At 71.4% G+C, this 57,671-nt stretch carries 45 protein-coding genes, 1 tRNA gene and 1 pseudogene (2 of these 47 running past the window's edge); 23 read left to right on the top strand and 24 right to left on the bottom strand.

What is annotated here, in order from left to right; all coding sequences use genetic code 11:
- The 3 genes from ACFYYR_RS21755 to ACFYYR_RS21765 all read left to right on the top strand — a co-directional run.
- A protein-coding gene (locus tag ACFYYR_RS21755; RefSeq protein ID WP_388855872.1) for a tyrosine-type recombinase/integrase crosses the window boundary here: on the top strand, positions 1 to 37 show its 3' end. Its footprint begins 1,142 nt before the window's first position; the window shows 37 of its 1,179 coding nt (coding positions 1,143–1,179); its start codon lies off the left edge, out of view; it ends in the stop codon at positions 35 to 37.
- 872 nt (positions 38 to 909) lie between these two features.
- Complete coding sequence (locus ACFYYR_RS21760) at positions 910 to 2,658, top strand: tyrosine-type recombinase/integrase (RefSeq protein ID WP_388855874.1); 1,749 nt, start codon at positions 910 to 912, stop codon at positions 2,656 to 2,658.
- Complete coding sequence (locus ACFYYR_RS21765) at positions 2,655 to 3,239, top strand: DUF6262 family protein (protein WP_388855877.1); 585 nt, start codon at positions 2,655 to 2,657, stop codon at positions 3,237 to 3,239. The genes ACFYYR_RS21760 and ACFYYR_RS21765 overlap by 4 nt, the downstream gene beginning before the upstream one ends.
- 29 nt (positions 3,240 to 3,268) lie before the next feature.
- Here the strand turns inward: ACFYYR_RS21765 and ACFYYR_RS21770 are convergent, their stop codons facing one another.
- Positions 3,269 to 4,015 (bottom strand): GNAT family N-acetyltransferase, encoded by a 747-nt coding sequence (locus tag ACFYYR_RS21770; RefSeq protein WP_388855880.1) that lies wholly within the window; start codon positions 4,013 to 4,015, stop codon positions 3,269 to 3,271.
- A gap of 201 nt (positions 4,016 to 4,216) precedes the next feature.
- Here ACFYYR_RS21770 and ACFYYR_RS21775 point away from each other — a divergent pair, with 201 nt between their 5' ends.
- Positions 4,217 to 4,732 (top strand): hypothetical protein, encoded by a 516-nt coding sequence (locus ACFYYR_RS21775; protein ID WP_388855883.1) that lies wholly within the window; start codon positions 4,217 to 4,219, stop codon positions 4,730 to 4,732.
- Between the two features lie 104 nt (positions 4,733 to 4,836).
- Here the strand turns inward: ACFYYR_RS21775 and ACFYYR_RS21780 are convergent, their stop codons facing one another.
- Positions 4,837 to 5,265: an ATP-binding protein gene (locus ACFYYR_RS21780; RefSeq protein ID WP_388855886.1), complete on the bottom strand. Its 429-nt coding sequence runs from the start codon at positions 5,263 to 5,265 to the stop codon at positions 4,837 to 4,839.
- Between the two features lie 114 nt (positions 5,266 to 5,379).
- Between ACFYYR_RS21780 and ACFYYR_RS21785 the strand changes: the two genes are divergently transcribed.
- The 3 genes from ACFYYR_RS21785 (at position 5,380) to ACFYYR_RS21795 (ending at position 6,943) form a co-directional block, all read left to right on the top strand.
- Positions 5,380 to 6,204 carry a helix-turn-helix domain-containing protein gene (locus ACFYYR_RS21785; RefSeq protein ID WP_388855889.1) on the top strand — a complete coding sequence of 275 codons (825 nt, stop codon included), beginning with the start codon at positions 5,380 to 5,382 and terminating at the stop codon, positions 6,202 to 6,204.
- Positions 6,201 to 6,410, top strand: coding sequence for a DUF397 domain-containing protein (locus ACFYYR_RS21790; RefSeq protein ID WP_388855892.1), 210 nt, complete (start codon positions 6,201 to 6,203; stop codon positions 6,408 to 6,410). Before ACFYYR_RS21785 ends, ACFYYR_RS21790 begins: the two co-directional genes overlap by 4 nt.
- Positions 6,411 to 6,751: 341 nt before the next feature.
- Entirely contained in the window at positions 6,752 to 6,943 is a 192-nt protein-coding gene (locus ACFYYR_RS21795) for a DUF4236 domain-containing protein (protein ID WP_388855895.1), read from the top strand.
- Between the two features lie 90 nt (positions 6,944 to 7,033).
- On the opposite strand, the gene ACFYYR_RS21800 is transcribed toward ACFYYR_RS21795, so the two are convergent.
- Positions 7,034 to 8,272, bottom strand: a complete 1,239-nt coding sequence (locus tag ACFYYR_RS21800; RefSeq protein WP_388855898.1) for an SWIM zinc finger family protein — start codon at positions 8,270 to 8,272, stop codon at positions 7,034 to 7,036.
- Positions 8,269 to 11,097, bottom strand: a complete 2,829-nt coding sequence (locus ACFYYR_RS21805) for a DEAD/DEAH box helicase (protein ID WP_388855901.1) — start codon at positions 11,095 to 11,097, stop codon at positions 8,269 to 8,271. The genes ACFYYR_RS21800 and ACFYYR_RS21805 overlap by 4 nt, the downstream gene beginning before the upstream one ends.
- 1,473 nt (positions 11,098 to 12,570) lie before the next feature.
- Here ACFYYR_RS21805 and ACFYYR_RS21810 point away from each other — a divergent pair.
- Complete coding sequence (locus ACFYYR_RS21810) at positions 12,571 to 13,266, top strand: DUF6308 family protein (RefSeq protein ID WP_388855904.1); 696 nt, start codon at positions 12,571 to 12,573, stop codon at positions 13,264 to 13,266.
- Between the two features lie 127 nt (positions 13,267 to 13,393).
- On the top strand, positions 13,394 to 13,654 hold the full coding sequence (locus tag ACFYYR_RS21815) for a DUF6343 family protein (RefSeq protein ID WP_388855906.1): 261 nt from the start codon (positions 13,394 to 13,396) through the stop codon (positions 13,652 to 13,654).
- A 594-nt stretch (positions 13,655 to 14,248) separates the two neighbouring features.
- Here ACFYYR_RS21815 and ACFYYR_RS21820 read toward each other — a convergent pair.
- The 6 genes from ACFYYR_RS21820 to rpsA all read right to left on the bottom strand — a co-directional run bounded on the left by ACFYYR_RS21820 (position 14,249) and on the right by rpsA (position 20,473).
- The gene (locus tag ACFYYR_RS21820; RefSeq protein ID WP_388855909.1) at positions 14,249 to 14,980 is read right to left on the bottom strand and encodes a hypothetical protein; all 732 of its coding nucleotides are present in this window, start codon (positions 14,978 to 14,980) and stop codon (positions 14,249 to 14,251) included.
- Positions 14,981 to 15,103: 123 nt separating this feature from the next.
- Positions 15,104 to 15,487 carry a tetratricopeptide repeat protein gene (locus tag ACFYYR_RS21825; RefSeq protein WP_388855912.1) on the bottom strand — a complete coding sequence of 128 codons (384 nt, stop codon included), beginning with the start codon at positions 15,485 to 15,487 and terminating at the stop codon, positions 15,104 to 15,106.
- 243 nt (positions 15,488 to 15,730) lie between these two features.
- A complete protein-coding gene (gene coaE / locus ACFYYR_RS21830; RefSeq protein WP_388855915.1) occupies positions 15,731 to 16,339 on the bottom strand; it encodes a dephospho-CoA kinase in 609 nt (202 codons plus the stop codon).
- A gap of 33 nt (positions 16,340 to 16,372) precedes the next feature.
- Complete coding sequence (locus ACFYYR_RS21835; protein ID WP_388855918.1) at positions 16,373 to 17,314, bottom strand: PAC2 family protein; 942 nt, start codon at positions 17,312 to 17,314, stop codon at positions 16,373 to 16,375.
- Positions 17,315 to 17,478: 164 nt separating this feature from the next.
- Positions 17,479 to 18,765 carry a PP2C family protein-serine/threonine phosphatase gene (locus tag ACFYYR_RS21840; RefSeq protein ID WP_388855921.1) on the bottom strand — a complete coding sequence of 429 codons (1,287 nt, stop codon included), beginning with the start codon at positions 18,763 to 18,765 and terminating at the stop codon, positions 17,479 to 17,481.
- Between the two features lie 199 nt (positions 18,766 to 18,964).
- Complete coding sequence (rpsA, locus tag ACFYYR_RS21845) at positions 18,965 to 20,473, bottom strand: 30S ribosomal protein S1 (protein ID WP_388855924.1); 1,509 nt, start codon at positions 20,471 to 20,473, stop codon at positions 18,965 to 18,967.
- A 373-nt stretch (positions 20,474 to 20,846) separates the two neighbouring features.
- Here rpsA and ACFYYR_RS21850 point away from each other — a divergent pair, with 373 nt between their 5' ends.
- Positions 20,847 to 21,650: a class I SAM-dependent methyltransferase gene (locus tag ACFYYR_RS21850; protein ID WP_388855927.1), complete on the top strand. Its 804-nt coding sequence runs from the start codon at positions 20,847 to 20,849 to the stop codon at positions 21,648 to 21,650.
- Positions 21,651 to 21,713: 63 nt separating this feature from the next.
- The gene (gene hrpB, locus ACFYYR_RS21855) at positions 21,714 to 24,389 is read left to right on the top strand and encodes an ATP-dependent helicase HrpB (RefSeq protein ID WP_388855930.1); all 2,676 of its coding nucleotides are present in this window, start codon (positions 21,714 to 21,716) and stop codon (positions 24,387 to 24,389) included.
- Between the two features lie 44 nt (positions 24,390 to 24,433).
- Here hrpB and ACFYYR_RS21860 read toward each other — a convergent pair whose 3' ends face one another.
- The 3 genes from ACFYYR_RS21860 to ACFYYR_RS21870 form a co-directional block, all read right to left on the bottom strand.
- Positions 24,434 to 25,432 carry a DUF3068 domain-containing protein gene (locus tag ACFYYR_RS21860; RefSeq protein WP_388856303.1) on the bottom strand — a complete coding sequence of 333 codons (999 nt, stop codon included), beginning with the start codon at positions 25,430 to 25,432 and terminating at the stop codon, positions 24,434 to 24,436.
- A gap of 92 nt (positions 25,433 to 25,524) precedes the next feature.
- Positions 25,525 to 25,677, bottom strand: a complete 153-nt coding sequence (locus ACFYYR_RS21865) for an SPW_0924 family protein (RefSeq protein WP_388855933.1) — start codon at positions 25,675 to 25,677, stop codon at positions 25,525 to 25,527.
- A gap of 193 nt (positions 25,678 to 25,870) precedes the next feature.
- The gene (locus ACFYYR_RS21870) at positions 25,871 to 27,679 is read right to left on the bottom strand and encodes a lytic murein transglycosylase (protein WP_388855936.1); all 1,809 of its coding nucleotides are present in this window, start codon (positions 27,677 to 27,679) and stop codon (positions 25,871 to 25,873) included.
- A 260-nt stretch (positions 27,680 to 27,939) separates the two neighbouring features.
- Here ACFYYR_RS21870 and ACFYYR_RS21875 point away from each other — a divergent pair, with 260 nt between their 5' ends.
- The gene (locus tag ACFYYR_RS21875) at positions 27,940 to 28,803 is read left to right on the top strand and encodes a DUF4184 family protein (RefSeq protein WP_388855939.1); all 864 of its coding nucleotides are present in this window, start codon (positions 27,940 to 27,942) and stop codon (positions 28,801 to 28,803) included.
- Positions 28,804 to 28,932: 129 nt separating this feature from the next.
- On the opposite strand, the gene polA is transcribed toward ACFYYR_RS21875, so the two are convergent.
- Positions 28,933 to 31,689, bottom strand: a complete 2,757-nt coding sequence (gene polA, locus ACFYYR_RS21880; RefSeq protein ID WP_388855942.1) for a DNA polymerase I — start codon at positions 31,687 to 31,689, stop codon at positions 28,933 to 28,935.
- A 270-nt stretch (positions 31,690 to 31,959) separates the two neighbouring features.
- Between polA and ACFYYR_RS21885 the strand changes: the two genes are divergently transcribed.
- The 8 genes from ACFYYR_RS21885 to ACFYYR_RS21920 all read left to right on the top strand — a co-directional run bounded on the left by ACFYYR_RS21885 (position 31,960) and on the right by ACFYYR_RS21920 (position 41,724).
- Positions 31,960 to 34,275, top strand: a complete 2,316-nt coding sequence (locus ACFYYR_RS21885) for an FdhF/YdeP family oxidoreductase (RefSeq protein WP_388855945.1) — start codon at positions 31,960 to 31,962, stop codon at positions 34,273 to 34,275.
- A 63-nt stretch (positions 34,276 to 34,338) separates the two neighbouring features.
- The gene (locus ACFYYR_RS21890) at positions 34,339 to 34,812 is read left to right on the top strand and encodes a PaaI family thioesterase (RefSeq protein ID WP_388856306.1); all 474 of its coding nucleotides are present in this window, start codon (positions 34,339 to 34,341) and stop codon (positions 34,810 to 34,812) included.
- Between the two features lie 293 nt (positions 34,813 to 35,105).
- Positions 35,106 to 35,600, top strand: coding sequence for a hypothetical protein (locus ACFYYR_RS21895; RefSeq protein WP_388855948.1), 495 nt, complete (start codon positions 35,106 to 35,108; stop codon positions 35,598 to 35,600).
- A gap of 408 nt (positions 35,601 to 36,008) precedes the next feature.
- On the top strand, positions 36,009 to 37,241 hold the full coding sequence (locus ACFYYR_RS21900) for a branched-chain amino acid ABC transporter substrate-binding protein (protein ID WP_388855951.1): 1,233 nt from the start codon (positions 36,009 to 36,011) through the stop codon (positions 37,239 to 37,241).
- A 94-nt stretch (positions 37,242 to 37,335) separates the two neighbouring features.
- Entirely contained in the window at positions 37,336 to 38,268 is a 933-nt protein-coding gene (locus tag ACFYYR_RS21905; protein WP_388855954.1) for a branched-chain amino acid ABC transporter permease, read from the top strand.
- 5 nt (positions 38,269 to 38,273) lie between these two features.
- On the top strand, positions 38,274 to 40,016 hold the full coding sequence (locus ACFYYR_RS21910) for a branched-chain amino acid ABC transporter permease (RefSeq protein WP_388855957.1): 1,743 nt from the start codon (positions 38,274 to 38,276) through the stop codon (positions 40,014 to 40,016).
- 5 nt (positions 40,017 to 40,021) lie between these two features.
- Complete coding sequence (locus ACFYYR_RS21915) at positions 40,022 to 41,011, top strand: ABC transporter ATP-binding protein (RefSeq protein ID WP_388856309.1); 990 nt, start codon at positions 40,022 to 40,024, stop codon at positions 41,009 to 41,011.
- Complete coding sequence (locus tag ACFYYR_RS21920) at positions 41,008 to 41,724, top strand: ABC transporter ATP-binding protein (RefSeq protein WP_388855959.1); 717 nt, start codon at positions 41,008 to 41,010, stop codon at positions 41,722 to 41,724. Before ACFYYR_RS21915 ends, ACFYYR_RS21920 begins: the two co-directional genes overlap by 4 nt.
- Before the next feature lie 237 nt (positions 41,725 to 41,961).
- On the opposite strand, the gene ACFYYR_RS21925 is transcribed toward ACFYYR_RS21920, so the two are convergent.
- The 3 genes from ACFYYR_RS21925 to ACFYYR_RS21935 all read right to left on the bottom strand — a co-directional run bounded on the left by ACFYYR_RS21925 (position 41,962) and on the right by ACFYYR_RS21935 (position 46,437).
- Complete coding sequence (locus ACFYYR_RS21925) at positions 41,962 to 44,232, bottom strand: ABC transporter permease (RefSeq protein ID WP_388855962.1); 2,271 nt, start codon at positions 44,230 to 44,232, stop codon at positions 41,962 to 41,964.
- Positions 44,229 to 44,912 carry an ABC transporter ATP-binding protein gene (locus tag ACFYYR_RS21930; RefSeq protein WP_388855965.1) on the bottom strand — a complete coding sequence of 228 codons (684 nt, stop codon included), beginning with the start codon at positions 44,910 to 44,912 and terminating at the stop codon, positions 44,229 to 44,231. Before ACFYYR_RS21930 ends, ACFYYR_RS21925 begins: the two co-directional genes overlap by 4 nt.
- Before the next feature lie 877 nt (positions 44,913 to 45,789).
- Positions 45,790 to 46,437 carry an ANTAR domain-containing response regulator gene (locus tag ACFYYR_RS21935; RefSeq protein WP_388855968.1) on the bottom strand — a complete coding sequence of 216 codons (648 nt, stop codon included), beginning with the start codon at positions 46,435 to 46,437 and terminating at the stop codon, positions 45,790 to 45,792.
- An 88-nt stretch (positions 46,438 to 46,525) separates the two neighbouring features.
- Here ACFYYR_RS21935 and ACFYYR_RS21940 point away from each other — a divergent pair.
- Positions 46,526 to 46,608 (top strand) — tRNA-Leu (locus ACFYYR_RS21940).
- Between the two features lie 87 nt (positions 46,609 to 46,695).
- Positions 46,696 to 47,483, top strand: a pseudogene (locus ACFYYR_RS21945) (helix-turn-helix domain-containing protein).
- Positions 47,484 to 47,516: 33 nt separating this feature from the next.
- Here the strand turns inward: ACFYYR_RS21945 and pyk are convergent.
- The 5 genes from pyk to ACFYYR_RS21970 all read right to left on the bottom strand — a co-directional run bounded on the left by pyk (position 47,517) and on the right by ACFYYR_RS21970 (position 53,758).
- Positions 47,517 to 48,950, bottom strand: a complete 1,434-nt coding sequence (gene pyk, locus ACFYYR_RS21950; RefSeq protein WP_388855971.1) for a pyruvate kinase — start codon at positions 48,948 to 48,950, stop codon at positions 47,517 to 47,519.
- Positions 48,951 to 49,100: 150 nt separating this feature from the next.
- Positions 49,101 to 49,652, bottom strand: a complete 552-nt coding sequence (locus ACFYYR_RS21955) for a GNAT family N-acetyltransferase (protein ID WP_388855974.1) — start codon at positions 49,650 to 49,652, stop codon at positions 49,101 to 49,103.
- Positions 49,649 to 51,403 (bottom strand): IucA/IucC family protein, encoded by a 1,755-nt coding sequence (locus tag ACFYYR_RS21960; RefSeq protein ID WP_388855977.1) that lies wholly within the window; start codon positions 51,401 to 51,403, stop codon positions 49,649 to 49,651. Before ACFYYR_RS21960 ends, ACFYYR_RS21955 begins: the two co-directional genes overlap by 4 nt.
- Positions 51,400 to 52,800 carry a lysine N(6)-hydroxylase/L-ornithine N(5)-oxygenase family protein gene (locus ACFYYR_RS21965; protein WP_388855980.1) on the bottom strand — a complete coding sequence of 467 codons (1,401 nt, stop codon included), beginning with the start codon at positions 52,798 to 52,800 and terminating at the stop codon, positions 51,400 to 51,402. The genes ACFYYR_RS21960 and ACFYYR_RS21965 overlap by 4 nt, the downstream gene beginning before the upstream one ends.
- Positions 52,801 to 53,059: 259 nt before the next feature.
- The gene (locus tag ACFYYR_RS21970; protein ID WP_388855983.1) at positions 53,060 to 53,758 is read right to left on the bottom strand and encodes an SIMPL domain-containing protein; all 699 of its coding nucleotides are present in this window, start codon (positions 53,756 to 53,758) and stop codon (positions 53,060 to 53,062) included.
- Positions 53,759 to 53,966: 208 nt separating this feature from the next.
- On the opposite strand from ACFYYR_RS21970, the gene ACFYYR_RS21975 reads away from it, so the two are divergent.
- The gene (locus ACFYYR_RS21975; RefSeq protein WP_388855986.1) at positions 53,967 to 55,763 is read left to right on the top strand and encodes a bifunctional metallophosphatase/5'-nucleotidase; all 1,797 of its coding nucleotides are present in this window, start codon (positions 53,967 to 53,969) and stop codon (positions 55,761 to 55,763) included.
- A gap of 101 nt (positions 55,764 to 55,864) precedes the next feature.
- Here the strand turns inward: ACFYYR_RS21975 and ACFYYR_RS21980 are convergent, their stop codons facing one another.
- Both ACFYYR_RS21980 and ACFYYR_RS21985 read right to left on the bottom strand, forming a co-directional pair.
- Positions 55,865 to 57,259: a lysine N(6)-hydroxylase/L-ornithine N(5)-oxygenase family protein gene (locus ACFYYR_RS21980; RefSeq protein ID WP_388855989.1), complete on the bottom strand. Its 1,395-nt coding sequence runs from the start codon at positions 57,257 to 57,259 to the stop codon at positions 55,865 to 55,867.
- Positions 57,256 to 57,671, bottom strand: partial view of a pyridoxal phosphate-dependent decarboxylase family protein gene (locus ACFYYR_RS21985; protein ID WP_388855992.1) — the 3' portion only. It continues 1,006 nt past the right edge of the window; the window shows 416 of its 1,422 coding nt (coding positions 1,007–1,422); the start codon falls outside the window, past its right edge; the stop codon is at positions 57,256 to 57,258. The genes ACFYYR_RS21980 and ACFYYR_RS21985 overlap by 4 nt, the downstream gene beginning before the upstream one ends.

Consider the following 57,671-nt stretch of genomic DNA (forward strand, 5'->3'; position numbering starts at 1 on the left):
CGCCGCTCTGCGCACGGTCTGGGGTGAGGGCCGGTGAAGCGCCGGGACGCGTTTCTGTTGCCTTTGCTGACCACGCACCAGAACGACACGCGGATCGGCAGAGATCGTTTGGAGATCCTCACCGCGCTGACGAACGCGCCCTCATTCGATCCTCTGTTCCGCGACGACATCGTCCAGATCCCGCCAGGACACCAGACCTATCAATGGTTTTGCCGGGTCACCGACTGCCAGCGCGCCACTGGCCTCGGCGACTTCTGCCACGCCCATCGTCAAGAGTGGCTCGCAGCCGCGAAGGAAGGTGTCAGCAGGTCAGTCTTCCTCAGCACTGCTGAACCTTTGGGGCAGACAACCGAGCATGACGGGAACCTGGCCTGTCTGATCTGCCCCGGGCGACCCGCGCGGGCGGGCCAGTACCGTCTCTGCAAATATCACCTTCAGAAATGGAGTCGAACGCGAGTTGGCGAAGAAGTCGCTCTCGACTTCGATGAGTGGGCCGCCGAGCAAAGTTCTGTCCCGGGGTTCGGGACCTGCACAGTGCTGGTCTGTCCTCTGCTGGCAGAGTCGCCGCTGGGACTGTGTCGGCGACACGCTCACTCCTACCGGAGGGCGGGTTCCCCCGGCGGCGCATCCATTCCGGGCGGATCGTGGGGCGAGGGCCGAGCCGCTGTCAGCTACATCGACCGCGTCCAGTTCCGGGCGTGGTGCGACAGGGAGATCGCGGTCTCCGTGCCCGCTCAGCTGAACTTGCGCGGACTGAGGCCACTGCCGCGGGCAGAAATCCAGTGGGGGTTGTTCACTCACACACAGCGGTCGCGTCCGGCCCGTTGGGATGTCACCGCGCTTCGCATGGTGGTGAACGCCTGCCGTGAGCAGGATGCGACCTCGATCGTCGATCTGGACCTTGCTTGCTTGACCAAGACCGCCAGCGGGATCGCGAAAGAGATTTTCCACGAGTTGCGCCTGGTCTACTTCACACCTGAGGAGGCCAAAGAGGCCGGATTCCTCGAAACGAGGCACTTCGGTATCAGCTATGAGAACCGGCTCGGGCACCTCAGCCTCACCGCGATCTCTCAACGATGGCTGCGGGACATCACGTGGGACTACTTCGCCGAACTCCTGCGCTCGCCGCGCTGCCCTAACAGCGCCCACACGCTGGACCACATTCGTCGAGCGATGACCGAGTTGAGCGCGTTCCTTGAAGTCGATGCCCCCGGCGGGGGCGTCGACCCCGCAGTCCTGGCGAAGGAACACGCCGACCGCTTCGTCGCAGATCAGCGGCATCGCGAGCGCCATGCACTCCCGTCTCTGGCCACGGTCCGCGTCGACGGGAAGCCGAGCACCGTCACGACTGGCACGCGATCGGTGGTCTTCAACCACACCCGCAAGATCCTCCGCAAGGCGATGGACGACGGCGTGACCGACGCTATCGGCCTGGCCAGGGAGTTCGTCATCGCGTTGCCGAACGCCGGCGGCACCGCTTACCAGAAACGGCGGCGCCCCTTCGCCGATGAAGTGGCACAGGCACTGGCCGACGAGCGCAATCTCGCCGAGTTCACACGCGTCCACGATCCGGATGACGAGGGTGCCCGGGACATCTGGGAGATCGTCGTGGTCACCGGACGACGGCTGGGGGAAGTCATCGAGCTTCGCTGGAACTGCATCGGCCGGCTCAGCGGGCTCGCGATGCTCTGGCATGACCAGACCAAGGTCGGCAACTATGACGAGGCCATCCGCATCCCCGAGTCGCTCTTCGAGCTCATCACCGAACGGCAGCGCAAGACGCTCGCCCGGTTCGCCGACGATCACGGCTACACCCCCACGGGCAAAGAACGTGACGGGCTCGCGCTGTTCCCCACCAACTACCGCAGCACCGACGGGACGATCGCGCTGAGCAGGCCGTGGTTCTACAGCCGCTTCCGTCCCTGGGTCGACGCCATGGACATCGGCCACTGCGTCCCCCACCAGGCCCGCCACACCCTGGCCACCAGCCTCCTGCGCCAGGGCGCCACCCTCACCCACATCCGCCGCTATCTCGGACACGTCTCGGACCGGATGGCCGAGCACTACGTCCACCTCTCCAACACCGATCTGGAAAATGTGCTCCAGCACGTCTGGGTCGCCGGGCCCGGCACCACCACTCCTGGGGAGCGACTCTCGGGGGACTCGGCCGAGGCACTCACCAAGGAACAGGCCCTGGCCATCGCCGTCGACCTCGCCCGCCGCAGCACCCCGGCCGAGGGCGGCTTCTGCACCTTCCAGCCGGTCGTCGACGGCGGCGCCTGTCCCTGGAACCTCGACTGCCACAACTGCGACAAGTTCGTACTTTCCGGCGCGGACCTCCTCTACTGGCGACGCAAGCGCGAGCAGTGGCGGCTGCTGGCCGAAGGCGCCCAGGACGACGCCACCGCCGACTACCTGAACCGCTACTTCGAACCCACCGCCCGCGCCATCGACGGCCTGGAGAAGGCCCTGGCCGGCCTCGGCCTCCTCGACGACGCCCTCGCCCTGGACCTGCGCAAACCCCAGGACTACTTCCACCGCGTGTGGTCCACCGCCTTCCGCGCCGCCGACCTCGCCGACGCGGGGAACGACGAGCAGGACGAGTACAGCGATACGTGCACAACCGATGGCGACGATCTCGAACAGGACATCGCATGAAGACCGCTGCAATTCCAGAACCCCGCACGGCCGCTGCCCTGGCCGCCCGCCGTCACAAGACCGAGACTGCCCTCCAGCGGGTCCGCGAAGCCATCACCCGACTCCGGCGAGAGAAGGCCCAGGTCAGCGTCGCCGCCGTCGCCCGTCGCGCAGACGTCTCGCGCACCTTCCTCTACGACAACGCCGAGGCCCGAGCCACGGTCGCCAGCGCGATGGCCGAGTCCGGAGACCGCCGGACCCAGTTGCTCGCCGACCAGGACGACGAGCGCGAGGCAACCTGGCGCGAACGCGCCCTGAACGCCGAGGAAGCACTCAAGACCGCCCAGGCCGAGATCCTCACCCAGCGCACCCGCATCGGCGAACTCATGGGCCAGATCCGGGACTTGGAAGCCGAGTGGACCGAGGAAGCCATCCAGCGGATCACCACCGAAAACACCACCCTCAAACAACGGGTCCGCCAACTCATCACCGACAACCGCACCCTCGACGAGCGACTCAAGGCCGCACGCTCCAACCTCCGCTTCCAAGACCGGCGCATCGCCGACCTCGAAGCACAGATCGCCGACTCAACGAAGCACTGAATCACCGCGGTCGAGTTCGGACGGCGGCCTCACCGGCCCTGGCCATGAGGACCGCCGTCACCGAGGCGAGTGCTGAGCTGGGCCCCCAACTCCCGGAAGCCCAGCGCAAGCGCGACACGCTTTGACGGGTGCGGGCGTGCTCGCCACTGCGGAAGCAGCCCGGCGTCCAGCGCGCGGGCCACCGCCGCAGATGCCACCGCTCGCGCCAGCCCCCGGCCGCGACAGTGCGGCGCGACCAGGACGCTGAGGTGGGCCACCGACTGCGACCATGCGCCATAGCCGGCTGCGGCAACCACGTCGTCACCGTCACGCAGGACGCATGCGGGAGAGGTGATGTCGTCCAAGCCGCTTTCCCCAGCGTCCTCTTCACCGGCACGGGCCAGCAGCGCGGCCAGTCCATCGTCGTCGCCTGGTACCTCCTCGACAGCGGCGCCCGCATGCATGGGCTGGAAGTCGGCCCGGTCGAGATAGAAGAGGGACGCAGGCCCCAGTACGTCGAGGACGGGCAGCACTTCACGCAGACGATCCGCGTCGACGATCTCCTGATAGGACAGCTTCCTCGCCGCCCCCGCCATCAGCTCGGCGATCCGATCGCTCGGCACGGTGACGATGCCGGCGTCACCGAGAACCACGATCCCCGTCCACAACGGCGGGCACAACCGTGATCCTGGGGAGACGGCCACGTTCACCCCGTCCGTGGCGGAGAACCGCACTGGCTTCACCGCCAGTTCAATCCATGGCTCCCGGGCCCGGTCCAGCAAGAGATCTGTAGTCATGGCCGCATCGTGTCGGGCCCCAGTTCTTTCCACGACTGGTTTTCCTCCGAGGTCCGCCCCTGCTCTGCGACACCTCATCCACCCGGCCCCCGCCCGCAGCACGACGACCACACGAACGAGCGACAACAACACCACCCAACTCGCCGTCGCGGACATGTAGTCTATGAATCGTCGCAGTTCAGAGCAGGTTAACGGGCTCCAGTGGTCGGTAAAGTGGACGGCCCGCTCAACCCGTACGCCGCCCGGCTGTACCGGCCGCGCGGCTACACCACTCACCGCCTCCACCCCGCGATCTGGCTGTCCCGGCAGACCCCCGGGTCCCGCAGCCACCGCCGTGGCCTGCGGGTCCGCCTCAACCCCGGGCACGGCCGGCGGCTGACCACGCTGCCGTACGAACTGGCCTGGGCGACCACCTGGATGCACCAGGCGAACGAGATGATCGCCCCAGCGATCGGCCTCCCGGGCGACCTCCCCGTGATCGAATGGCCCGAGCTCTTCACCAAGGACCCGGACGGCCTCTACTGGAAGACCCGGCATCTGCTGACATGGGCGGCGGGGCGCCCGTTCGTCTGGGTCGACGACATGATCACCGACCTCGACACCGCACACGTCGCCGCCCACCACGACGCCCCCGCCCTGCTCTTGCGCATCCACCCCCGCAGGGGCCTGCGCGACGCGGACTTCGCGACGCTGGCCCGGTGGGCGGCGGAACTGTAGGGGTTCGGCTTCACAGCTCATTGCTCATGGCACGGGCGCCTGAGCAACCGTCGCGCCGATGGTGAGCTCCGGCACGCCCCCGGGAGGCAAGGCGGGCCGGACGCTCAGGTCACCGGGATCTCGCACCAGACGATCTTGCCGGGATTCCGGTCCTCGACGCCCCACTTGTCGGCGAGAGCGGACACCAGGGAGAGCCCGCGTCCCCCCTCGTCCTCCGCGCCGGCCGACCGCTCCCGGACCTGCGTCAGGCCGGGCCCGCTGTCATGCACCTCCACCCGGAGAAGGGCACCGGGACCAGAACCCGGGCCCCGTACGAGGTCCAGGAACAGCCGGTAGCCGCGGCCGGGCGGGACCCCATGGACCAGCGCGTTGGTCGCGATTTCGGACACGCAGACCAAGGCGTCGTCCAGTCGGCCGGTGACCTGCCAGTCGGTCAGCGCCTGTGCGGTGAACTCCCTGGCCGCGGGCACGGACCGGCGCTCCCGCCGGAAGAACGCCTCGCGGCGGCAGAGGGGTTGGTCGTTCTCGTTCATGCGACGACTGTCACAGTGCGTCACTAGTATGCACCAGTGAGTCAGTGCGTACGGGGATGCCGTACGCCACGGCGACGGCTGCCGTACGACAACAGGGCAGGAACGGAGTACACCATGTACGCGACGAAGAAGTCCCCGAAGAACCCCTCCTGGCATCTGATCGGCGCTCAGGTCGGCCACTTCCGCAGGGCCGCCCGCATCACCCAGCCGGAACTGGCCCAGCGGCTCTGCGTACACGAGGACACGATCGGGTCGATCGAGCAGGGCCGCCGGGCCCTCAAGCCCGACCTCGCCGAACAGCTCGACGTGCTGCTGGACACCAAGGGAGCACTCGCGGTGGCCGTGTCCAAGGTTCCGGAGCGCGAGCGATTCCCGGCCTTCGCCCAGGACTTCGTGGAGCACGAGCAGGAGGCCCTGACCCTTCTCTCGTACCAGACCCACGTCGCACCTGGCCTGCTGCAGACCGAGGACTACGCCCGCGCGGTCTTCGCCTCCCTCTATCCGCCGATCAGCCCTGACGAGGAGGAGGACCGGGTCACTGCCAGGCTCGACCGCAAGCAGGTGTTCGACCGCAAGCCCTGGCCGCCGATGATGAACTTCCTCCTGGAAGAGGTGATCCTGCATCGGCCCATCGGCGGGCGCGAGGTGTTGCGCGAGCAGATCCGGCACCTGAAGGACTGCGCCGAACTGCCCTTCCTGGGGCTGCAGATCATGCCCACGGCCCGCGAGAAGCACGCGGGCCTGGACGGCCCCATGGTGTTGCTGGAGACCCCCGACCACGACCAACTGGCCTATATCGAGGGGCAGCGCATCAGCTTCCTCGTGGATGACCCGGACGAGGTCAGTGCGTATCAACAGAAGTATGGAATGCTGCGGTCGCAGGCTCTCAGCCCGGAGGAGAGCCTGAATCTGCTGGCCGACCTGGCAGGAGGGTCATGAACAGCGCAGCGAACACCCACCGCACCGACAATCCGCAATGGTTCAAGTCCAGCCACAGCGGCAGCGAAGGCGGCGACTGCGTCGAAGTCGCCATCGGCCAGCGAACCGTCCGGGTACGCGACTCCAAGAACCCCCACGGCCCCGCACTCACCCTCACACCCGAAGCCTGGACCGACTTCATCCGCTTCGCGAGCAGAGACGTCTGACCCGGTCGACGGACAGCCCTGCTCGGTCGGGACCGCCTGAGGCATGAGGACGGCCCAGGGCGAACACCACGCTCAGGCGCTGCTCGGCGGGCTCGCCCCGGAAGCGATGCGCGGGCTGCTCGCCACAGCCGGGACGGGCTCCCCGTCCCGTGCGCCGTGGGCATCCGTCACCTCGGCTGCGCGCCGCACAAGGAGGGGCTCACGAGGGTCGCTGTCGACCACCGGGAGGCGGAGTTCCTGGTCCGCGTCATCTCCCGTTCCTGGTCCGCGTCTTCTCCAGGTGGGATGCGCGTACCCGCGTATCCTCGGGGAAGGCCAGTCGGGGACGAGAGGAGTCCACTGTGCCCATCACCTTCCGCAAGAGCTTCCGCATACTTCCGGGCGTCCGGCTCAACATCAACCGCAAGTCCGTCTCCGTCACCCTCGGCAAGGGGGACGGTGTGCGCCGCACCTACTCGTCCACGGGCCGCCGGACGACGTCGATGGATCTCCCCGGCCCGTTCGGATACCGCAAGACCGAGCGCCGCGGCTGACCGTCCCGGGCCGTGAGGTTCGGCCCCACCCGAAGCGCCTCCGCCCCCGGCCCCGCCCTGCCGGTCCCCCCACCCGGGCCTCACCGCCCGTCAGCCGTACAGCGATCCCGTCAGGGCGCCGACCGGGTCCTCGTCCGCCGGGCCCTCCGGCCACCAGTCCTCGCGTCCCCCGTCGGAGCGGTACGGGTACCAGCGGCCGTCCCGGCCGTAGCGGAGCTGGACGAAGCCCCGGGGGTCGGTGAGCCGGTTGTGCCGGATCGTCATGCGCGGGAAGTCCGCGGCGGCGAGTGCGCTGCGGGCCCGGTCGAAGTCGCCCGCCGGCGGGTCCCAGAGGTGGTCGAGAACGGCCAGGCCCTCGGCGCCGCCCTGGCGCCAGGCCGCGACGGCCCGGGACAGCTCCTGGGCGGTGCGGCCGGTGCTCGCGGCCAGTTGTGCGAACCGGGCGGAGAAGCTCTGGCGCCCGGAGAGATGAGGGTGGGTGGCGGCGAGCCGTACGGCGTCCTGCCAGGCCGAGCGGACCGCGAACGGGTCCGCCCCGTCGGCCAGATACGCCTGGGCCCGGGCCGCCGCGTCCAGGGCCAGGAATTCGAGGGCCTCGGCCGACGGGGCACCGGCCGGTTCCGGGAAGGCCGGCGGGTACGCGGCGGCGGTGGGCGCCGCCAGGGGCGCGGGAAGCGGCGGACGCGCCGTGCCGGACAGGGCCTCGCGCGCCACCACCGCCGCGGTGGCGGCGGGAGTTCCGGCGGCCTTCTCCCGGGCGGCGCGGGCCGCGTTGCGGCGGGTGAGGGCGTCGAGGAGTTCGCTCTCCTCCCGGCCGCGCAGCAACAGCAGGACGAACGGGTCGGTGTCGAGCAGCCGGGCCGTCTCGTAACAGAGCGCCGCGGCGTGTTTGCAGGGCCGGCCGACGTCCGGGCAGGAGCAGGACGGGTCCATGTCACCGGGACCGGGGAGCAATTGGACGCCCGCCCGGTCCGCGGCGGCCACCAGGGCCTGCGGCATGTCCTTGTCCAGGAGCGCCGCGATGTGGGCGGGCTCCGCGGAGACGGCGTCGAGGAAGTCGTTCCACTCGGCGTCGGTGAGGACCTGGAGGCGGAGGGCGGTCCGGTACGGGCGGGGGCGGGTGCCGTGCACCGCGGCGGTGACGTGCCCCGGGGTGACGGTGATCGCGTCGACGAACCCGCGGCGTGCGTAGCCGCGGCCGCGGGAGAGCCGGGCCGGGTCGGGCGCGTTCTCCTCCAGGGCGCGCACCCAGGCGTCGCCCCACCAGGACCGCGGGAACTCATCGGGGCCGCCGGTCCCGGCAGCGGCGGGGAGGCCGTGGCGGGTCATGACGGCCTCCGCAGCGAGACGAGGTCGGCGAGTTCCGCGTCGCTCAGTTCGGTCAGCGCCGCCTCGCCACCGCTCAGCACGGCGTCCGCCAACGTCCTCTTGGCGTCCAGCAGCTGGGCGATCCGGTCCTCGACGGTGCCTTCGGCGATCAGCCGGTGCACCTGCACGGGCTGGGTCTGGCCGATGCGGTAGGCGCGGTCGGTGGCCTGCTCCTCGACGGCCGGATTCCACCAGCGGTCGTAGTGGATCACGTGTCCCGCGCGGGTGAGGTTGAGCCCGGTGCCCGCGGCCTTCAGGGAGAGCAGGAACACCGGGGCCTCGCCGGACTGGAAGCGGTCGACCATCACGTCGCGCTGTTCCACGGGCGTGCCGCCGTGCAACAGCTGGACCGGGACGCCGCGGCGGGTGAGATGCCGTTCGAGGAGCCGGGCCATCTCCACGTACTGGGTGAAGACCAGTGCCGCTCCGCCCTCGGCGAGGATGGTGTCCAGCAGCTCGTCGAGGATCTCCAGCTTGCCGGAGCGGGCGGTGAGTCCGGGCGCGGCCTCCTTCAGATACTGCGCGGGGTGGTTGCAGATCTGCTTGAGCGCGGTGAGCAGCTTCATGACCAGCCCCCGGCGCGCGATGCCCTCGGCGGCCTCGATCCGGGCCAGGGTCTCGCGCACCACGGCCTCGTACAGCGCGGCCTGTTCCCGGCCGAGCCCGACGGGGTGGTCGGTCTCGGTCTTGGGCGGCAGTTCGGGCGCGATACCGGGGTCCGACTTCTTGCGGCGCAGCACGAACGGCCGTACCAGCCGGGCCAGCCGCTCGGCCGCCTCCCGGTCCTCGCCGCCCTCGACGGCGCGGGCGTGCCGGGCGCGGAAGGTCTTCAGCGGCCCGAGCAGCCCGGGGGTGGTCCAGTCGAGGAGCGCCCACAGTTCGGAGAGGTTGTTCTCGACGGGGGTGCCGGTGAGCGCGATCCGCGCCGGAGCGGGGATGGTGCGCAGCGCCTTCGCGGTCGAGGAGCGCGGGTTCTTCACATGCTGGGCCTCGTCGGCGACGACCAGTCCCCAGCGCCGCCCGGCGATTTCGGCGGAGCTGCTGCGCATCGTGCCGTACGTGGTGAGGACGAAGCCGCCCGCCGGCCCGTCCAGGGTGCGGCCGGTGCCGTGGAACCGGCGCACGGGAACGTCCGGCGCGAAGCGGGCGATCTCGCGCTGCCAGTTGCCGAGCAGCGAGGCCGGGCAGACCACCAGGGTCGGGGCGGGGTGGTCGCGGTGCAGGTGGAGGGCGATGAGCGTGATCGTCTTGCCGAGGCCCATGTCGTCGGCGAGGCAGCCGCCGAGGCCTGCCGAGGTCATCCGGTCGAGCCAGTCGAGGCCGCGGAGCTGGTAGTCGCGCAGCGTGGCGCGGAGCCCGGGGGGCTGTGCGGCGGGCCGCAGTTCGCCGGTGAGGCGGGCGCGGAGGTCGGCCAGCGCCCCCACGGGTACCGCCTCGACGCTCTCTCCGTCCACCTCGGCGGTTCCGGTGAGCACGGTGCGCAGCGCGTCGACCGGATCGAGGAGGCCGAGGTCGCGCTTGCGGGCCTTGCGGACGAGGGCGGGGTCGACCAGCACCCACTGGTCGCGCAGCCGTACGAGGGGGCGGTGCGCCTCGGCGAGGGCGTCCATCTCGGCGTCGCTGATCGGCTCGCCGTCCAGCGTCACCTGCCAGCGGAATTGCAGGAGTTCTTCCGCTTCGAAGAAGCCGAAGCCGTCGGCGGCGGAGCCGGGGGCGGGGCGCACGACGGCGGTGGCGGTCAGCTCCCGGGCGAACTCCTTGGGCCAGTGGACGGCCACCCCCGCGGCGCCCAGCCGGTTCGCGGACTGGCCCAGCAGCTCGTACAGCTCCGACTCGGTCAGCGGCAGCACGTCCGGCGCGGGCCGGCCGAGCAGGCGGGCGAGCGGCGGCCAGACGCGGGCCGCGCGGCGCACGGCCAGCAGGGTGTCGATCCGGGCGCGCGGCCCGAAGTGGTCCGCGCCGTCCCAGAGCGCCGCGGCGTCGGCGACCAGGGTCGGATCGGCCAGGCTGTGGACCTGGACGACGGCCGCCGCGACGCAACGCTCCTCGCTGCCGTGCTCCGCGCCGCCTGCCGGGTCGGAGCCGTTCGCGGAGTCGTCCCCGATCGCGGAACCACGACCGGTCCCCGAGTCGAAGATGTCGTACGGGGAGAGGTCCAGCCGCAGCGAGATCCGCACGCCGGCATCCAGCCCCGCGGCCACCTCGGCGGCCCACTCCCGGGCGTGGGGCAGCCGCTGCGGCTCGTCCGCGGCGAACGGGGCTCCGGCGGAGTGGGGCGCCGGGGCGGTTCCGGAAGTCCTGCCGGCCCTGGTGGTTCCGGCGGCCCGGCGCCCCCCGGTGGGACGGGTGGGGTGCAGCCGCCCGGCAGAGCGGGACGCAGGAGAGCGCCCCACGGGGTTGCGGCCCCCGGGCTGCATGTCGGCCACGGCGTGGGGAGCGGCGGGCGTCCGCGGCAGCACGTCGGCGACGGCGTCGAGGAAGGCCCGCAGCAGCGCCTCCGGATCGGGCAGTTGCAGCGGTTTCCGTCCCACGAGCGGCACGGCATGGGCCTCCGCGGGCATGGCGGCGGCGATGGCCCGCAGATGCGCGGCATCCTCGGGATCCAGCGGCCCGGCCCGCCAGGCGTCGATGTCGTCCGAGGTCAGCCCGGGGAGCAGCTTGCCGCGTGCGACGAGGTGCAGGGCGTGCAGGGCCGCCGCGCCCCAACAGGCCGCCGCGGGATGGGCGGCGGGCTCGTGGCGTGCCCGGGCCAGCAGCGGGACGGCGTCGGCGAGCGGGAGGTGCACGGCGGGGACGGTCCGGCTGCGGACCCCCTTGCCGTGCCGCCGTACGACGGTCAGGTCCTGCGGCGCGGTGGCAGTGGCAGTGCCGGTGCCGGTGGCGGTGGCGGTGCCGGTACCGGTACCGGTACCGGTACCGGGAGGGAACGCCTCCGCGGTGGCACCGTCGCTGACCTGCGGACCGTCGAGGGGCGGGACCCCATCAGGGCACGGACGAGGGCGACGGGACGGACCAGAGCCATGGGGCGGTCCAGGGTCATGGGACGGAGCAGCACCCCGCGACTGGGCTCCGGGGAGAGGGCCGCCGTCGGGCCGCCAGAAGGCGACCCGTCCATGGCGGGGCGGATCGGCCGGCAGGAAGACAGCCGCACAGTCCGCGAAGGCACCGGCCTCGGGGCGCTGCTCTCGCGTCACCGTCCGCCACCCCTCGCGCCGTGCTGCTGTACCGGTACCCGTTCCCGTCCGCCCTACCAGCGGTCAGGCGGTCCGCCGGACCTGCGGACCGCCTGCGAGTCTACGGCCGACAGGGCGCGCCAACCCAGCGTGAGCCAACGCTCACGGTCGTTCCCCTGCACTTCGCCCCCGCACCGGCGGCACACGGGTCCACGGGATCCACGGGATCCACGGCGGCGAGGCATGCACCCGTGCGGGCGGACCAGCCGAGCCTTGGCATTTTTGGAGTGATTTCTCCTGACTATTGCCCCCAGGGTTCGAGGTCTGCAAAACTCCCGCCCCCGGCGTACTTTGTTCGCCGTTCAACTGGGGGGACCAGTTACATGAACACGCACACCTTTCCGCCTGCTGCCCGGATCCCACACCGAGCGCTCCCTGCCCACCGGGCCCGGCCCACGCAGCGGGCTCTCACCTGCGGGGGCGGCACGTCCCGAGGCACCACGGGCACCCGGCACCGCCCGCTCCGCCGCTGAGCCACCCGCCACACCGCTGAGGCGTCCGGCACCGACCACCCCGCAGGGAAGGGAGCGGACCGCGATCCGCGCGCCGGCCGGCGAGCTCCGTACAACGACCGGTCGACGGTATGCGTGACGCGCCCCGGACCGGCCTGCCGGCGTCCGGCCCGGCCCGTCCGTGGCCCACCGCCGGGCCCCACCCGGTATCCGGCCGCATGACCGCCCGCACCCACAGGGCGACGTCCCGCCGCCACCAGGCCGAGACCTCAGCACAGCGCCCGCCCGTCGACCGGAGTTCGGGCCCGCGACAGCGCAGAACCGCGGAGCGAAGCAGGCGCACCGCCCCTGCCTTCACCCTGTGACCGGGATCCGTTCCACCGACCGGAGTGCCGCGCGGGCACCGCCGGCACCAGGGCACCGCCGCACCCCCGTCACATCCCCGGTCACCGGCTCGCTCAGGGCGCACGGACCGCTGCGCCACCGCACTTCCGCGCCGTACCACTCCCCTGCTCAGCGGTCGCTCTCCGCGACCCGCCATCCGTCCCGTCCGCACACACCCGGGAGACCGCCCATGTGCCTCCGTATCCCGCCCGCCCTCTGGCAGAGCCACCGCGCGGCCGAACTCCTCCGCAGCTACTGGGCCGTCCGTTGGGACGGCACACCGGCCTGCACCGGATCGCGCTTCGAACGCCTCGGCGGAGGCGGGGACCGGTTATCGGTCGCCAACCGCTTCACCGCGGACGACGTGATAGCCGTGACGACGCTCGGCGTCAGCATCCCGGCGACCGCGGCCCTGCAACTCCTGGAACCGGACCCGGCACACGCGTTCAGCGAGCTGCTCGCCCAACTGCCCGTCACCACCCGGCTGGTGGACGTGGACGCAAGCCTCATCGGCCGCGAAGGACCGGCCCGGCAGCTGTGGGAACGCCTGAACGGCCTTCGGTGGATCGGCCCGGTGATCGCGGGCAAGCTGATGGCCCGCAAACGGCCGGCGCTGTTCCCCGTGTACGACTCCGTGATCAAGTGGGTGTTCGACCGCCCGGAGAACGACGTGCTCTTCTGGTCCGACATGCGGTGCGAACTGCAGGCGGACGACGGGCGCCTGATCACTCACCTCGAACGCGCCCGCACCACCGCGGGCCTCGGTGACGACATCTCCGTGCTGCGCGTCCTGGACACCATGGCCTGGCGCTACGGCAAGGAGGTCATGCCGTCCCGACGACAGCTGGCCCACCCCTGCCCACCGCAGTGGCTCATCGAGTCCTGATGAGAGCCGCCCGCCGAGCCCGGTCCTGACAGCGCCCCCAAGGCCCCCACCCGTAGCCGCCGCCCCGCCGCAGAATCCTGGCCCACAGCCCCCGCCCGAGGGATGCTGGAGGTGGAGATGGTGGCACATGCGTACCGGGAGTGAGCCGACGGAAGCGCGGAGTCCGCTGAGGATGCGGCTGGGGCTGACCGTGTGGGGTCTGTTGTGGGCCATTGCGGGCACGGTGATCTTCGCCGAGCTCGGCCGGACCGGGTGGGCCGTCGCCTGCGGTGTTCTCACCCTGATCGCGACGGCCGATCTGCTGGTCGTCGCGCACCACCTGCACCAGGGGCCCCACTGGCAACCGGGCCGGGACGTTCCCCCGTACCGGCCGGTTCGGCGTCACTGACCAGGCCCGGCCGCCGTGCGGGCGAGCGAGGCCGAACCAGGGGCGAGTGCGGGCGCGACGCCGCCGGAAGGCGGGACACGACGACCGGACCGGACGGCCCGACCGAGGCCACCGCACAGGGGAGGCCGAGGGGGCACATGGCAAGGGAAAAGGAACGGGCCCGGGGGTTTGGCCATCCCCCGGGCCCTGGTGTGCCGCCCATGTGCGCACGCCGGATCCGTCGGCGCGGGTCAGTCTGACGTCGTCGTGTTCTTCCTTTGAACTACCGCCCCAGGGAAGCGGGGCGGGCTGGATTCGAACCGGCATCCGACGACCGGGCCCGCGCCCGGTCGATCCGGCGATCGGCGGCGAATGCTGAGTCTGGAGCGAGAGTCTGAGACTGAACGCGTGTCACGGGCGGAAGACCTGACCGGAGACCGAGGGTTGAGCTCGGAGCCCTCCGGACTTCAGGCAGTCCCCTCTCGTGACCGAATGCTCGGAGAGGTGGTCAATACCTCCCAATGCAGCCGCGTGTATCACGACGAGCTTCCTCTTCAGCTTTGCGCTCCTCGCGCACCCCGCCCGCTCTCAACAACGGCCGGGGAGATCATGACGCTACCCGAAGAGGTAGCCGAAGACCACGTCGCCGACGTGCTGGTCGGAGACCTCGGCGCCGTTGGCCTCCTCGCGGGCGAACTTCACCGCCTGCTGGAGCCGTTCGACGCGGTCGAGGACTTCGTTGACCCTGCGGGCCGGGAGGGCACCGGAGAACTTGACGGTCGTCCAGTAGCCGACCGGAATGTCCTCGTAGTAGACCTCGACCTGCGCCGGGTGCTTGTCCGTCGCCTCCGCCTTCACGTGGTTGCGCGGCACCTTCTTCGTCCGGACGGTGCGGACCGGCTCGGTCTTCCAGGCGTCCGTCGACGGGTCGAGGGACCAGGACTCCGCCGCGTCCAGGGTGGGCATCCTGCGGACGAACGCGTTGATGTCCGTCAGCTGCTTCTCCAGGAACAGCAGGTACGAGACGGGTACGTCGCGCAGCAGCGTCCGGCCCTCGACCGTGATGTCCGCACGGGCTTCGCAGTTCGCCCAGTCCTTGGTGGCGGTGACGTCGAACAGCCGGGTGAGCGTGGCGGCGGTGTCCCGCAGGACGTCCTCCGCCTTCACCTGCACACGGGTGGACTCGGGCGGGAGCTGCTCGCCCTCCTCGTCCTTCGGCTGGTACGTGCGGGAGATCCCGGCCAGCAGCGCCGGCTTCTCCAGCCCCCGCTGCGTACCCGAAAGGTCCTGCTGCGCCTTGGACTTGACGCCCTTCTCGACTGCGATGATCTGATTGAGTTTCGCCACGTGCCGCACGCTAGCAGCCTGTACGAACGATGATCGACCGGATTTACGACGCCGTCGGGCGACCGGGCGCGGTCATCCCCCCCCTGAGCCCGCGTGCGGTGCCGGAGCACGCGGGGGCGGCTGTCAGGCGGCGTCGCCCGGGCCGGTGTCGCCGAAGCGAGCCGCTTCCACGAAGTCCGGGCGCGGATCCAGCGCCGCGGCCAGCCGGAAGTGACGGGTGGCCTCCTCCGGACGGTTGGCCCGCTGGAGCGTGCGTCCGAGGGCGAAGTGGGCGAATGCGTTGTCCGGCTCACGCTCCAGGACGAGCTGGAACTCCAGCTCGGCCGAGCGAAGTTGCGCCGCGTGGAAGAAGGCCCGCGCCCGCAGCAGCCGGGCCGCGGTGTTCTCCGGGTGGGCCGAGATCACCGGGTCCAGGAGCTTCACCGCGCCCTGCGGGTCGTGGGCGGCGAGCAGATGTTCCGCGGCGCGGTAGTCGATGACGTGTGTCTCGGGGGTGCGCTCGGGCACGGTCCCTCCTGTCCCAGCTGCGAAGCGGACGCCTGTCGATCCGGCACAACAACACTGCCCCGCCGACCATTCCCCGGGGGAAACACCGCGGGAACAGCCTTCGCACCGCACCCCTCGGAGCCCCCGCGGGCGGACACCCCGGCACCGCACGCTCCGGCCGCATCGACCCGACGCCTTCCGCCCTGGCACCCTCCACCCGCTCGGCGCCCACTCCGGCCCTCGGGCCCCGCAGCACGGGCGGTCCTACTCGGCAGCCCCGGCCGCACGCCGCCGCAGCTCGTCCCAGACCGTCCCGACCTGCTGCTCCAGGGCTTCCAGCGGTCCGTCGTTGTCGATCACCAGGTCGGCGACGGCGAGGCGCTCCTCCCGCGTCGCCTGGGCGGCCATCCGTGACCTGGCCTCCTGCTCCGCCATCCCGCGCAGCCGCACGAGCCGCTCGACCCGGGTCCGCTCGGTCGCGTCCACGACGACCACCAGGTCGTACAGCGGAGCCAGACCGTTCTCGGCCAGCAGCGGCACATCGTGGACGACGATCGCCTCCGGTCCCGCCGACGCCTCCAGCTCCGCCGACCGGGCGCCGACCAAGGGGTGGACGATGGCGTTCAGCGCACGCAACCGCTCGGGGTCGCTGAACACGACGGTGCCCAGCCCGGGGCGGTCCAGCGTGCCGTCCTCGGTCAGGATCCCGGGGCCGAACTCGGCGACCACCGCGTCCAGTCCCGGCGTTCCGGGCTCCACGACCTCCCGCGCGATCCTGTCCGCGTCCACGATCACCGCGCCGTGGGAGGCGAGCAGCCGTGACACCTCGCTCTTGCCGGATCCGATTCCGCCCGTCAGGCCCACCTTCAGCATGAGCTCAGGGTAGAAGACCGGATGCGGCGGGGATCAGCCGCCGTCGCCCTCACGCTCGGCGAGGAAGCGTTCGAACTCGCGGCCCAGCTCGTCCGCCGACGGCAACTGCGCCGGCTCGGCGACCAGGTTGCCGCGGGTCCGGGACCCGGCCATGGCGTCGTACTGGTTCTCCAGCCCCTGCACCAGGGAGATCAACTCGTCGTCGCCCTGCCCGATCTGCCGCTCGATCTCCACCTGGGTGCGGTGCGCCTCGGTGCGCAGGGCACGCGCCACGCCCGGCAGCACGAGCCCGGTCGCCGCAGTGATCGCCTCCAGCGCGGTCAGCGCCGCGTCCGGGTAGGGCGAGCGGGCGATGTAGTGCGGCACATGGGCGGCGACACCCAGCACGTCGTGGCCCGCCTCCGCCAGCCGGAACTCCACCAGCGACTCGGCGCTCCCGGGCACCTGCGCCTCGTCGAAGACGCTGCCGTGGCCGGGCATCAGGTCGACACGGTTGCCGTGCGGGGTGATGCCGACCGGACGGGTGTGCGGGACGCCCATGGGAATGCCGTGGAAGTTCACCGCGAGCCGCACGGAGAGCCGCTCCACGATCTGCCGTACGGCGGCGGCGAAACGTTCCCACTCCACATCCGGCTCCGGGCCGGAGAGCAGCAGGAACGGCGCTCCGGTGGCGTCCTGGACGAGGTGGAGTTCGAGCCGGGGGGCGTCGTACGCCGTCCAGCGGTCGCGCCGGAAGGTGAGCAGCGGACGCCGGGCGCGGTAGTCGATGAGCCGGTCGGTGTCGAAGCGGGCCACCGTCTGCCGCGGCAGTCCGTCGAGCAGCTGCTCCACGATCTGCTCACCGGTCTCACCTGCGTCGATGTACCCGTCGAAGTGGTAGAGCATGACCAGCCCCGCCGAGTCCTGGGCCATGGCCATCTCGGCCACCGCGAGCCCCTTGGGCTCCCATGCGTACAGATCCTGCGGATCAAGCACCGTAACCGCGCCTCCCTTGCGTTCACCCTCACCAACACGCCCCCGGGCGTGGGCATTCCCTCCCCGGCCGGGTGATCCGGTGGGGCGCGGTGCGTTCCGTGGACGAGGGCCCAGGATCCGAGCACGCCGGAGGCTCGGGCCGCGGGGGATCCCGATGACAGCGGTCAGAGCCGGATGACGACGAGGGCGGTGTCGTCGGGCACGCCGTCCGTGGCGCCGAGCTCGCCGAGCAGGGCGTCGGCCAGCGGCTCCGGACCGAGCCCCCGGTGCCGGCTCAGGCTGTCGGCGAGCCGCCGGACGCCGGAGTCGATGTCCTCGCCCCGGCGTTCGACGAGTCCGTCGGTGTAGAGCACGAGAGCGGCACCCGCTTCGAAGGCGGCCTCGGCCTGCGGCCGGGGAACGGTGTGCGGCCGCACCGCCAGCGGCGGGTCGGTCGCCGCGTCCAGGGCTTCGACGGTGCCGTCGGCGTGCAGCAGCAGCGGCGGCGGATGCCCCGCCGAGCTGTAGGTGACGCGCTGCGCGGCGAGGTCGACGACGGCCTGCACCACGGTCGTGGACAGGGCCCGGTCGATGGAGCGGGCGTACACATCGAGGATGTCCAGCGCCCGCGCCGGGCCGTCGACGGCGCGGACGGCGGCCCCCAGGGCGCTGCGCAGCTGGCCCATGACCCCGGCGGCCCCCAGCCCCTGCCCGACGACATCGCCGACCGTCACGCCGAACCGGTCCTCGTCCAGGTCGATCAGGTCGTACCAGTCGCCGCAGACGTTCAGCAGTCCGCCGGCCGGCCGGTAGCGGACGGCGGCCGGCCGGCGCGGCACGGACGGAATGACCGGCAGCATGGCCTGCTGCAACGCCAGGGCGACCTCGCGCTCCCGGGCGTGCTCCTGCCGGAGGCGCTCATTGAGCTCCTGAAGATCGCGGGCGCGGGCGTACAGCTCGGTCTCCATGGCCTCCTTGCGCGCCTGCGGGTTGTCGCCGAGGCCGTGCTCCCAGCCGCTGCGCTCCCGCCCGCGGACGAATTCCGTCACGTCCTCGGCCCGGTGGATCACCAGGGCCACCGAGCCGTCCGGCCCTCTGACCGGGGTGTTGGCCTGGCTCCAGTACCGTTCCTCGAACTGTCCCTCGCGGCCGGGCACCGGGATGTCGTACTTCTGCAGCGCCATGCTGTCGCGCTCCCCGCCGGCCAGCGCCCGGCGCAGGGATGCCTCCAGGTCGCGGACGGGGTGGCTGTCCGGGTCGGACGGGTTGTCCGGGAACGCGTCGAAGACGTACCGCCCGATCAGCTCCTCGCGCTCGCAACCGGTCGCGGCCAGATAGGCCTGGTTGACGGCGACGATCACCAGGTCGGGGTCCAGCACCAGATACGGGCTGGGGGTGGCCGCGAACAGGGCGGCGTAGTCGATGTCCTCGTCCGTCGTGTGCTCCTCGTACGGCCCTGCTGTTACGGCCAATGTACGACGTCACCGGCGCCCCGGCCTGTGCGCGCGCTGCCGGGCAGCGGAGCCAGGAGCGGAAGGACGACCGCGAAGAGCCTGCCCACCGCAGGAACGCGATCAACCCGAGTGCCGACGAGAACGCGGTGAGGCCCGCCCCCCGAAGGGAGCGGGCCTCACCGTTCAGCCGTTGCGGTCGGCTACCGGAACCGGAGCGTCAGCTCTGGCCGCCGGCCAGCTTCTCGCGGAGCGCGGCCAGGGCCTCGTCCGACGCCAGGGCGCCGGAGTTGTCCGCCGACTCCGAGGAGTACGAGCCGCTGCCGCCGGCGTTGCCGCCACCGGTGCCACCGGCCGGAGCGGCAGCGCCCTCGGCCGCGGCCTGCTCGTCGGCCTCGCGGGACTTGATGACCTGCGCCTGGTGCTGCTCGAAGCGGACCTGCGCCTCGGCGTACTGGCGCTCCCACTCCTCGCGCTGCTTCTCGAAGCCCTCGAGCCAGTCGTTGGTCTCCGGGTCGAAGCCCTCGGGGTAGATGTAGTTGCCCTGGTCGTCGTAGGACGCGGCCATGCCGTACAGGGTCGGGTCGAACTCGACCGCGGACGGGTCGGCACCGAAGGACTCGTTGGCCTGCTTCAGCGAGAGGCTGATGCGGCGGCGCTCGAGGTCGATGTCGATGACCTTGACGAAGATCTCGTCGTTGACCTGGACGACCTGCTCCGGGATCTCCACGTGGCGCTCGGCCAGCTCGGAGATGTGGACCAGGCCCTCGATGCCCTCGTCGACGCGGACGAACGCACCGAACGGAACGAGCTTGGTGACCTTACCCGGGACGACCTGACCGATCTGGTGGGTCCGGGCGAACTGCTGCCACGGGTCTTCCTGGGTCGCCTTGAGCGACAGGGACACGCGCTCGCGGTCCATGTCGACGTCCAGGACCTCGACCGTGACCTCCTGGCCGACCTCGACGACCTCGGAGGGGTGGTCGATGTGCTTCCAGGACAGCTCGGAGACGTGCACCAGGCCGTCCACGCCACCCAGGTCCACGAAGGCACCGAAGTTGACGATGGAGGAGACGACGCCGGAGCGCACCTGGCCCTTCTGGAGGGTGGTGAGGAAGGTCTGGCGGACCTCGCTCTGGGTCTGCTCCAGCCAGGCACGGCGGGACAGGACCACGTTGTTGCGGTTCTTGTCCAGCTCGATGATCTTGGCTTCGAGCTCCTTGCCCACGTAGGGCTGGAGGTCGCGGACACGGCGCATCTCGACCAGGGAGGCCGGGAGGAAGCCGCGGAGGCCGATGTCGAGGATGAGACCACCCTTGACGACCTCGATGACGGTACCGGTGACGATCCCGTCCTCTTCCTTGATCTTCTCGATCGTGCCCCAGGCCCGCTCGTACTGAGCGCGCTTCTTGGACAGGATGAGACGGCCTTCCTTGTCCTCCTTCTGGAGAACCAGGGCCTCGATCTCATCGCCGACGGCGACGACCTCGTTGGGGTCGACGTCGTGCTTGATCGAAAGCTCGCGGGAGGGGATCACACCCTCGGTCTTGTAACCGATGTCGAGCAGGACCTCGTCCCGGTCGACCTTCACGATGACGCCGTCGACGATGTCGCCGTCGTTGAAGTACTTGATCGTCTCGTCGATCGCGGCGAGGAAGGCTTCCTCGTTACCGATGTCGTTGACCGCTACCTGCGGGGTGGTGGCGGTGGTCTCGGTGCTGCTCGTCATGTGGGAAAGGGCTCCGGTACGGACATTGAGTCGTAGGCACTGCTACGCCGGGGACCCTTATCGCAACCGCCGAAGCCGGACAGCCTGAGAGGCGCGTTCCCTTCCGGAGAAAGGAGCCCTTCCGAAGAAAGGGCGGACGCCTCGACAACCGAGGGGACATACAACAGATGCGAGCGCAGCCTGCTCCGTCTGAGGTGCGCAGGCCCGCAGCGCAACTTGTAGCATACGGGGGCAGCCGGACACGGTCAATGCGCGAAGGCGCACACCACGGGGCGGAATGCCCCATTCCCGGCACAACTTGCGTTCCGTGAGGCCGTGGCCTCACTGCACATGCAGCTACAAGGTTCGAGCGAAGACTACGACGACGGGCCCCATGAACCAAGAGGATGAAGCGGTGGCGACCCGGCGCGACGCCGGGGACACGGAGAGCAGCCGGGCGAACCGGGGCTGGTGGGACCGCAACGCGGACGAGTACCAGCTCGAACACGGCGGCTTCCTGGGCGACGAGCGCTTCGTCTGGGGCCCGGAAGGGCTCGACGAGGAGGACGCGGGGCTCCTGGGCCCGGCCGAGGAGCTGAAGGGGCGCGACGTCCTGGAGATCGGGGCCGGGGCGGCCCAGTGCTCGCGCTGGCTGGCGGCGCAGGGGGCCCGGCCGGTGGCCCTCGACCTCTCCCACCGGCAGCTGCAGCACGCGCTGCGGATCGGCGGCGGGGTGCCGCTGGTCCAGGCGGACGCGATGGCGCTGCCCTTCGCGGACGGCTCGTTCGACCTGGCGTGCTCCGCCTACGGGGCGATCCCGTTCGTGGCCGACCCGGTGCGCGCGCTGCGCGAGGTGCGCCGGGTGCTGCGGCCGGGCGGGCGCTGGGTCTTCGCGGTGACCCACCCGATCCGCTGGGCGTTCCCCGACGAGCCGGGGCCCGAGGGGCTGTCCGTCGCCTCCTCCTACTTCGACCGCACGCCCTATGTCGAACAGGACGAGTCCGGGAACGCCGTCTACGTGGAACACCACCGGACGATCGGCGACCGGGTACGGGACGTGGTCGCGGCCGGGTTCCGGCTGACCGATCTGGTGGAGCCGGAGTGGCCGGACTGGAACCAGCAGGAGTGGGGCGGCTGGTCCCCGCTGCGCGGGCATCTGATCCCGGGCACGGCGGTCTTCGTCTGCGAGCGGGACTGAGCCGGCCGACGAGGCGGGACAGCTGCCTCGGGGGTGGGGCCGGGGCGCTGGGAGACTGGGGCCGTGATCCGCACCGACGCCCTCGACCAGCTGCCCGTACGGACCGCGCTCCCCGCGCTGCGCGCCGCCCTGGACGAACGGGGCGCGGCGGTGCTGTGCGCTCCGCCGGGCACCGGCAAGACCACGCTCGTTCCGCTGGCGCTGGCCGGGCTGACCGGCGGCGGGCCGGTGCGGCGTGTCGTCGTCGCCGAGCCGCGGCGCATCGCCGCCCGGGCCGCTGCCCGGCGGATGGCGTGGCTGCTGGGTGAGGAGGTCGGCGGGACGGTCGGCTTCACGGTGCGGGGCGAGCGACGGGCCGGCCGGGACACCGTCGTCGAGGTGGTGACGACCGGCGTGCTCCTCCAGCGGCTGCAGCGGGACCAGGAGCTGGCGGGGGTGGACGCGGTGGTGCTCGACGAGTGCCATGAACGCCATCTCGACGCCGATACGGCGGCCGCGTTCCTGCTGGACGTACGGGCGACGCTGCGGCCGGACCTGTGGCTCGTCGCGGCGTCGGCGACCACGGACGCGGCGGGCTGGGCGCGGCTGCTCGGTGACGGCGCGACCGGTGACGGCGAGCTGCCTGACGATGGACGGGCCGACGGCGCGGCGGGGTCCGGCGGACCGGCGGCTCCCGGCGAATCGCGGGGGTCCGACGGACCGGCGGGGCGCGGTGGCGCGGACTCCGGTGGTGCGTACGCGCCGGTGGTCGAGGCGCACGGCGTGTCGCACCCCGTGGAGGTGGTGTGGTCGCCGCCGTCGCGCCCGGTGCGTCCGCCGCAGGGGCTGCGGGTGGATCCGGCGCTGCTGGACCATGTCGCCACCGTCGTCCGGCGGGCGCTGCGCGAACGGGACGGGGACGTGCTGTGCTTTCTGCCGGGCGTCGGGGAGATCGGGCGTGTCGCGGGCCTGCTGCGGGGGGTCGCCGCGGAGGTGCTGCAGGTCCACGGGCGCGCCCCGGCGGCCGTGCAGGACGCGGTGCTCGGCGGCGGCACGGGGGTGCGGCGGGTCGTGCTGGCGACGTCGGTCGCCGAGTCGAGTCTGACCGTCCCGGGGGTGCGGACCGTGGTCGACGCGGGCCTGGCGCGCGAGCCGCGCACGGACCACGCGCGGGGTCTGAGCTCGCTGACCACCGTGCGGGTGTCCCAGGCGGGGGCGCGCCAGCGGGCGGGGCGCGCCGGGCGGGAGGCTCCGGGCGCGGTGTACCGCTGCTGGGCCGAGGCGGAGCAGCCGCGGCTCCCGCAGTGGCCGTCGCCGGAGATCGGGGTCGCGGACCTGACGGGGTTCGCGCTCCAGACGGCCTGCTGGGGCGACCCGGACGCCGCGGGCCTCGCCCTGCTGGACCCGCCGCCGGCCGGGGCGATGGCCGCGGCGGGTGAGGTGCTGCGGGCCGTCGGCGCGGTCGACGCCGGCGGGCGGGCGACCGGCCGGGGGGTCCGGATGGCCCGGCTCGGCCTGCATCCGCGACTGGCCCGGGCCCTGCTGGACGGCGCGGAGCTGGTCGGTCACCGCCGGGCGGCGGAGGTGGTCGCGCTGCTCTCGGAGGAGCCGCCCCGGGAGTACGGGGACGACCTGGCGGCGGCCTGGCGTTCGGCCCGGCGGGGCGGGGACGCCTATGCGCAGCGCTGGCGGGCGGAGGTCCGGCGGCTTCAGGGGGCGGCGGGGCAGAGGGAGCCGGGTGGCGGACCGGCCCGGCCGGACGAGGAGCTCACCGATGACGCCGTGGCGGGGCTGGTCACGGCCCTGGCCTTCCCCGAGCGGGTGGCCCTGAGCCGCGGTTCCGGCGCGTATCTGATGGCGTCGGGGACCGGTGCCGCGCTCGGTGACGGGTCGCGGCTCGGCACCGCGGAATGGCTGGCCGTCGCGGTCGCCGACCGGTCCTCCGGCGCCGCTTCGGCCCGGGTCCGGCTGGCCGCGGTGACCGATGAGGACACCGCCCGGCAGGCGGCGGGCGGGCTGCTGTCCGTGGCCGAGGAGGTGGTCTGGTCCACCGAGCGCGGCGATGTGGCGGCCCGCCGGGTGGAGCGGCTGGGCGCCGTCGAACTGGCCGTCCGGCCGCTGTCCCGGCCCGACCCGGACCGGCTGCGGGCAGCGCTGCTGGACGGGCTGCGGCGCGAGGGGCCGGGGCTGCTGCGCTGGCCGGACGAGGCGTCCGTCCTGCGCGGCCGGATGGCGTTCCTGCACCGGGAGCTGGGCGAGCCGTGGCCGGACGTGTCGGACGCCGCGCTGCTCGGTGCGCCGGACGCGTGGCTGGGCCCGGAGCTGGACGGCGCGCGGCGGCGGAGCGACCTGGAGCGGGTGGACGCCGGACGGGCGCTGGCCCGGCTGCTCCCGTGGGCCGGGGGCGAGGCCGCGCGCTTCGACGAGCTGGCGCCGGAACGGATCGCGGTGCCCAGCGGGTCCCGGATCCGGGTCGACTACGCGGGCGAGCGGCCGGTGCTGGCGGTGAAGCTCCAGGAGCTGTTCGGGCTGGAGCGCACTCCGCTGATCGCGGGCGGGCGGGTGCCGCTGCTGGTGCATCTGCTCTCCCCCGCCGGCCGTCCCGCGGCCGTCACCACCGATCTGGCGTCCTTCTGGCGGGACGGGTACCGCGCGGTCCGGGCGGAGTTGCGCGGCCGGTACCCCAGGCACCCGTGGCCGGAGGATCCGCTGTCGGCCGAGGCGACGCGGTATACGAAGGCGCGGCTGCAACGGAAGTGAGGGCACGGCGGGCCGCTCCTGAGCCATGACGGGCCACGGCCGGATCAGGGGCCACCGGTGGGTCCGGAGCCGTCGGACGGCGTGCCGGTCCCGCCCCGCGCTGGCCGTCGGCCGCGGGCCTCCAGAAGGAGCGCGAGCGCGAGCAGAAGGGCCGACAGGGTGACGAAGCCCCACGGCAGCCAGGACGTCATGAGCAGGATCAGCGCCCGCTGGGACGTCACCAGGGCGACGGTGTGGTCGATGTAGTCCTCGCGCATCCGCACATGTCCGGCGAACGCCGTCACCCGGTCACGGCCGCCGAGCAGGGTGCCGCCCCGCAGCTCCTCCCGGTGGATCTCCTCGCCGTTGACGGGTGCGCCGGTGGTGGGGTCGACCCAGAACATGCGCCGGGTGGTGTACCAGCGCGTCGTGCCGGCCTTCCGTACCGACTCCGGGGTGACGCCCGAGACCGGCATCTTCTTCGGAACGGGGACCCTGGTCCAGGGGATGGTCTGCTCGAAGTAGTAGACCTCCAGCCCCCGGAAGGTGCGGGTGCCCCGGTAGTGGATGGGTGCGGAGGTCCGGGTCTGGGCGTCGAAGTAGGTGTAGTCGCGGCGCTCGGGGAGGAAGGGCCACTTGAACTCGATGCCCTCGCGCTTCACCGGGTCGCGGTCGACGTGTTCGCCGTCGGCGTGCACCGGCGCCTGGGTGTGCGCGTCGAAGATGTAGCGCTCGGGGATGCTGGAGACCATCTTCCCGTCGGGGCCGACGACGTGGGAGAGACCGTCCCAGACCACGACGTCCCGGCCGGCGGTCCGCTCGACCTTCTCCGACGCTTCGACGTTGCCCTTGAGGGTCTGCACGATGGTGACCCGGGAGACCTTGCGGGGCCGCATGGTGGTGTAGTCGAGCAGGGTCGCGTTCCGCGCCTCCAGCACCATCTCCTGGTACTGGCCGGCCGGGATCTTCGCCAGCCGGGGAAAGGCGTACCAGCGCAGCAGCGGTGCGAGGGTGGCGCAGAAGACGGCGAGGGCGAGCAGCACCAGGCTCGCCCGCCGGCGCATCCCGCGCCGGGGGCGACGGCGTCCCGGCCGGCGGGCGCGGGACGGGGAGGCCGGGGCCCCGGGTGCCGCCTCCGGCGGCGGCGCGGCCCGCGTCACGGCGCTTCTCCGTCCAAGGGGTGCTCGGGGACGGTGGTGAGCAGCGGTTTCGGGGACGTCTCGCCGGCCGGGGCGCCGATCGCCGTCACGGTGAGCACCAGCGCGAGGGCGGCGGTCAGTCCGGCGGCGGCAGCTGCGAGGGCGCGCATGACCGGCCTCCCCGGGGGTAGACGGCTGCGACCTGACGGTCCGTCAGGGCTGGGGCACCGTAGCAAGGGGAGCCGGAGATGAGAACACCCCGGCACCGCGCCCCACACGGGGTGCGGTGCCGGGGTGGCAGGTTCGCGGGAGCTCCGGCGGGCACCGCCGTGCGGGCGGCACCCGGCGGAGCGCGGTCGGCGCCTACTGGCCGGAGGACTTCGGGGCGGAGGTCTCCGGGGCGGGCGTTCCGGGGGCAGAGGTTCCGGGAGAAGGGGTTCCGGGGGCGGGGGTCGTGGCCTCCGTGACGGTCAGTTCGACCGTGAGGACGGTGCCCTCGGCCGTGGTGACGCGCAGACGGAACGTACCGGCCTGGTCGTCGGCGTAGATCTTCGGCAGCTTCAGGGCACCGTTCGCGCCGGTCTTGAGGGTCTTCAGGGTGCGCACGGGCTTGCCGGCCGCGTCCTTGAAGAAGGGGCCCTCGTCGTTCTCGGCCGACCCGAGGAGGCCGGAGGTGACGAACGAAGCGGTCACGGGCACCCCGGCCGCGGCCTGCCCCCGGTAGGTCGCCCGGACCTCCAGCGGGTCGGCGAACGCACCGCCGGCCGGGGCCGTCAGCGGCGCGTCACCGACGCGGACGAGGGCATCGGCCTGCGGCGCGGGACGGGCCTCGACGGTGCCGGTGTAGTCGGTGCCGAGCAGCAGGCGGCCCTCGACGCCGGCGTGCAGCGTGAAGGTCCCGGCCCGCTCCCCGGCGAGCAGCTTCGGTGCGCGGGCGGTGCCGTCACTGCCGGTGAGGACAGTGACCCGGGTCGCCCGGTCGGGGAAGCGGGTGTCGGTGCCGCCGCGGATCTCGAACCGCACGGGCACCTTCGCGACCGGCTTGCCCTTCGCGTCCTCGGCCCGCACCCGGGGCGGTTCGGTGAAGGCGGTGCCCGCCGTGGCGGTCAGGTTCCGTGCCCCGATGCGCTGGAGAGCCGTGACGCGGGAGGCCGGGGTGGACTCGTCCGGTCCGTTCGGGTCGTCCGGCTGCTGCGGTTCGTCCGGCTCGGACGGGCGGGGCTTGTCGGCACCGTCGCCCGGCTTGTGCGGGCGGCCGCTGCCCGGCCTGCCGGAACCGTGCCGGCCGGACGAGCCCTTGTCGCCCTTCTTGCCGCCGGTGTCCCGCGCCCGGTTCCGGTCGACCGGGACGGGGTCCGGGTCGAGGTCGACCGGCAGCACGCCGGTGCCGTCCGGCACCTCGTGGGTGCCCTTGCGGTAGTACTCGAACCAGGAGAGGACGGTGCGCAGATACTCCTCGGAACGGTTGTAGCCGAGGATCGCCCGGTCCCGGTCCTCCGGGACGGACAGGTCGCGGCCGGCGGCGCACAGATAGCGGCCGGCGGCCAGGGCCGCGTCGTAGATGTTGTTGGGGTTCTTCGCGCCGTCGCCGTTGCCGTCGGCACCCCAGTTCTTCCAGGTGGACGGGATGAACTGCATCGGGCCGACCGCGCGGTCGTGCGTGGTGTCGCCGTCGAACTCCCCGCCGTCGGTGTCCGTGATCCGCGCGAAGCCGTTGCCGTCGAGCTTGGGGCCGAGGATCGGCCGGAGGGTGGTGCCCTCGGCGTCCACCGAACCGCCGCGCGCCTGACCGGACTCCACCTTGCCGATGGCGGCGAGGAGTTCCCAGGGGAGGTTGCAGCCCGGGTTGCGGTCCGCGAGTGTCCTCTCGGCCTTCTTGTAGGCGGCGAGCACGGAAGCGGGCAGCCCCGCCTCGGCGGACCTCTCGGGACGGCCGGGCACGGGTGTGGAAGTTCCGGGCCGGTTCGTGGTGTTCAGCGGCGGCAGGTCGGTGTGGTACGGCGAACCGCCGTCGATGGGGTTCTCGTGCACGGGCTCCGAGCCGCCGCCGGTGGCCTGTTCGGCACTGAGCAGACTGGGGGCCTGAGACGCCGTCAGCGCCGCCATCGCCACTGCCGTCACGGCGCTGGTGGCCGCACTCTTGCGTAGCCGCCGACCGAACTGTGCTGCCATCTCCGCGTTCCCTCCCCTGGGAATCCCCTGCCGACGGTCAGGGGACACCGGACGGAATCCGCCCCGCCCGGAATGCGGCGCGCCCCCGGCGCCACAACTCAGGTGAGACTACGACATCCTGGGCCCCCGAGCCATCGCGGTCCCGAGAGCTTTCACGACTGCTCCACCTCGCTGTTGCCCGCAGGTCGCGGAACCAGTCGCGCAACCGTACGGCACCGCATACTGGTCGTCCCGATCAAGGACAGAGCCGAAGGGAACCCATGCCGTTCACACTGAGCCATGCGGCGGCCGTGCTGCCGGCCGTCCGCAGGGACGGGACGGCGCGGGGACCGCTGCTCGCCTCCGCCCTCGTCGCGGGGTCGTTCTCACCGGACGCCACCTACTTCGCCGACAGCGTGCTGCCCGGGGCCATGGAGTTCGGCGACTTCACCCACGCGCCGGCCGGGGTGCTGACCGTGGACGCGGCGATCACGGCACTGCTCGTGGCGGGCTGGCTGCTGCTGCGCGAACCGCTGGTGGCGCTGCTGCCCCGGGCGTGGCAGGGCACGATGCACGGTCTGCTGCGCGGGCGCCCGTGGCGCGGCAGGCCGGTGGCGCCGCTGGTGGGGTGGTTCTGGGTGTCGGCGGTGCTCGGCGCGGCGACCCACATCGTCTGGGACGCGTTCACGCACCTGGACCGGTGGGGGACGCGGCTGTTACCGGTGCTCGGCGAGGTCGTGGCGGGCTTTCCGCTCTACACCTACGTGCAGTACGGCAGTTCGGCGGTGGCGCTCGCCGTGATCGGCGCGTTCCTGGTGTCGGCGGTGCGCCGGCTGCCGCGGGAGGTGCCGGTGCCCGCCGCCGTTCCCCGGCTCGGGGCGCGGGAACGGTTCGCCGCCGCGGCGCTGCTCGCGGGGTGCGTCCTCGCGGGCGCCGTGCACCGCTGCCTGCGCCTGCGGGCGACGCTCGGCGCGGACATGTCCGTGCTGGACTACGTCCCCACCGCCCTGTTCGGGGCGGGCGCGGGGCTCGCCCTGGGGCTGGTGATCGTCGCGGCGGCGGTACGCGTCCGCCACCGCGACGGGGGCGCTCCCCGGCCCCCGCAGCCGGACCGGCGCCCACCGGCCCCGTCGGTACGGGGCTGAAGCCGGGCCCCCGTCGGTGCTGCGCCGGCCGCCGCCGGTGCGGAGCTGCGGTCGCCCGGGTGCCGGGCTGAGGCCGGGCCCGTCGGAACGGAGCCCGGCCCTGGTTCGCCGGTACGGGGTCGAGGCCGCTCAGTGCGCCGCCGACTCCCAGTCCCCGCCGTCGCCCACCGACACGTCCAGCGGCGCCCGCAGCTCGGCCGCCCCGCTCATCTCGCGGCGCACCAGCTCCTCGACCTGGGCGCGCTCGCCGGGGGCGACCTCCAGCACGATTTCGTCGTGCACCTGGAGCAGCATCCGCGAGGTCAGCTTCTCCTTGGTGAGGGCCTCGTCCACGCGCAGCATGGCGACCTTGACGATGTCGGCGGCGGTGCCCTGGATGGGGGCGTTGAGCGCCATCCGCTCCGCCATCTCCCGGCGCTGCCGGTTGTCGCTGGTGAGGTCGGGGAGGTAGCGGCGGCGCCCGAGGATGGTCTCGGTGTAGCCGGTGGCCCGCGCCTCGTCGACGACGCGCCGCAGGTAGTCGCGGACCCCGCCGAAGCGCTCGAAGTAGGTGTCCATCAGCTTGCGCGCCTCGTCCGGCCCGATGTTCAGCTGCTGGGACAGGCCGAACGCGGAGAGCCCGTAGGCCAGGCCGTACGACATCGCCTTGATCTTGCGGCGCATCTCCGGGTCGACGTCGGTCTTGGCGACGGAGAACACCTGGGAGGCGACCGTGGTGTGCAGGTCCTCGCCGGAGGTGAACGCCTCGATCAGGCCCTCGTCCTCGGAGAGGTGGGCCATGACGCGCAGCTCGATCTGGCTGTAGTCGGCGGTGAGCAGCGACTCGTATCCCTCGCCGACGACGAAGCCGCGCCGGATCGCCCGGCCCTCGTCGGTCCGCACCGGGATGTTCTGCAGGTTCGGGTCGGTGGAGGAGAGCCGGCCGGTCGCCGCCACGGTCTGGTTGAAGCTGGTGTGGATCCGCCCGTCCGGCGCGACCGTCTTGATCAGCCCCTCGACGGTGGAGCGCAGCCGGGCCTGCTCCCGGTGGCGGAGCATGATCACGGGCAGTTCGTGGTCGGTCTGCCCCGCCAGCCAGGCGAGCGCGTCCGCGTCCGTGGTGTAACCGGTCTTGGTCTTCTTGGTCTTGGGCAGGCCCAGCTCGCCGAAGAACACCTCCTGGAGCTGCTTCGGCGAACCGAGGTTGAACTCATGGCCCACCGCGGCGTGCGCCTCCTGCACGGCCTGCTGCACCGCGCCGGCGAACTGCTGCTCCATGCGGGAGAGCCAGTCGCGGTCGGCGGCGATCCCGGCCCGCTCCATGCGGGCCAGCATCGCGGAGGTGGGGAGCTCCACATCGCGCAGCAGCCCCGCCGCGCCGACCTCCTCCAGCCGCCCGGTGAACGCCTCGCCCAGGTCCAGCACGGTGCGCGCCTCGGTCATCAGCGCGTCCTTCTCGGCCTGCTCGTCGGCGCCGAAGGCGAGCTGTCCGCTGTCGGAGGCGGCCGGGGCCAGCTCGCGGCCCAGGTACTCCAGCGACAGCGCGTCCAGCGCGAACGACCGCCGGCCGGGCTTGACCAGGTACGCGGCGAGCGCGGTGTCCATGGTGACGCCCTCGACGCGCCAGCCGTGCTCGGCGAAGACCCGCATCACGCCCTTGGCGTTGTGCAGCACCTTCGGCCGGTCCGGGTCGGCGGTCCAGGCGGCGAAGGCCCGCTCGTCCGCCTCGTCCAGCTCGGCCGGGTCGAACCACACGGCCGGACCCGAGCCCAGCGCCAGCGCGATCTCGCTGACACTGCCGGAGCCCAGCGCCCAGGCGTCGACCGTGGCCAGGCCCAGCGGCCCGGCCCCGTGCCGCTCGAGCCACGGCGCGAGCCCGCCCGCGGCGAGCACCTCGCCCTCCAGCTCCACGCCCGGCGCCGGGGCGACCTCCTCCGGTGCCTCGCCCGGGTCCGCGGCCATCAGCCGGTCCCGGAAGTTCTGGTGGCGGAACTCCAGCGCGTCCAGCATCACCGCGAGCGCCTGCCGGTCGTACGGGCTGCGCTCCAGGCCCTCCGGGCCCACCGGGAGCTCGACGTCCCGGACCAGCTCGGTCAGCTGCCGGTTCAGCTTGACGGACTCCAGGTGCTCCCGGAGCTTCTCGCCGACCTTGCCCTTGACCTCGTCCGCGCGGTCCACCAGCTCGGCGAACGAGCCGAACTGGTTGATCCACTTGGTGGCGGTCTTCTCGCCGACCCCGGGAATCCCTGGGAGGTTGTCGGACGGGTCGCCGCGCAGCGCCGCGAAGTCCGGGTACTGCCGGGGGGTGAGCCCGTACTTCTCCTCGACCTTCTCCGGCGTGAAGCGGGTCAGCTCCGAGACGCCCTTGGTCGGGTAGAGCACCGTGACATGGTCGGTGACCAGCTGGAAGGAGTCCCGGTCACCGGTGACGATCAGCACCTCGAAGCCCGCCGCCTCGGCCTGGGTGGCCAGGGTGGCGATCACGTCGTCCGCCTCGAAGCCCTCCACCGCGAAGCGGGTGACGTTCATCGTGTCCAGCAGCTCGCCGATCAGCTCGACCTGCCCCTTGAACTCGTCCGGCGCCTTGGAGCGGTTCGCCTTGTACTCGGCGAACTCCTCGGACCGCCACGTCTTCCGGGAGACGTCGAACGCCACCGCCAGATGCGTGGGCTGCTCGTCGCGCAGCGTGTTCGCCAGCATCGACGTGAAGCCGTAGATCGCGTTGGTCGTCTGCCCCGTCGTCGTGCTGAAGTTCTCCGCGGGCAGCGCGAAGAACGCCCGGTACGCCAGGGAATGCCCGTCCAGCAGGAGCAGACGGGGGCGGTCTCCCTGCCCGGTGGCCGGGGAGCCCTGCGAGCTGCGGGCGGGAGCGGTTGCTGCGGACTTCTTCGATGCTGTCTCTGCCACGCCCCCGATCCTGCCACGCCCCACTGACAGCCGGTGCCCACCGTCTCCGGGCACATCCGTCCGGGAGCCGTGCTGCCCCCGTCGCCCGGTCCGGCCCGCCGCGGGGCGCCCCGCATCCGCCCCGCACGGAACCCTCCGCGGGGCCGCAGGCGCCGTCCCGGCGTGGGAGGATCGAGACAGCCATCACACTGAGCACGCCCACCCGTCCGCGGCGAACAGCGCCCGGGGGTGCACGGCGAGCGAGCGCGCGAGTACGAAGGAGGCAGCGACGTGGCAGCCCAGCCACCCGCCGACGACCCCGTCCAGGACGCACCGGACGTCTCGCCGCCGCAGCACGCCGCCGCCGGCCTGCCCGCCATCGGCCACTCGCTCCGCGTCGCCCAGCAGCAGATGGGGGTCCGGCGCACCGCCCGCACCCTCCTCCGGGTCAACCAGAAGGACGGCTTCGACTGCCCCGGCTGCGCCTGGCCCGAAGGGGAGAAGCGCCACGCCGCGGAGTTCTGCGAGAACGGCGCGAAGGCGGTCGCCGAGGAGGCGACCCTGCGCCGGATCACCCCCGACTTCTTCGCCGCGCACCCCGTCGCCCGGCTCGCGGAGCGCAGCGGCTACTGGCTCGGCCAGCAGGGCCGGCTCACCCGGCCCATGTACCTCGCCGAGGGCGCCGACCACTACGAGCCGGTGCCCTGGGAGCGGGCCTTCGACATCGTCGCGGACGAGCTGCGCGCCCTGGACTCCCCGGACGAGGCCCTCTTCTACACCTCCGGGCGCACCAGCAACGAAGCCGCCTTCCTCTACCAGCTCTTCGCCCGCGAGTTCGGCACCAACAACCTCCCCGACTGCTCCAACATGTGCCACGAGTCCTCGGGCTCCGCGCTCACCGAGACGATCGGCGTCGGCAAGGGCAGCGTGCTGCTGGAGGATCTCCCCCGGGCCGACCTGATCATCGTGGCCGGGCAGAACCCGGGCACCAACCACCCGCGCATGCTCACCGCGCTGGAGGCGGCCAAGGCGGCCGGCACCCGGATCATCACGGTCAACCCGCTCCCCGAGGCCGGGATGGAGCGGTTCAAGAACCCGCAGACCGCGCGCGGGCTGGCCGGCGGCGGCACCGCGCTGACCGATCTCTTCCTGCAGATCCGGCTCGGCGGCGACCAGGCCCTCTTCCGCCTCCTGAACCGGCTCCTGCTGGAGGCGTCCGACAGCACGCCCGACGCCGTCGACCGGGCGTTCATCGCCGAGCACACCCATGGCTTCGAGGAGTTCGCGGCCGCCGCGCACGCCCACGACTGGGACGAGACGCTGCGCGCCACCGGCCTGGACCGGGACACCGTCGAACGCGCCCTGCGCATGGTCCTCGAGGCGAAGAGCATCGTCGTCTGCTGGGCGATGGGCCTCACCCAGCACAAGCACGCCGTGCCCACCATCAAGGAGGTCGTCAACTTCCTCCTGCTGCGCGGCAACATAGGCCGCCCCGGCGCCGGGGTCTGCCCGGTCCGCGGACACAGCAACGTGCAGGGCGACCGCACCATGGGCATCTTCGAACGCCCCGCGCCCGCCTTCCTCGACGCCCTGGAGAAGGAGTTCGGCTTCGCGCCGCCCCGCGAGCACGGCCTCGACGTCGTCCGGTCCATCCGGGCCCTGCGCGACGGCACGGCGAAGGTGTTCTTCGCGATGGGCGGCAACTTCGTCGCCGCCTCCCCCGACACCGAGGTCACCGAGGCGGCGATGCGCCGCGCCCGGCTCACCGTGCACGTCTCCACCAAGCTCAACCGCTCGCACGTGGTCACCGGCGCCCGCGCCCTGATCCTGCCCACCCTCGGCCGCACCGAGCGCGACCGCCAGGCCTCCGGCGACCAGTTCGTCACCGTCGAGGACTCCATGGGCATGGTGCACGCCTCCCGCGGCCGGCTGGAACCGGCGAGCGAACAGCTCCTCTCCGAGACCGCCATCGTGTGCCGGCTCGCGCGACGGACCCTCGGCGCGGGCAGCAGCACCCCCTGGGAGGAGTTCGAGCGGGACTACAGCTCGATCCGGGACCGCATCTCGCGGGTGGTGCCCGGCTTCGACGACTTCGAGAACAAGCTCCGCCGGCCCGGCGGCTTCCCCCTGCCGCACGCCCCGCGCGACGACCGCCGCTTCCCCACCGCCACCGGCCGGGCCAACTTCACCGCAGCGCCCGTCGAGTACCCCGAACTGCCGGACGGGCGGCTGCTGTTGCAGACGCTCCGCTCGCACGACCAGTACAACACCACCATCTACGGGCTCGACGACCGCTACCGCGGCATCCGGGGCGGCCGCCGCGTGGTCCTCGTCCACCCCGACGACGCCCGAGCCCTCGGGTTCCCCGACGGCTCGTACACCGACCTGGTCAGCGAGTGGCGGGACGGCAGGGAGCGGCGCGCGCCCGGCTTCCGGGTCGTCCACTACCCGACCGCCCGCGGCTGCGCGGCCGCGTACTTCCCGGAGACGAACGTCCTCGTCCCGCTGGACGCCACGGCGGACACCAGCAACACCCCGGCCGGCAAGTCCCTTGTCGTACGGCTGGAGAAGCCCGCACCCGAGACCGCCGTCACAGCGCACACCTGATAGGAAAGTGCAGACTGCAACGAACACAGTTGTTCGATGAGTGACGATCGGAGCCGGCACGCCATGGGTGAGCAGAGCAGCACGAAGTTCCCGCAGGACGTCCTGGACCAGTGGGCCGGTCTGGGCATGGACCTGCCCGCGCTGTTCTCCGCCGGCCACCTGGGCGAGCGCATGGGGCTGGACATCGTCGAGGCCGCGCCCGAGCGGGTCGTCGGCACCCTCCCCGTCGAGGGCAACACCCAGCCGTACGGGCTGCTGCACGGCGGCGCGTCCGCGGTGCTCGCCGAGACCCTCGGCTCGGTCGGCGCGATGCTGCACGGCGGCCCCACCCGGATAGCCGTCGGGGTCGACCTCAACTGCACGCATCACCGCGGCCTTCGCTCGGGCCGGGTGACCGGCGTCGCCACGCCCGTGCACCGGGGCCGCTCCACCGCCACCTACGAGATCGTCATCTCCGACGAGCAGGACCGCCGCGTCTGCACGGCGCGCCTGACGTGCCTGCTCCGCGAGGCGGACCCGAACGGCACGGCGGGCTGACCTCGGGCCGACCCGCATCGCTCGTTGTGCCGTCCTGCGAGCTGACGCGTACGGCGAGCCGACGCGCACAGCGGGCGGCGCCACGGGCCGATGACGGCCGACGGGGCCGCCCCACGGGGCGGGACCGTGCAGCACGCCCCGGCCGGCCGTTGTCGTGCGCCCGGTGCACGCGGTACGAGCAGCCCGTACCAGGCCCCTCCAGCGGTGCCGCCGACGCCGCACGCCCGGAAACCGGAGGTTTCCGCCCGGCACACCTCTGGCGGCCCCGGCCGCCCGCTCCCTACCCTTCGGTCATGACGGCCACGCCGCGCACCCGGATCCGGCACGCGGCGGTACTCGGCGCGCTCGCGCTCCTGCCGCTCTCCGGCTGTTCCGGATCCTCCTCCACCGTTCCGCACACCTCTCCCGGTCCGCACGTCTCCCCCGGTCCTCATGCCGACGCGTCCCGGGACCCTGCCGAGCCCTCTCTCACGTCCGCCGACTCCCCGCGCCCGCACCGGACTTCGGCCGCCGAGCTCTGCACCGTGCTCGTCCGCCACTGGGCCGGGGTGATGCTGGTGAACGGCCGCGGCGCCGGCCTCGACTGGGAGCAGAAGGGCCTGTCGACCGCCCAACGCGACATTCTGGACGAGGTCGTTGCCGCCGCGCGGGCCGAGCGAAGCCGCCGCGGAACGGCTGCGGCCAGGGATCTCATCGACCGGCGGACCCGTCGGCTGTGTGCCGCACATGTGAAGGGAAGCAGCCCCTCCGCAGAGCGTCACGGAACGGACGATCGTCACTCTCCGTGAGATTCGAGCCGGGCGCACCACCGCCCGACAACTGCGTGCCGTGTACACGGAGTACCCCCACGTAACAACGCCTGCCACATTCCGGACGCTGTGACCTACGCCACCCGGGACCCCTTAGCGGATCTGCGCGTTCTCACCATGCGGAACCCCAGTTATGCCGCACTATGCACGCTTTGTCCGGTTATGGATGCTACACCGACACCTTGCCGTGACCTGGGTCATAACAAGAAAGTCACATCATGGCCTGCACCTCTGCCCCCCGCCGCCGCACGCCCTTAGAGTCACGGCCAGTCACCGCGTCGCCGGTAGCCACACAGCACTTTCACAGCTCAGCCATATTTGGCCGGCATGGTCCGGCACGCGACACGGCATCTCAGCAGAGGCGCCGCGCCAGGGAGAGGACACAACGTGCGACACCGTTCCTTGCTCATCTTCACCACAGCGATCACGGCTGGGGCCCTCACCCTCACCGCTTGTGGATCCCGCAACGACAAAGGCGACGGCGAAGGCGGCGGAGGCAAGACCACCGTGGTGATCGGTGTCGACGCTCCGCTGACCGGCTCTCTGTCCGCCCTCGGCCAGGGCATCAAGAACTCCGTGGACCTCGCCGCCAGGACGGCCAACAAGAACAACGAGGTCGACGGGGTCACCTTCAAGGTCAAGGCCCTCGACGACCAGGCCGTTCCGGCCTCCGGCCAGCAGAACGCCACCACCCTCGTCGGCGACAAGGACGTCCTCGGCGCCGTCGGCCCGCTCAACTCCGGTGTCGCCCAGTCCATGCAGGGCGTCTTCGACAAGGGCAGCCTCGCCCTGGTCTCCCCCGCCAACACCAACCCGGCGCTGAGCCAGGGCGACAACTGGGCCAAGGGTGACCTCTCGCGCCCCTTCAAGTCCTACTTCCGCACGGCCACCACGGACGTCATCCAGGGCCGCTTCGCCGCGCAGTACTACTACAAGGACGCGAAGAAGAAGAAGGTCTTCGTCATCGACGACAAGCAGACCTACGGCGCGGGCCTGGCGAAGATCTTCGCCCAGGAGTTCAAGCGCCTCGGCGGAAAGGTCGTCGGCACCGACCACCTGACCGTCAAGGAGACCGACTTCTCCAGCGTCGCCGACAAGGTCAAGAACTCCGGCGCCGACTCCGTCTACTTCGGCGGCCAGTACCCCGAGGGCGGCCTCCTCTCCGACCAGGTCAAGAAGGCCGGCGCGGAGATCCCCCTGATGGGCGGCGACGGCATCTACGACCCCGAGTTCATCAAGGCCTCGGGCGAGAAGAACGACGGCGACCTCGCCACCTCCGTCGGCTACCCCGTCGAGGACCTCGACTCCGCCAAGACCTTCATCAAGGACTACGAGGCGGCCGGCTACAAGGACCCGTACGCGGCCTACGGCGGCTACTCCTACGACGCCGGATGGGCCATCATCCAGGCCGTCAAGTCCGTGGTCGAGGCCAACGACGGCAAGCTCCCCAGCGACGCCCGCGCCAAGGTCACCGAGGCCCTGAACAAGGTCTCCTTCGAGGGCGTCACCGGCAAGGTCTCGTTCGACAAGTTCGGCGACACCACCAACAAGCAGCTGACCGTGTACTCGGTCAAGGGCGGCGCCTGGGAAGCCGTCAAGAGCGAGACGTTCAAGGACTGACCGGCTCCCGCCTCACCCAGACCCACCCGCGCGAGGGCGCACACCGGCGCCCTCGCGCGGTCTCACATCCGACACGCTCATCGGAGGCCCTGCGGTGCACGAACTGCCGCAACAGCTGGTCAACGGCCTGGCCCTGGGTACCCTCTACGGCTTGATCGCCATCGGGTACACCATGGTCTACGGCATCGTCCAGCTCATCAACTTCGCCCACGGCGAGATCTTCATGATCGGGGGCTTCGGCGCCCTCACCGTCTACATCTGGCTCCCCAGCGGAACCTCCCTGTGGATGGCCATACCCCTGATGCTCATCGGCGGCGCCCTGGCGTCGATCGCCGTGGCCACCGCGGCGGAACGCTTCGCCTACCGCCCGCTCCGCGGCGCGCCCCGGCTGGCCCCGCTGATCACCGCCATCGGGCTGTCCATCGCGCTCCAGCAGATCGTCTGGGCGTTCTACCCGGACGCCAAGAAGGCCCGCAGCTTCCCGCAGATCGAGGGCAAGTCCTTCGAGATCTTCGACCACCTGCACATCCAGCGCGGTGACGTCTTCCTCCTCGTCGCGGCACCCCTGTGCATGCTCGCCCTCGGCGTCTTCGTCTCCAAGAGCCGCACCGGCCGGGCCATGCAGGCCACCGCCCAGGACCCCGACACCGCCAAGCTCATGGGCATCAACACCGACCGCATCATCGTGATGGCCTTCGCCATCGGCGCCGTCTTCGCCGCCGTCGCCGCCGTGGCCCACGGACTCCGCTACGGCCAGGTCCAGTTCGAAATGGGCTTCATCGCCGGACTCAAGGCCTTCACCGCGGCCGTCCTCGGCGGCATCGGCAACATCTACGGCGCCATGCTCGGCGGCGTCGTCCTCGGCCTCGCCGAAGCGATGTCCATCCACTACATCCAGGACATCCCCGGCATGGACCAGCTCGGCGGCGGCGCCTGGGCCAACGTCTGGGCCTTCGTCCTCCTCATCCTCGTGCTGCTGCTCCGGCCACAGGGCCTGCTCGGCGAGCGCGTAGCGGATCGGGCGTGAGAACCATGAGCACCCAGAAGACCACCGCGAACACCCCGGTCATCCCACTGGCCCCCGCGGTCGCCCGCGCCCTGACCGCGGCCGGAGCCGTCCTCACCGTCGCCTCCACCTTCCTCGCCTGGACCTGGACCGCCGAATTCCCGGGCGACCTCACCGTCACCGGCTACCCCGGCGGCCTCCAGGTCCTCACCCTGACCGGCGCCCTGCTGACGCTCGTCTACGCCCTCGTCGGCTACGGCATCCGCGGCCTCGGCTGGCTCAACCCGGCCGGCGGCGACAACGCCACCCGGCTCCTCGCCATCGGCACCTTCGCCACCACCTGGTTCACCGTGGTGGCGATCTCCGTCGAACTCGGCGGCGTGATCAACCTGGAGCCCGGCGGCTACATCGCCGCCGCCACCTCACTGGTCACCCTCGTCGGCGCCCTCGGCCTCCTCCGCGACACCGGCACCGGCACCGGCAAGCGTCTGCCCGCCCCGCGCGCCCTCCCCACCTGGGCCGAGATCCTGCTTATCGTCGCCGGATTCGGCGTCGGGCTGTACGTCTTCACCTATGGCATCGCCACCGAGGACCCCGAACTCTTCGTCGGCTACATGCTCCTCGTCGCCTTCGGCGTCCTCGCGGTCATGAAGGCCGGGCTCGTCTCCCGGCTCTCCGCCCTCACCGCCAAGCACCGCTCGGTGACCCTCGGCGCCGCGTTCGCCGCGGCCGCCGTCTTCCCGCTCACCCAGAGCAACGACCAGTACACCCTGGTCGGCGTCAACATCCTCATCTTCGCCACCGTCGCCCTCGGCCTCAACGTCGTCGTCGGCCTGGCCGGACTCCTCGACCTCGGATACGTCGCCTTCCTCGGCGTCGGCGCCTACACCGCCGCCCTCGTCAGCGGATCGACCGCCTCCGTCTTCGACGTCCAGTTCCCCTTCTGGGCCGCCGTCCTCGCCGGCGCCCTCGCATCGCTGGTCTTCGGCGTCGTCATCGGCGCCCCCACCCTGCGGCTGCGCGGCGACTACCTCGCCATCGTCACCCTCGGCTTCGGAGAGATCTTCCGCATCGCCATGGGCAACCTCGACGGCGTCTCCGGCCCCCAGATCACCAACGGCCCCAACGGCATCCCCAACATTCCCGACCTCGTCGTCCTCGGCTACGACTTCGGGGAGACCCACACCGTCGGCGGCCTCGCCATCCCGCCCTTCGCCAGCTACTTCCTGCTGATGCTGCTGGTCACCGCGCTGGTGGTGCTGGTCTTCAGCCGGGCCGGGAACTCCCGCATCGGCCGCGCCTGGGTCGCCATCCGCGAGGACGAGACCGCCGCCACCGCCATGGGCATCAACGGCTTCCGCGTCAAGCTCATCGCCTTCGCCCTCGGCGCCACCCTCGCCGGAGTCGCCGGCACCGTCCAGGCACACGTCACCTACACCGTCGTGCCCGAGCAGTACGTCTTCGCCGGCCCCGTCCCGCCCAACTCCGCCTTCCTGCTCGCCGCGGTCATCCTCGGCGGCATGGGCACCATCAGCGGACCGCTCCTCGGCGCGTCGCTGCTCTACCTCATCCCCGCGAAGCTGCAGTTCCTCGCCGACTACCAGCTTCTCTTCTTCGGTCTCGCCCTCATCCTGCTGATGCGCTTCCGCCCCGAAGGGCTCATCGCCGACCGCAGGAAGCAGCTCGAATTCCACGAGACCGGCCAGCTCGACGTGCCCGAACAACGCCTGCCCGACGGGGCCGTCGGCGTCACCAAGGCGGAGGCGTGACCGATATGACCACCACCGACACCAGCCCGGCCGCGCAGTCGACCGGCACCACCGTGCTCAGCGCGACCGACGTCACCATGCGCTTCGGCGGCCTCACCGCCGTGCGCTCGGTCGACCTCGAAGTGCGCTCCGGCGAGATCGTCGGTCTCATCGGCCCCAACGGCGCCGGAAAGACCACCTTCTTCAACTGCCTCACCGGGCTGTACATCCCCACCGAGGGCAAGGTCACCTACAAGGGGTCCGTCCTTCCGCCCAAGCCGCACCTGGTCACCAAGGCCGGCGTCGCCCGGACCTTCCAGAACATCCGGCTGTTCGCCAACATGACCGTCCTGGAGAACGTCCTCGTCGGACGGCACACCCGCACCAAGGAAGGCCTCTGGTCCGCCCTGCTGCGCGGCCCCGGCTTCAAGAAGGCCGAAAAGGCCTCCGAGGCACGGGCCATGGAACTCCTGGAGTTCATCGGCCTCACCGCCAAGAAGGACCACCTCGCCCGCAACCTCCCCTACGGCGAACAGCGCAAGCTCGAAATCGCCCGCGCCCTCGCGAGCGACCCCGGGCTGCTGCTCCTCGACGAGCCGACCGCCGGCATGAACCCCCAGGAGACCCGGGCCACCGAGGAACTCGTCTTCGCCATCCGGGACCAGGGCACCGCCGTCCTCGTCATCGAGCACGACATGCGCTTCATCTTCAACCTCTGCGACCGGGTCGCCGTACTCGTCCAGGGCCAGAAGCTCGTCGAAGGCACCCCGGACGTCGTCCAGAGCGACGAACGGGTCATCGCCGCCTACATCGGCACCCCCTTCGAGGGAGAACCGGGCGCCGAGGAGGCCGCCGAGGTCGAAGCGGCGGAGGAAGCCGCGGAAGCCGCCGCCGGGGGCACCCCGGCCGACGGCTCCGGGGACACCCCCGCCGACGGCACGGCACCGGCCGACGCAGCAGCCGGGGACACCACGGAGTCCTCCGGCACCGACGCCCGTAAGGAGGGCGACCAGTGACCGCACTGCTCGAAGTCGAGGACCTCCGGGTCGCCTACGGCAAGATCGAAGCCGTCAAGGGCATCTCGTTCAGCGTCGACGCAGGCCAGGTCGTCACCCTGATCGGGACGAACGGCGCAGGCAAGACCACCACCCTGCGCACCCTGTCCGGGCTGCTCAAGCCGCTCGGCGGATCGATCCGCTTCGACGGCAGGCCGCTCTCCGGAGTGCCCGCCCACAAGATCGTCGCCCTGGGCCTCGCCCACTCGCCCGAGGGACGCCACATCTTCCCCCGGCTGACGATCGCGGAGAACCTCCAGCTCGGCGCCTTCCTCCGGAAGGACACCGACGGCATCGCCAAGGACATCCGGAAGGCGTACGACCTCTTCCCCATCCTCGGCGAACGCCGCAGCCAGGCGGCGGGCACCCTCTCCGGCGGCGAACAGCAGATGCTCGCCATGGGCCGCGCCCTGATGTGCCGGCCGAAACTGCTGATGCTCGACGAACCCTCCATGGGACTCTCGCCGATCATGATGCAGAAGATCATGGAAACGATCGCCGAGCTGAAGTCGCAGGGCACCACCATCCTGCTCGTCGAGCAGAACGCCCAGGCGGCGCTCTCCCTCGCCGACCAGGGCCATGTGATGGAGATCGGCAAGATCGTGCTGTCCGGGTCGGGCGAGAGCCTGCTCCACGACGAGTCCGTGCGGAAGGCCTACCTCGGCGAGGACTGAGCACCCCATGCGCGACGCGGCGTTAACCGAAGGGCCCGCACCCGGAGAACGGGTGCGGGCCCTTCGTCGGTGCGGGCCCTTCTTCGGTGTAGGGCCTTCGTCGGTGCGGGCCCTTCTTCGGTGCGGGCCACGACGAGCGGGGGGCCGCGTCGAGCGACGCCGCCACGCCCACCCAACTCTCGGACAATGCTGAGGGCCCCGGACGGAAACCCGACCGAGGCCCTCCCGCTGGACGATTCAGTCGCGCCGGATCAACTCCGGGTCGATTCTGCGGCCGACCAGGGGAAACGTCCCGATCACCGCCGCCACGAGTACGCCCACAGCGGCCAGCACGAGCAGGGGAACCCCGGCGCCGTCCCAGAAAATCTCTCCACCACCCGTGACGAGATAGGAGGACTCCGCAAGCTTTCCAGTGACCAGGGCGAGGCCGAGACCGAGGGCCAACGGGAGCACGACCTGCGCGGACTGGACTCGACGGAGGGTACGCGGCCGGGCGCCCATGAGCGCGAGCGCGGTGACCTGCGGACGGCGCTCCACAGCCCGGTCGGTGACCGATACCAGGAACGCCGCGACACCGATCACCAGCCCCATGATCATGCCGAGGGCCAGCAGCGTCTCGATGACGGTGATCTGCTGAAGCGCGTCAATGTTGATGCCGACGGGATCCACCTCGGCGGTCGGCACAAGGGTGCCGATGCGATCGAGGACAGTCCGTACGGTTTCCGGATCGGAGGCGCTGGCGAGCACCAGAGTGCCCGCGGTGGGCACGGCACCGGCCGGGAGCTTGGACGGCGGGTAGAGGACGGGGGTGTCGACAGATGTGACGTCGTAGCCTGAGTACCGCACCTTCCTGGCAGGCACGTCAATGCGGAGATCCTTCCGGCGGTCTCCCTGTTTCAGACGAACGACAGAAGGAGCGATCGGCTCCTCCGTCACCGCCGGGTCGGTGAGGCGGAGCACCTGGCCGTCGACACAGCCTTCAACACGGCGAACCAGCTTGCCGAGCTGGCCACACGTGGCGACCAGAGCGCGTGCCGGAATCCTCGGCCCTTCATCTTCGGCGTCGAACGGCGGCTCCATCACCATTGCGGTGGCGCTCAGTTCCGGAATATCCCGCAGTCGGTCCTGCTGCTCCTCGCTGAGGTCGGACAGTGAAAGCCCATACTCCTGGGAAGGCGACTTGGAGCGGAGAATCTGCCCTTCCTCGACGAGCACGCCCTGCGCGAGGGACGCCGAGAACACCAGCAGCACGAGCCCCGTGACCACACGCATGGCACTCCCGGGCTCCACCTCGTTCCGGCGCATGGCGAGGTTGAGGGTGAGCGAGCCGGTCCGGGCCAGGCGCCTGGCAAGGGCGTAGGACAGCAACGGCATCGTCAGAACGAGTCCGAGTCCGGTGAACAGGACACCGAGCGGTACCAGCAACGTGTTGACACCGGAGCTCTGAGCCGGGTTGTCGGTGAATCCGGTCGCGCAGTAGCCCACGACGATACCCAGGCCGGTGACGAGCAGGAGTCCGCCCCACATGCGTGGAGCACGAGGCACTGCCGTACGGCGTGTGTTCAGGGGCTGGGTGGCTGCGGCTCGTGCGCTCGCACGCCCCACGAACCATGCGAGAGCCGGACAGCCGAGAAGGCAGATGGCGAGAGTGGAGGCCGGCAAAGCACCATCGTCCGGGTACCACTTGAGACCGGGCAGGCCGGTTCTGGACACGACCTGATTGAGTACCCAGTATTCGCCCACACCGAGGATCGCGCCCACCAGTGCTGCGACAACCGTCTCGGCCGCGTTGACCCGCTGGGTGCCCTTGACGCTCAGACCGAGGAGTCGCAACGCGGCGAGACGTCGGTTTCGGCTGGCTGCGGAGAGCCTGGCGCACACCGAGAGGAAGACACCGAGCGGCAACAGGACCAGGGTGGCGAGCGTGAAGCGCAGGATGTCGAGGGTGGAGGGCTCAACAGCAGGAACGGGCGGATAGCCGGTACCGAAACTCTTGAGCGCCCGTGTGGCGCCGAAGCCGGTGAGCTCCGAATGCTCTGTGCCGACGTAGGCATACAATTCATTGGGGTCCGTGAGACCCGACGGAGCGATCAGGCCCCTTTCACGGCCGGGCAGCAGGCCCTTCAAGGCCGGCTCCCGTTCCAGCTGGTCGTGCAGAGCCGGCGAGACGAACACCTCTCCGGGCTTGGGGAGTGCCTGTAGCCCTGGCGGTGCCTCGGGCCTGTCATCGGAGCCCAGTGCGAGGAAGACACGGTGGAAGGGCTTCGCGCCGTGCGGGTCGGACCTCACGAGAACCACTGTGCGGTCGTACTTCGGCGCTCCGGAGAACCTGACCGGGGCACGGTCGCCTGCTCGGCCGTCCCGCGCGTCGAGGATCGCCGGAATGGTCAGTACGAAGGCCAGACAGCACACGCCGAGGGAGCCGCCCACGGCCATGAGGAGAAAACGCACCCGGGTTCCCCTCCCGGACCCGAGCAGCAACCGCAGCCCGAGCAGCAGTTCTCTCATGATGCGGCTCCCTGCGGGGCCAAGGAACCGTCAGCCATCGTGAACCGGCGATCGGCCTGATCGGCTACCGCAGCGTCATGGGTGACCAGGAGCACAGCAGTCCCCTGCGAACGGGCCAGGGTCAAGAACTCCTTGAGTACGGCATCCGCGTTGCCGCTGTCGAGGGAGCCAGTGGGCTCATCGGCGAAGACAACAGCAGGTTTGTGCACGAGGGCGCGAGCGACGGCCACCCGCTGACTCTGTCCACCGGACACTTGTGAGGGACGCCGGCTACGCAGATCGGCAATGCCGAGGCGGTCGAGGACGGCTGCAGCGGCCTTGAGGGCAGGTCCCTTCCGCTTGCCCGCGAGGCGCAGTGGCAGCGCTGTGTTCTCCTCGATGGTCAGCTCGGGAAGCAACTCGCCATACTGGAAAACGAAGCCGAAGCGTTCACGCCTCAGCGTGCTTATCTCGTCGTCATCGAGGTCGCCGAACGACTGTCCCTCGAAACGGATCTCACCTCGGGTTGCGGGGAGCACTCCGGCCAAGCAGTACAGGAGGGACGACTTTCCGGAGCCGCTTGCTCCGGTAATCGCCGTGACCTCACCACGAGTGAGTGAGAGATGGGCACCGCGAACAGCGGGCGTGGAGCCGTAGGAGAGGTCAACTCCGCTGGCACACAAAACTTCTGATGCATTCATGTGCTCCCCCAAGGATCGGAGCGCCAGCGGCGAGAGCGCCGACCACCGGCTTCCGATTCACTTGCATCCTCCCGTTTCAACAATGCGCCCGCGACCATTAGGTCAGTGATCAACGGGCAACTCAATGTAACACCTCTGGGAGACAAGCGAATTGGCGGAATGCCGCGCACTGGCTACGCCTCGTGGACGCCGATCACGTTGCACTGGAAGCCGAGCGATCGGTCCGCCCCGGGAGCATCCGAAAGCGGCTGGCGTCGGCGTGCCGGATGCAGCGAAGCGCAGGCGCTGCTCAGCAGAAACGGCGGCGCGGGCGGACTGCCGGACCACACCGCCCACCACACCCCTGGACCTTGATCCCAGGAGGCAGCCGTCGAGGCCTTCGCCACACCCCCTGCCGGAGGGAGGTCCGCAGAGCGCCGGAGCAGTCACTTGCCACTCCGGTGCGCCCCATATCCGTGGAAACGCCGAAGATCGTCGCGCCACTGCGGGCGGTGAAGGCCGGCCACGGGCAGCCATGGCGACGCCTCGGCGTTACGGACGGGAGGGCGGGCCATGCGCCGCGACTGAGGGAATCCGTCGGCCTGCTCCGACGGAGGTGAAGCCACCCGACACCCGGCCTGCTGCCGCCGGCCTCCACCTCAGGATTCATCGAGGGCTCGCGGCAGGGAGCCCTCGCACATGCGGTCCGAGCAGGTACGAGCCGAGACTGCCGGGCCCACACGCATCACGCTCCATGCCGCAGCGCTGCGCCCCGTCGATCTTGTGATCGACGGGGTGCAGCATTCAGGTCGGAAACAACCGCGAGATCCCACCCTGATGCGAGGCATGCTCCGCACCGGACCGGCGCAGGGCATGCCGCGACCGGCGGACGAGCCCCCTACTTCCCCTGCTGCTTCTTCTCCTCGGCGTCCTCGATGACCGCCTCCGCGACCTGCTGCATGGACAGCCGCCGGTCCATCGACGTCTTCTGGATCCACCGGAACGCCGCCGGCTCCGTCAGCCCGTACTGGGTCTGCAGGATGCTCTTCGCCCGGTCCACCAGCTTGCGGGTCTCCAGCCGCTGCGAGAGGTCGGCGACCTCCTGCTCCAGCGCCCGCAGTTCGGTGAAGCGCGAGACCGCCATCTCGATCGCGGGCACGACATCGCTCTTGCTGAACGGCTTCACCAGATACGCCATCGCACCGGCGTCCCGCGCCCGCTCGACCAGCTCGCGCTGCGAGAACGCGGTCAGCATCAGCACCGGGGCGATGCTCTCCGCGGCGATCTGCTCGGCGGCGGAGATACCGTCGAGGATCGGCATCTTGACGTCGAGAATGACGAGATCGGGGCGGTGCTCCCGGGCCAGCTCGATGGCCTTCTGTCCGTCCCCGGCCTCACCGACGACGGTGTAGCCCTCCTCCTCGAGCATCTCCTTGAGGTCGAGGCGGATGAGCGCCTCGTCCTCGGCGATGACCACGCGGGTGGTCAGCGGGGGGACGTGGGACTGCTCGTCGGCGACGGGCTGCTCGGGCTCGGCGGCGCTCACGGGACTCCTCGTTCCAGGCAGGTGGTGCCCCACGAGCCTACCTAGCTGCGGTCGGGAACATGCACACGGTAGGGTGTCACTGCACCGGGCCGGGTTGGTGGAATGGCATACACGGATGTCTCAAACACATCTGCCTGAAAAGGCTTGCGGGTTCGAGTCCCGCACCCGGCACTTCCGAAGTCTAAGCGGACGTGCACCTTCGCGTGAATAGCAGCCGTTCACCTCCGATGGAATAGCTCAGTCACGCAGAGTTATCCCATGCAGATGCATGGCACTGAGGTGCGACACCAGGCCCTGTCCCTTATCCACTCCGGCGCCACCAATGCGGACGTCGCCCGCAGCCTGGGCGTACCCGTGGGGACCGTGGGCTACTGGCTCCACCAGGACCGAGCGGCACGCGGGGAAACCCCCGGGCGCCACGATCCCCCGTGCCCCCGCTGCGACGGTCGCGCACTCGATGAAGCGGCGTACACCTACGTGCTCGGCCTCTATCTCGGCGACGGGCACATCATCCAGTACTCCGGCCATCGCGCCCCAGCCTCATGATCACTTGCGCCGAGGCGTGGCCAGGCCTGATGGACGCGTGCGCAGAAGCAGTACAAGCAGTCTTCCCCGACAACTCGGTCTGCCGGGTCCGCAGAACCGGCTGCCGCAATGTGAAGGTCTACTCCAAACATCTGTGGTGCTTGTTTCCTCAGCACGGAACGGGCAGAAAACACGAACGTTGCATCGCCCTCGAGTCCTGGCAGGAACGCCTGGTGGAGAAACATTCCTGGGCTTTCCTCCGGGGGCTCGTCCATTCCGACGGCTGCCGGGTCACGAATTGGACCACTCGACTCGTCGGCGGGAAGCGGAAACGCTATGAATATCCGCGCTACCTCTTCACCAACAAGTCCGACGACATCCGTCGGCTCTGTACGGACACCCTCGACCGGCTCGGAATCACCTGGACCCACTGCACCCGCCACGGCAACCCGTACAACATCTCTGTCGCCCGGCGCGCCTCCGTCGCCCTCATGGACGAGCACATCGGGCCGAAGTACTGACCGCGCTTCCGGTCCACCCACCGTGCGCCGACGCTACTTCTGGTAGTCGTCCTCGCCGATGTGGTGGATCCGGACCAGGTTGGTCGAGCCCGGGACTCCGGGCGGGGAGCCCGCCGTGATCACGACGACGTCGCCCGGCCGGCAGCGGCCGAGCTTGAGCAGGTACTCGTCGACCTGCTGGACCATCTCGTCCGTGGAGTCGACCGAGGGGCCGAGGAAGGTCTCGACGCCCCAGGTCAGGCTGAGCCGGTGGCGGGTCGGGGCCTCGGGGGTGAAGGCGAGGACGGGGATCGGGGAGCGGTAGCGGGAGAGGCGGCGGACGGTGTCCCCGGACTGGGTGAAGGCGACCAGGAACTTCGCGCCCAGGAAGTCGCCCATCTCGGCGGCGGCGCGGGCCACGGCACCGCCCTGGGTGCGCGGCTTGCTGCGCTCGGTGAGCGGGGAGAGACCCTTGGCGAGCATGTCCTCCTCGGCGGCGGCGACGATGCGGGCCATGGTGCGCACGGTCTCGACGGGGTACTTGCCCACGCTGGTCTCGCCGGAGAGCATCACCGCGTCGGTGCCGTCCATGACGGCGTTGGCCACGTCGGAGGCCTCGGCGCGGGTGGGCCGGGAGGCGTCGATCATCGAGTCCAGCATCTGGGTGGCGACGATGACCGGCTTGGCGTTGCGCCTGGCCAGGGAGATGGCGCGCTTCTGGACGATGGGCACGGTCTCCAGGGGCATCTCGACGCCGAGGTCGCCGCGGGCGACCATGATGCCGTCGAAGGCGTCGACGATGCTCTGCAGGTCGTCGACGGCCTGCGGCTTCTCGATCTTCGCGAGGACCGGCAGCCGGCGGCCCTCCTCGTCCATGATCCGGTGGACGTCCTCGATGTCGCGGCCGCTGCGGACGAAGGAGAGGGCGATGACGTCGGCGCCGGCGCGCAGGGCCCACCGGAGGTCGGCGACGTCCTTCTCGGAGAGGGCGGGGACGGAGACGGCGACTCCGGGGAGGTTGAGTCCCTTGTGGTCGGAGATGAGGCCGCCCTCGACGACCCGGGTGCGGACCCGGGGGCCGTCGACCTCGGTGACTTCGAGGGTGACCCGTCCGTCGTCGACGAGGATGCGTTCGCCGGGCGTCACGTCATCGGCGAGGCCGGGGTAGGTGGTGCCGCAGGTGTGGCGGTCGCCCTCCTGGTCCTCGACGGTGATGGTGAAGGTGTCGTCGCGTTCAAGGAGTACGGGGCCTTCGCGGAAATGGCCGAGGCGAATCTTCGGGCCTTGAAGGTCGGCGAGGATGCCGACGCTGCGGCCCGCGTCCTCAGCGGCCTTCCGTACCCGCTGGTAGCGCTCCTCGTGGCCGGCGTGGGTGCCGTGGCTGAGATTGAGCCGGGCCACGTCCATTCCGGCGTCGACCAGTGCCTTGATCTGGTCGTACGAGTCGGTGGCGGGTCCCAGGGTGCAGACGATTTTCGCTCGGCGCATGGCACGAGCCTAAGACTTACCGGCCGGTAGAGAATTGGAAGAGCATGACTGTCCAACGGCCTTTTCATGAAGCCTTGTTGACAAGTGTTGAAAAGTGCACGGGGGCGCTCCGATGAGCGGAATACAGGGCCCGGAGCGCCGCCCTTTTCGTCATTGTGTGCGATGCCGGACCATGAGTGCCGCGCATTTGTCCGGCAGGTCGAGCCGGCTCGTCATGCGGAATCCCGCGCGCTCGAATGCGCGGACGGACCGGATATTGCGGATGTCGGGTTCGGCGACGACCCGCCGGGCGTAGGGGTCGGTGCGCAGCTGCCAGTCGGAGACGGCGCGCAGCAGGACCGCGCCGAGGCCGCGGCCGCGGTGGGCGGCCGGGCCGAGGAGCAGGTGGACGCCGGCGTCGCGGGGTTCCGCCGGGTAGTGGTCGGCCAGGGGGTCGAGGTCGGCGCGGTAGAGCTCCCAGTAGCTCATGGGGGTGCCGTCGAGGTGGCCGAGGTAGGGGGTGGAGCGGGTGCCGGCGATCTGTCCGCGCAGGTAGGCGCCGATGTGGTCGACGGGCTGGGCCATGTCCCAGAAGCGGGCCACTTCGGGGTCGTTCATCCAGGTGTGGACGAGGGCGGCGTCGGTGGCGGGGTCGACGGGGCGCAGGGTGAAGGTGCCGGCGGGGAGCTGGACCTCGGCGGCGGCGGTGCTCTGCCGGATCACCGGGCGGCCTCCGCGAGGGGGTTGGGGATGTCGACGTAGACGGACTGGCTCTCCAGGGGGCCGGTGAGTTCGTCCATGCCGTGGACGCGGGTGAGGAGGTTGGCCTTGCAGCGGAGGGTGGGTGCTTCGCAGAGCAGGGTGGCCAGGCGCAGCCGGTCGCCGTGGGTGCGGGCGTGTTCGGTGAGGGTGCGGTGGGCGAGGCGGAGCAGGTCGTGTTCGTCGGCGAGGCCCTGGGAGCCGAGGGCGCCGATGAGGCCGAGGATGTTGTTGATGCCGAGGTAGTAGGTGAGGCGTTCGTCGATGACGGCGTCGTCGACGTAGGTGCCGAGGTCGCGGCCGATGCCGGGGATCCAGCGGTGGAGGGCGGGGCTGCGGGTGGGTGAGAAGTAGTAGCCCTGGTTGTCGCGGTAGCGGGCGCCGGTGGGGCGGCCGTCCGTGTCGAGGGTGACGAGGGTGTTCTGCTGGTGGGCTTCGAGGCCGAGGCCGTAGGTGGCGTGGAGCCAGAGGACGGGGCCGACGACGGTGTGGAGGTAGCGGTCGAACCACTCGCGGGCGACGTCGGGTACGCGGCGGCCGGTGCGTCCGGCGAGCCGGTGGATGTGGCGGGCGAGGGCGGAGCGGCTGTCGGTGCGGTCGGGGCGTTCGGCGACGAGTCCGGCGACGCAGACGGCCTGGGGGCGGTGCGCGGGGCCGGGGAAGGGGTTGTCGCGGATGACGACGTCGAGGCCGGTGGGGGTGGCGTCGGGGGTGTCGACGGCGATCCAGGCGGGGTCGCGGACGATGCCGAAGCCGGGGTGGGCGGCGCTCAGGGCGCTGTCGAGGCCGGCTTCGAGGAGGCGGTGGACGGCGAGGCCGCGGTGGAGTTCGGGGCGGGTGTTCTCGCGGCGGGAGTTGGTGATGTCGAGGCCGAGGGAGAACTTCAGCATGACGGGGGCGTCGGCCCGGTAGAGGGTGCGCACGGAGGAGGTGGGTGACCAGGCGGGGCCGGCGGGGCCGAGGTCGTGGAGGAGTCCGGCGGCGAGGAGGTCCTGGACGGCGGGGCGGCGCAGGAGGTCCTGGGCCTGCCAGGGGTGGGCGGGGACGAGGCGGGTGCCGGGGGGCGGCTTGGGTGCGTCGTGGCCGGCGAGTTCGGTGAGGAGCTGCTGGGTGGTGCGGTCGAGGGCGGTGTCGGTGTGCACGACGGAGGCGTCGGCGGCGAACCAGTGGAGGGGGAAGCTGCCGCGGAGTTCGGGTGAGTAGCGGCTGGTTTCGCGGTCGGTGAGTCCGAGGCGGCTCTTGGGGGTGGGGTGCAGGGGGTGGCCGGTGATGAGGGCTTGTTCGGCGGCGAGGAAGGGGGTGGTGCCGGCGGGGTCCTCGGGGTGTTCGGCGCGGGTGCGGATGAAGGTTTCGACGTGCCGTACGGAGTCGGTGACGCGGCCGGTGAGGTCGGTGACGGCGCCGGGTTCGCCGCGGGCCGCCTCGGTGGCGAGGAGGGCGGCGACGAGGGTGGCGGGGGCGGGTGCTCCGGTGGCGAGGCGGGCGCCGCAGAAGCGGTGCCAGCCGACGGCGGACCAGTGCAGGACGGTCGCCTGGAGGGTGGTGCCGGCGGAGGGGAGGTGGAGCCGCAGGATGTCGTCGGGCGGCCGGGGTATGCCGTTCTCGCGTACCCAGCAGCGGAGGAGGTTCTCCGTGGCGGCGGTGTCGGCCGCTTCTGCGGGGGTGCGGTGGCGGAGCCGGTCGGGTGCGGGACGGTCCTGCAGGGTCGGGCTCATGGGGTCTCTTTCTGTGCGCCGGCCCGGGTGCGGGAGGGAATGTGGGGGGTTCCGTCCAGGCCGAAGGTGGTGAAGGCGGTGCGCTGTGGCAGCGGGTGGATCTCGCGGCCGGTGAGCGCGTTGACGATGACGGCGGACCGCCAGGCGGCGAGTCCGAGGTCGGGGGTGCCGACGCCGTGGGTGTGGCGTTCGGCGTTCTGTACGAAGAGGGAGCCGGGGATGCGGTCGTCGAGGACGATGCGCTGCTGGGTGTCGATGCGGGGGCGTCCGGCGTCGTCCCGCTGGATGTGGTCGTCGAGGGGGGCGAGGAGGCCGTCGAGGGGGCGTTCGCGGTAGCCGGTGGCGAGGACGACGGCGTCGGTGGTGAGGGTGGCCCGGGTGTGCTGCTGGGTGTGGTGGACGGTCAGGTCGATGCGGCCGTGGGCGCGCTCGGCGGCGGTGACGTCGAGGCCGGGGGTGAGGGTCACGTCGGGCCAGCCGCCGTGCAGGGTGCGCCGGTAGAGCTCGTCGTGGACGGCTGCGAGGGTGTCGTGGTCGATGCCCTTGTAGAGCTGCCACTGGCCGGGGAGGACCTGGTCGCGGGTGGCTTCGGGGAGTCCGTGGAAGTAGCGGGTGTAGTCGGGGGTGAACTGTTCGAGCCCGAGCTTGCTGTACTCCATGGGCGCGAAGGCGGGGGTGCGGGCGAGCCAGGTGAGTCCTTCGTGGCCGGCGGGGCGGGCGCGGAGGAGGTCGAGGAGGACTTCGGCGCCGGACTGGCCGGAGCCGACGACGGTGATGTGGCGGGCGGCGAGGAGCCGGTCGCGGTGGTGGAGGTAGTCGGCGGAGTGCAGGACGGGTGCGGCGGGGTCGTCGGCGAGGGTGCGCAGGGGTGCGGGGATGTGGGGGGCGGTGCCGATGCCGAGGGCGATGTTGCGGGCGAAGAGCCGGCCGAGCCCTTCGGCCGTGCCGTCCGCGTCGAGGCGGGTGAAGTCGACTTCGAAGGCCTGGCGTGCGGGGTCCCAGCGGATGAGGTCGGCCTGGTGTCCGAAGCGGACGGTGGGCAGTTCGCCGGCGGCCCAGCGGAGGTAGGCGTCGTATTCGACGCGGGGGATGTGGAAGCGCTCGGCGAAGTAGAAGGGGAAGAGCCGCTCGCGGGTCTTGAGGTAGTTGAGGAACGACCAGGGGCTGCTGGGGTCGACCAGGCTCACGAGGTCGGCGAGGAAGGGCACTTGGAGGGTGGCGCCGTCGATGAGCAGGCCGGGGTGCCACTGGAAGCGGGTGCGCTGGTCGAGGAAGGCGCTGGTGAGTCCGGGGGCTCCGTCGGCGAGCGCGGCGAGGGAGAGGTTGAAGGGGCCGGCGCCGATCCCGAGCAGGTCCAGGGGCTCTTCACGGGTGGACGGGTGTCCGGGCGGCGTCATCGGTTCCTCCGTGCATTGGGGTGCCTGCTTGCCTCTCTGACGGCGTGTGTCCCGGTCAGGGCTCGTCGGAGCGGCGGATTGTGAGGCGTTCCACATTCCTGCACCAGTTGGTTAGGTCAGCCTCACCTTTCTTTACATAGCACCTCACACCATCCAATACGCACAGCGGCCCGGCCGCGCTCAACTTCCTTAACAGAAAGTGTGTTTGTGCTGCCGGGCCGCCGGGTATGGCCATCGGTTTCGGAGCGGTCGGGACCCCTCAGAGCTGTGGGGGCGACATGATGAACCGGGCGTTGACCCGGGCGTAGACGGTCTGCCGCTGCGGCTGGAGGTCCAGGACCGGGCCCGGGGAGGCGCCGGCGAGTCCCTGGGGCGGGGGTCCGCCCGGCCGGCCGGGGGCGCGCGGGGTGGGGGCGGTGCTCTCGGCTCCCTCGTCGGCGAGTTCGACCAGCGCCACCAGGCGGGCGTCGAGCGCCTCCGCGTACTCCCGGGCGCGCCGGACCGCGGCGCGCACGGCCCGCTGCCGGACGTCCCGGTGGACGGTCGAGCCGGGGCGCAGGGACCACCAGGGGCCGCTGACGGTGGTGAGATCGAGGTCGGCGAGGCGGGTGACGACGTCGCCGAGGACGGTGAAGTCGGTGAGGGTGGCGGTGATGTGGACCCGGCCGTGGTAGGCCTTGACGCGTTCCCCGCGGCCCTTCTGGGCCAGTTCCGGGGTGATGACGAAGGAGCCGGTCTCCAGCTTGTGCACCGCCTCGCCGTAGGACGTGACGAGGTCGAGGACGGCGGTATTGCGGCGGGCGAGGTCGTCGAGTGCCGCCTTCCGGTCGCTGCCCCGGGCCTCGACGGTGACGGAGATGCGGGCGAGTTCGGGGTCCGCCTCCAGGCGGGCTTCGCCGCGGACGGCGACGCGGGGGTTCTCGGGGGTGCCGTACGGGGCGGGTTCGGGTGTGGTCATGCCGCCCACTGTGGCAGGGCGGCGGCGGCCTCCGGCGTGGAGCCCCGTGCCATGTCCCGGCGGAACAGGGGCAGTTGGCGCGCGCTGCCGGGGCCGGTCCGTCACCGAAGAGAGATCCGGCGGGGCTGTTGCGGGCGGGGCGCGCCGGGCCAGAATCTACGCGCGTCGTATTCCCGGACGCGCAGACAGCTGAACAAGGAGCCCGTAGATGTCGATCGACCGAAGGAAGTTCCTGGGCCGCACCGCGGCGACCGGGGCGGGGGTCGCCCTCGCGGGCGCCGCCGTGCCCGCGGAGGCCCGGGGCCACGGCCGCGGCCGTCCCCCGCAGCGGTACTCCTTCACCGTCATGGGCACCACCGATCTGCACGGCAACGTCTTCAACTGGGACTACTTCACGGACAAGGAGTTCGACGACAAGGACCACAACGACGTCGGCCTCGCCAAGATCTCCACCCTGGTCGAGCAGGTCCGCAAGGAGAAGGGCCGGCACAACACCCTGCTGATCGACGCGGGCGACACCATCCAGGGCACCCAGCTCTCCTACTACTACGCCAAGGTCGACCCGATCACCGGCGCGGGCGGCCCGGTCCACCCCATGGCGCAGGCCATGAACGCCATCGGGTACGACGCGGCGGCGCTGGGCAACCACGAGTTCAACTACGGCATTCCGGTGCTGCGGAAGTTCGAGGAGCAGTGCGACTTCCCGCTCCTCGGCGCCAACGCGCTCGACGCGCGGACCGGGGCCCCCGCGTTCCCGCCGTACTGGATGACCCGGCTGCGCACCCCGTGCGGCCGCACCGTGAAGGTCGCCGTCCTGGGGCTCACCAACCCCGGGATCGCGATCTGGGACAAGGCCAACGTGCAGGGGAGGATGACCTTCCCCGGGCTGGAGGAGCAGGCGGCGAAGTACGTGCCGCGGCTGCGGTCGATGGGTGCCGACGTGGTGATCGTGTCCGCGCACTCGGGCAGCAGCGGCACCTCCTCGTACGGCGACCAGCTGCCGCACATCGAGAACGCGGCGGCGCTCGTCGCCGAGCAGGTGCCGGGCATCGACGCGATCCTCGTCGGCCACGCGCACACCGAGATCCCCGAGTACCGGGTCACCAACAAGGAGACCGGCCGGGAGGTCGTGCTGTCCGAGCCGCTGAAGTGGGGCCAGCGGCTGACAACCTTCGACTTCGGCCTGGTGTGGCGGAAGGGCCGCTGGGCGGTGGAGTCGGTCTCCGCGAAGGTGCTGAACTCCAACGCCGCCGCCGAGGACCGGCGGATCACCCGGCTGCTCGGCGACGAGCACACGAAGGTGGTGCGGTATGTGAACCAGGTGATCGGCACCTCCACCGCCGCGATGGCCGCGGCCGAGGCCCCGTACAAGGACGTCCCGGTCCTCGACTTCATCAACCACGTCCAGGCCGAGACGGTGAAGGCGGCCCTCGCCGGCACCGAGCACGCGGCGCTGCCCGTGCTCTCCCAGGCGTCCTGCTTCTCCCGCACGGCGGCGATCCCGGCGGGGAAGGTCACGATCCGCGAGGTCGCCGGGCTGTACCCGTTCGAGAACACCCTGGAGGCGCGGCTGCTGACCGGCGCCCAGCTCAAGGAGTACCTGGAGTTCTCGGCCCGGTACTACGTCACCACCCCGGCCGGCGGCGAGGTGGACCCGGCGAAGCTGACCAACGCCGGGAACACCCCGGACTACAACTACGACGTCATCGGCGGCCTCGCCTACGAGATCGACATCGCCCGGGAGCCGGGGTCCCGGATCACCAAGCTGACCTACGACGGCAGGCCGCTGGACGAGAAGGCGCAGTTCGTGCTGGCGGTGAACAACTACCGGGCGAGCGGCGGCGGCAACTTCCCGCACATCGCCAAGGCGCGGCAGCTGTGGGCGAACTCCGACGAGATCCGCAACACGATCATCGCCTGGGTGAAGGCGAAGGGCACCATCGACGGCGCGCGGTTCGCCGCGGTGGACTGGCGGCTGACCCGGGAGGGCACCCCGGTCTTCTGACGGCGGCCGATGGGCGGGAGCCGGGAGCCCCGGGGTGCTTCCGCCCCGGGGCTCCCGGCGCCCGGCGTGCCACCCGCGCCGGGGCCGGTCCCGCGGTGCGGTCAGGCCCGGGTGCGCACGAGTCGGCCGCGCTGGTCGGGCACCTGTCCGCTGCCCGGCCCCGGGGTCAGGCCGAAGGTGGTGAAGGCGGTGCGCGACGGCAGCGGGTAGGCCGTCCTGCCGAGGAGCGAGTTGAGGATGACGGCGCTGCGCCAGGCCATCAGGCCGAGGTCGGGGGCGCCGACGCCGTGCGTGTGCCGCTCGGCGTTCTGCACGTGGACCGAGCCCTGCACGCCGCGGTCCAGGACGAGCCGGTACTGCTCGTCGATCTGCGGCCGGTCGGCGGCGTCCCGGTGCACATAGGCGTCCAGCGGGCCGAGGACCGTGTCGAGGCGGCTCTCCCGGTAGCCCGTGGCCAGGACGACGCCGTCGGTGGTGAGCCGGCTGCGGGTGCCCTGCTGTCCGTGTTCCAGGTGGAGTTCGACCTGGGTGGTGGCGACGCGTCCGGCGGTGCGCACGGAGACGCCCGGGGTGAGCACGGCGTCCGGCCAGCCGCCGTGCAGGGTGCGCCGGTACAGCTCGTCGTGGATGGCGGCGAGGGTCTCGTGGTCGATGCCCTTGTGGAGCTGCCACTGCCGCGGCAGCAGCTCGTCCCGCACCGGCTGGGCGAGGCCGTGGAAGAAACGGGTGTAGTCGGGGGTGAACTGCTCCAGGCCCAGCTTGCTGTACTCCATGGGCGCGAAGGCGGGGGTCCGGGCGAGCCAGGTCAGCCGCTCGCGCCCGGCGGGGCGGGCCCGCAGCAGGTCGAGGAAGACCTCGGCACCGGACTGGCCGGCGCCGATCACCGTGAGGTGGTCGCCGCGGAGCAGCCGGTCCCGGTGGGCGAGGTAGTCGGAGGAGTGGACGACGGGGACGTCCGGTGCGTCGGTGAGCGGGCGCAGCGGCTCGGGGACGTAGGGGGTGGTGCCGATGCCGAGGACGAGGTTGCGGGCGTAGGTGCGGCCCAGGGCCTCGGCTTCGCCGTCCGGGCCGAGCTGGGTGAAGTCGACTTCGAACAGGCCGCGTTCGGGGTCCCGGCGGACGGCGTCGACGTGGTGGCCGAAGTGGAGTCCGGGGAGCTGTTCGCTGACCCAGCGGCAGTAGGCGTCGTACTCGGTGCGCTGGATGTGGAAGCGCTCGGCGAAGTAGAAGGGGAAGAGCCGCTCGCGGGTCTTGAGGTAGTTGAGGAACGACCAGGGGCTGGCGGGGTCGGCGATGGTGACGAGGTCGGCCAGGAACGGCACTTGGAGGGTGGCGCCCTCGATGAGCAGGCCGGGATGCCACTGGAAGGACGGCCGCTGGTCGTAGAAGGCGCTGCGCAGTCCGGGCACGCCGTGGGCGAGGGCGGCCAGGGAGAGGTTGCACGGGCCGATGCCGATGCCCACCAGGTCCAGGGGCTGATCGTTCTCGGTGGTCATCTCGCGGTGCTTCCTTCCACGATCTTGAGCAGGGCCTCCAGGTCGGGCGGCCGGGTGTGCGGGTTGAGGACGGTGGCCTTGAACCAGAGCCGTTCGGTGCCGTCCCGGTGGTCCGTGGCGTGGGCGCGGCCGAGGACGACGCGGCCCTCGGTGAGCAGGCTGCGGCGGGCGGCGGCCACCTGCTCGTCGGTGGCCCCGTCGGGCCGGAAGAGGACGGTGCTGAGGGTCGGCCGCTCGTAGAGGACGAAGTCGGGGCGGGCCTCGACGAGGTCGGCGAGGCGCTGGGCTGCGGCGCAGGTGTGGTCGACGAGTTCGGCGAGCCCGGTGCGGCCGAGGGCGCGCAGGGTGACGGCCATCTTGAGGATGTCGGGGCGCCGGGTGGTGCGCAGGGAGCGGCCGAGGAGGTCGGGGA

This window comes from Streptomyces sp. NPDC001922 (genome assembly GCF_042891165.1).
GTDB lineage: Bacteria > Actinomycetota > Actinomycetes > Streptomycetales > Streptomycetaceae > Streptomyces.

Bases quoted from the DNA above. Each gene is read 5' to 3' on its own strand.
- ACFYYR_RS21765 (WP_388855877.1), top strand. From the start codon at position 2,655: ATGAAGACCGCTGCAATTCCAGAACCCCGCACGGCCGCTGCCCTGGCC.
- ACFYYR_RS21770 (WP_388855880.1), bottom strand. From the start codon at position 4,015: ATGACTACAGATCTCTTGCTGGACCGGGCCCGGGAGCCATGGATTGAA.
- ACFYYR_RS21780 (WP_388855886.1), bottom strand. From the start codon at position 5,265: ATGAACGAGAACGACCAACCCCTCTGCCGCCGCGAGGCGTTCTTCCGG.
- ACFYYR_RS21785 (WP_388855889.1), top strand. From the start codon at position 5,380: ATGTACGCGACGAAGAAGTCCCCGAAGAACCCCTCCTGGCATCTGATC.
- ACFYYR_RS21790 (WP_388855892.1), top strand. From the start codon at position 6,201: ATGAACAGCGCAGCGAACACCCACCGCACCGACAATCCGCAATGGTTC.
- ACFYYR_RS21800 (WP_388855898.1), bottom strand. From the start codon at position 8,272: ATGACCCGCCACGGCCTCCCCGCCGCTGCCGGGACCGGCGGCCCCGAT.
- ACFYYR_RS21810 (WP_388855904.1), top strand. From the start codon at position 12,571: ATGTGCCTCCGTATCCCGCCCGCCCTCTGGCAGAGCCACCGCGCGGCC.
- ACFYYR_RS21815 (WP_388855906.1), top strand. From the start codon at position 13,394: ATGCGTACCGGGAGTGAGCCGACGGAAGCGCGGAGTCCGCTGAGGATG.
- coaE (WP_388855915.1), bottom strand. From the start codon at position 16,339: ATGCTGAAGGTGGGCCTGACGGGCGGAATCGGATCCGGCAAGAGCGAG.
- rpsA (WP_388855924.1), bottom strand. From the start codon at position 20,473: ATGACGAGCAGCACCGAGACCACCGCCACCACCCCGCAGGTAGCGGTC.
- ACFYYR_RS21850 (WP_388855927.1), top strand. From the start codon at position 20,847: ATGAACCAAGAGGATGAAGCGGTGGCGACCCGGCGCGACGCCGGGGAC.
- ACFYYR_RS21860 (WP_388856303.1), bottom strand. From the start codon at position 25,432: ATGCGCCGGCGGGCGAGCCTGGTGCTGCTCGCCCTCGCCGTCTTCTGC.
- ACFYYR_RS21865 (WP_388855933.1), bottom strand. From the start codon at position 25,677: ATGCGCGCCCTCGCAGCTGCCGCCGCCGGACTGACCGCCGCCCTCGCG.
- ACFYYR_RS21870 (WP_388855936.1), bottom strand. From the start codon at position 27,679: ATGGCAGCACAGTTCGGTCGGCGGCTACGCAAGAGTGCGGCCACCAGC.
- ACFYYR_RS21875 (WP_388855939.1), top strand. From the start codon at position 27,940: ATGCCGTTCACACTGAGCCATGCGGCGGCCGTGCTGCCGGCCGTCCGC.
- ACFYYR_RS21890 (WP_388856306.1), top strand. From the start codon at position 34,339: ATGGGTGAGCAGAGCAGCACGAAGTTCCCGCAGGACGTCCTGGACCAG.
- ACFYYR_RS21895 (WP_388855948.1), top strand. From the start codon at position 35,106: ATGACGGCCACGCCGCGCACCCGGATCCGGCACGCGGCGGTACTCGGC.
- ACFYYR_RS21910 (WP_388855957.1), top strand. From the start codon at position 38,274: ATGAGCACCCAGAAGACCACCGCGAACACCCCGGTCATCCCACTGGCC.
- ACFYYR_RS21915 (WP_388856309.1), top strand. From the start codon at position 40,022: ATGACCACCACCGACACCAGCCCGGCCGCGCAGTCGACCGGCACCACC.
- ACFYYR_RS21925 (WP_388855962.1), bottom strand. From the start codon at position 44,232: ATGAGAGAACTGCTGCTCGGGCTGCGGTTGCTGCTCGGGTCCGGGAGG.
- ACFYYR_RS21930 (WP_388855965.1), bottom strand. From the start codon at position 44,912: ATGAATGCATCAGAAGTTTTGTGTGCCAGCGGAGTTGACCTCTCCTAC.
- pyk (WP_388855971.1), bottom strand. From the start codon at position 48,950: ATGCGCCGAGCGAAAATCGTCTGCACCCTGGGACCCGCCACCGACTCG.
- ACFYYR_RS21960 (WP_388855977.1), bottom strand. From the start codon at position 51,403: ATGAGCCCGACCCTGCAGGACCGTCCCGCACCCGACCGGCTCCGCCAC.
- ACFYYR_RS21965 (WP_388855980.1), bottom strand. From the start codon at position 52,800: ATGACGCCGCCCGGACACCCGTCCACCCGTGAAGAGCCCCTGGACCTG.
- ACFYYR_RS21970 (WP_388855983.1), bottom strand. From the start codon at position 53,758: ATGACCACACCCGAACCCGCCCCGTACGGCACCCCCGAGAACCCCCGC.
- ACFYYR_RS21975 (WP_388855986.1), top strand. From the start codon at position 53,967: ATGTCGATCGACCGAAGGAAGTTCCTGGGCCGCACCGCGGCGACCGGG.
- ACFYYR_RS21980 (WP_388855989.1), bottom strand. From the start codon at position 57,259: ATGACCACCGAGAACGATCAGCCCCTGGACCTGGTGGGCATCGGCATC.